The 48,818-nt window shown below is 41.8% G+C and carries 43 protein-coding genes and 1 riboswitch; of the genes, 22 read left to right on the top strand and 21 right to left on the bottom strand.

Annotated features, from left to right (window positions below):
• Nucleotides 1-50 precede the first annotated feature (50 nt).
• Nucleotides 51-857 (top strand): glycosyltransferase family 25 protein, encoded by an 807-nt coding sequence (locus A9Z07_RS01000; RefSeq protein ID WP_069576247.1) that lies wholly within the window; start codon nt 51-53, stop codon nt 855-857.
• 36 nt (nt 858-893) lie between these two features.
• Here the strand turns inward: A9Z07_RS01000 and A9Z07_RS01005 are convergent, their stop codons facing one another.
• The 4 genes from A9Z07_RS01005 to A9Z07_RS01020 all read right to left on the bottom strand — a co-directional run bounded on the left by A9Z07_RS01005 (nt 894) and on the right by A9Z07_RS01020 (nt 4,806).
• Nucleotides 894-1,757, bottom strand: a complete 864-nt coding sequence (locus A9Z07_RS01005; protein WP_047429331.1) for a lysophospholipid acyltransferase family protein — start codon at nt 1,755-1,757, stop codon at nt 894-896.
• 11 nt (nt 1,758-1,768) lie between these two features.
• Nucleotides 1,769-1,984, bottom strand: coding sequence for a hypothetical protein (locus tag A9Z07_RS01010; protein ID WP_004775503.1), 216 nt, complete (start codon nt 1,982-1,984; stop codon nt 1,769-1,771).
• A 125-nt stretch (nt 1,985-2,109) separates the two neighbouring features.
• A complete protein-coding gene (gene aspS / locus A9Z07_RS01015; RefSeq protein WP_005226864.1) occupies nt 2,110-3,891 on the bottom strand; it encodes an aspartate--tRNA ligase in 1,782 nt (593 codons plus the stop codon).
• Nucleotides 3,892-4,035: 144 nt separating this feature from the next.
• Nucleotides 4,036-4,806 carry a DUF4184 family protein gene (locus tag A9Z07_RS01020; protein WP_004775499.1) on the bottom strand — a complete coding sequence of 257 codons (771 nt, stop codon included), beginning with the start codon at nt 4,804-4,806 and terminating at the stop codon, nt 4,036-4,038.
• A 139-nt stretch (nt 4,807-4,945) separates the two neighbouring features.
• Between A9Z07_RS01020 and znuD the strand changes: the two genes are divergently transcribed.
• From znuD to A9Z07_RS01035, 3 genes are all read left to right on the top strand, one after another.
• Nucleotides 4,946-7,015 carry a zinc piracy TonB-dependent receptor ZnuD gene (gene znuD / locus A9Z07_RS01025; RefSeq protein WP_069576249.1) on the top strand — a complete coding sequence of 690 codons (2,070 nt, stop codon included), beginning with the start codon at nt 4,946-4,948 and terminating at the stop codon, nt 7,013-7,015.
• A 79-nt stretch (nt 7,016-7,094) separates the two neighbouring features.
• A complete protein-coding gene (locus A9Z07_RS01030) occupies nt 7,095-8,558 on the top strand; it encodes a phospholipase D family protein (RefSeq protein ID WP_139126617.1) in 1,464 nt (487 codons plus the stop codon).
• Between the two features lie 25 nt (nt 8,559-8,583).
• Nucleotides 8,584-9,396 carry a hypothetical protein gene (locus A9Z07_RS01035; RefSeq protein WP_062846135.1) on the top strand — a complete coding sequence of 271 codons (813 nt, stop codon included), beginning with the start codon at nt 8,584-8,586 and terminating at the stop codon, nt 9,394-9,396.
• Nucleotides 9,397-9,478: 82 nt separating this feature from the next.
• On the opposite strand, the gene A9Z07_RS01040 is transcribed toward A9Z07_RS01035, so the two are convergent.
• A complete protein-coding gene (locus tag A9Z07_RS01040; RefSeq protein WP_032864114.1) occupies nt 9,479-9,916 on the bottom strand; it encodes a hypothetical protein in 438 nt (145 codons plus the stop codon).
• Nucleotides 9,917-10,094: 178 nt separating this feature from the next.
• Here A9Z07_RS01040 and A9Z07_RS01045 point away from each other — a divergent pair, with 178 nt between their 5' ends.
• Nucleotides 10,095-10,589, top strand: coding sequence for an RcnB family protein (locus tag A9Z07_RS01045; protein ID WP_069576253.1), 495 nt, complete (start codon nt 10,095-10,097; stop codon nt 10,587-10,589).
• 153 nt (nt 10,590-10,742) lie between these two features.
• On the top strand, nt 10,743-11,114 hold the full coding sequence (locus A9Z07_RS01050) for an RcnB family protein (RefSeq protein WP_004775491.1): 372 nt from the start codon (nt 10,743-10,745) through the stop codon (nt 11,112-11,114).
• Between the two features lie 41 nt (nt 11,115-11,155).
• On the opposite strand, the gene A9Z07_RS01055 is transcribed toward A9Z07_RS01050, so the two are convergent.
• From A9Z07_RS01055 to A9Z07_RS01070, 4 genes are all read right to left on the bottom strand, one after another.
• The gene (locus A9Z07_RS01055) at nt 11,156-11,653 is read right to left on the bottom strand and encodes a phosphate-starvation-inducible protein PsiE (RefSeq protein WP_004775490.1); all 498 of its coding nucleotides are present in this window, start codon (nt 11,651-11,653) and stop codon (nt 11,156-11,158) included.
• A 120-nt stretch (nt 11,654-11,773) separates the two neighbouring features.
• On the bottom strand, nt 11,774-13,555 hold the full coding sequence (locus tag A9Z07_RS01060) for an acyl-CoA dehydrogenase C-terminal domain-containing protein (RefSeq protein WP_004775489.1): 1,782 nt from the start codon (nt 13,553-13,555) through the stop codon (nt 11,774-11,776).
• 162 nt (nt 13,556-13,717) lie between these two features.
• Nucleotides 13,718-15,520 (bottom strand): acyl-CoA dehydrogenase C-terminal domain-containing protein, encoded by a 1,803-nt coding sequence (locus tag A9Z07_RS01065; protein ID WP_004775488.1) that lies wholly within the window; start codon nt 15,518-15,520, stop codon nt 13,718-13,720.
• Nucleotides 15,521-15,831: 311 nt separating this feature from the next.
• Entirely contained in the window at nt 15,832-16,206 is a 375-nt protein-coding gene (locus tag A9Z07_RS01070) for a hypothetical protein (RefSeq protein ID WP_005259465.1), read from the bottom strand.
• 131 nt (nt 16,207-16,337) lie between these two features.
• Here A9Z07_RS01070 and baeS point away from each other — a divergent pair, with 131 nt between their 5' ends.
• Nucleotides 16,338-18,008 (top strand): sensor histidine kinase efflux regulator BaeS, encoded by a 1,671-nt coding sequence (baeS, locus tag A9Z07_RS01075; protein WP_004775486.1) that lies wholly within the window; start codon nt 16,338-16,340, stop codon nt 18,006-18,008.
• A 45-nt stretch (nt 18,009-18,053) separates the two neighbouring features.
• Nucleotides 18,054-18,740 (top strand): response regulator, encoded by a 687-nt coding sequence (locus A9Z07_RS01080; protein WP_004775485.1) that lies wholly within the window; start codon nt 18,054-18,056, stop codon nt 18,738-18,740.
• 885 nt (nt 18,741-19,625) lie between these two features.
• On the opposite strand, the gene A9Z07_RS01085 is transcribed toward A9Z07_RS01080, so the two are convergent.
• From A9Z07_RS01085 to A9Z07_RS01095, 3 genes are all read right to left on the bottom strand, one after another.
• Nucleotides 19,626-20,207, bottom strand: coding sequence for a L,D-transpeptidase family protein (locus tag A9Z07_RS01085; RefSeq protein WP_069576255.1), 582 nt, complete (start codon nt 20,205-20,207; stop codon nt 19,626-19,628).
• A gap of 73 nt (nt 20,208-20,280) precedes the next feature.
• Entirely contained in the window at nt 20,281-21,723 is a 1,443-nt protein-coding gene (locus tag A9Z07_RS01090) for a protein adenylyltransferase SelO (RefSeq protein WP_069576257.1), read from the bottom strand.
• 136 nt (nt 21,724-21,859) lie between these two features.
• Entirely contained in the window at nt 21,860-23,032 is a 1,173-nt protein-coding gene (locus A9Z07_RS01095) for an acyl-CoA desaturase (protein WP_004775465.1), read from the bottom strand.
• Between the two features lie 211 nt (nt 23,033-23,243).
• Here A9Z07_RS01095 and A9Z07_RS01100 point away from each other — a divergent pair, with 211 nt between their 5' ends.
• Nucleotides 23,244-23,771, top strand: coding sequence for an META domain-containing protein (locus A9Z07_RS01100; RefSeq protein WP_047429355.1), 528 nt, complete (start codon nt 23,244-23,246; stop codon nt 23,769-23,771).
• 30 nt (nt 23,772-23,801) lie between these two features.
• On the opposite strand, the gene A9Z07_RS01105 is transcribed toward A9Z07_RS01100, so the two are convergent.
• The 3 genes from A9Z07_RS01105 to A9Z07_RS01115 all read right to left on the bottom strand — a co-directional run bounded on the left by A9Z07_RS01105 (nt 23,802) and on the right by A9Z07_RS01115 (nt 27,107).
• A complete protein-coding gene (locus tag A9Z07_RS01105; RefSeq protein WP_069576259.1) occupies nt 23,802-24,518 on the bottom strand; it encodes a glycerophosphodiester phosphodiesterase in 717 nt (238 codons plus the stop codon).
• A gap of 23 nt (nt 24,519-24,541) precedes the next feature.
• A complete protein-coding gene (locus tag A9Z07_RS01110) occupies nt 24,542-25,129 on the bottom strand; it encodes a cob(I)yrinic acid a,c-diamide adenosyltransferase (RefSeq protein ID WP_005208813.1) in 588 nt (195 codons plus the stop codon).
• Nucleotides 25,130-25,232: 103 nt separating this feature from the next.
• Nucleotides 25,233-27,107, bottom strand: coding sequence for a TonB-dependent receptor plug domain-containing protein (locus A9Z07_RS01115; RefSeq protein ID WP_069576261.1), 1,875 nt, complete (start codon nt 27,105-27,107; stop codon nt 25,233-25,235).
• Nucleotides 27,108-27,141: 34 nt separating this feature from the next.
• Nucleotides 27,142-27,356: riboswitch (cobalamin riboswitch) on the bottom strand.
• 119 nt (nt 27,357-27,475) lie between these two features.
• Between A9Z07_RS01115 and A9Z07_RS01120 the strand changes: the two genes are divergently transcribed.
• From A9Z07_RS01120 to A9Z07_RS01130, 3 genes are read left to right on the top strand one after another with little or no spacing between them, the layout of a single operon-like run.
• A complete protein-coding gene (locus tag A9Z07_RS01120; RefSeq protein WP_069576263.1) occupies nt 27,476-28,135 on the top strand; it encodes a phosphoribosylanthranilate isomerase in 660 nt (219 codons plus the stop codon).
• Entirely contained in the window at nt 28,116-29,360 is a 1,245-nt protein-coding gene (gene trpB, locus A9Z07_RS01125; protein WP_004775454.1) for a tryptophan synthase subunit beta, read from the top strand. Before A9Z07_RS01120 ends, trpB begins: the two co-directional genes overlap by 20 nt.
• 9 nt (nt 29,361-29,369) lie before the next feature.
• The gene (locus A9Z07_RS01130) at nt 29,370-29,882 is read left to right on the top strand and encodes a DUF1543 domain-containing protein (protein WP_069576265.1); all 513 of its coding nucleotides are present in this window, start codon (nt 29,370-29,372) and stop codon (nt 29,880-29,882) included.
• Nucleotides 29,883-29,942: 60 nt separating this feature from the next.
• Here A9Z07_RS01130 and A9Z07_RS01135 read toward each other — a convergent pair whose 3' ends face one another.
• On the bottom strand, nt 29,943-31,718 hold the full coding sequence (locus A9Z07_RS01135; protein WP_069576267.1) for a bifunctional metallophosphatase/5'-nucleotidase: 1,776 nt from the start codon (nt 31,716-31,718) through the stop codon (nt 29,943-29,945).
• Nucleotides 31,719-31,933: 215 nt separating this feature from the next.
• On the opposite strand from A9Z07_RS01135, the gene A9Z07_RS01140 reads away from it, so the two are divergent.
• Both A9Z07_RS01140 and A9Z07_RS01145 read left to right on the top strand, forming a co-directional pair.
• Complete coding sequence (locus tag A9Z07_RS01140; protein WP_069576269.1) at nt 31,934-32,929, top strand: DUF2804 domain-containing protein; 996 nt, start codon at nt 31,934-31,936, stop codon at nt 32,927-32,929.
• Nucleotides 32,930-33,152: 223 nt separating this feature from the next.
• On the top strand, nt 33,153-33,548 hold the full coding sequence (locus A9Z07_RS01145; protein ID WP_069576271.1) for a hypothetical protein: 396 nt from the start codon (nt 33,153-33,155) through the stop codon (nt 33,546-33,548).
• A gap of 58 nt (nt 33,549-33,606) precedes the next feature.
• On the opposite strand, the gene A9Z07_RS01150 is transcribed toward A9Z07_RS01145, so the two are convergent.
• On the bottom strand, nt 33,607-34,482 hold the full coding sequence (locus A9Z07_RS01150; protein ID WP_069576272.1) for a metal-dependent hydrolase: 876 nt from the start codon (nt 34,480-34,482) through the stop codon (nt 33,607-33,609).
• Nucleotides 34,483-34,598: 116 nt separating this feature from the next.
• On the opposite strand from A9Z07_RS01150, the gene A9Z07_RS01155 reads away from it, so the two are divergent.
• Complete coding sequence (locus A9Z07_RS01155; protein WP_069576274.1) at nt 34,599-35,621, top strand: AraC family transcriptional regulator; 1,023 nt, start codon at nt 34,599-34,601, stop codon at nt 35,619-35,621.
• A gap of 260 nt (nt 35,622-35,881) precedes the next feature.
• Here the strand turns inward: A9Z07_RS01155 and A9Z07_RS01160 are convergent, their stop codons facing one another.
• On the bottom strand, nt 35,882-37,213 hold the full coding sequence (locus A9Z07_RS01160) for a Na+/H+ antiporter NhaC family protein (RefSeq protein WP_069576276.1): 1,332 nt from the start codon (nt 37,211-37,213) through the stop codon (nt 35,882-35,884).
• A gap of 275 nt (nt 37,214-37,488) precedes the next feature.
• Here A9Z07_RS01160 and trpA point away from each other — a divergent pair, with 275 nt between their 5' ends.
• The 5 genes from trpA (at nt 37,489) to A9Z07_RS01185 (ending at nt 42,609) form a co-directional block, all read left to right on the top strand.
• A complete protein-coding gene (trpA, locus tag A9Z07_RS01165) occupies nt 37,489-38,292 on the top strand; it encodes a tryptophan synthase subunit alpha (protein ID WP_005259451.1) in 804 nt (267 codons plus the stop codon).
• The gene (gene accD, locus A9Z07_RS01170) at nt 38,289-39,185 is read left to right on the top strand and encodes an acetyl-CoA carboxylase, carboxyltransferase subunit beta (RefSeq protein ID WP_004775442.1); all 897 of its coding nucleotides are present in this window, start codon (nt 38,289-38,291) and stop codon (nt 39,183-39,185) included. The genes trpA and accD overlap by 4 nt, the downstream gene beginning before the upstream one ends.
• Entirely contained in the window at nt 39,182-40,468 is a 1,287-nt protein-coding gene (folC, locus tag A9Z07_RS01175; RefSeq protein WP_069576278.1) for a bifunctional tetrahydrofolate synthase/dihydrofolate synthase, read from the top strand. Before accD ends, folC begins: the two co-directional genes overlap by 4 nt.
• Nucleotides 40,459-41,583 (top strand): SPOR domain-containing protein, encoded by a 1,125-nt coding sequence (locus A9Z07_RS01180; RefSeq protein ID WP_069576280.1) that lies wholly within the window; start codon nt 40,459-40,461, stop codon nt 41,581-41,583. Before folC ends, A9Z07_RS01180 begins: the two co-directional genes overlap by 10 nt.
• A gap of 90 nt (nt 41,584-41,673) precedes the next feature.
• The gene (locus A9Z07_RS01185) at nt 41,674-42,609 is read left to right on the top strand and encodes a DUF6929 family protein (protein WP_047429506.1); all 936 of its coding nucleotides are present in this window, start codon (nt 41,674-41,676) and stop codon (nt 42,607-42,609) included.
• A 125-nt stretch (nt 42,610-42,734) separates the two neighbouring features.
• On the opposite strand, the gene A9Z07_RS01190 is transcribed toward A9Z07_RS01185, so the two are convergent.
• From A9Z07_RS01190 to A9Z07_RS01200, 3 genes are all read right to left on the bottom strand, one after another.
• Complete coding sequence (locus A9Z07_RS01190; RefSeq protein WP_047429391.1) at nt 42,735-43,319, bottom strand: dual specificity protein phosphatase family protein; 585 nt, start codon at nt 43,317-43,319, stop codon at nt 42,735-42,737.
• The gene (locus A9Z07_RS01195) at nt 43,316-44,134 is read right to left on the bottom strand and encodes an MBL fold metallo-hydrolase (protein ID WP_069576282.1); all 819 of its coding nucleotides are present in this window, start codon (nt 44,132-44,134) and stop codon (nt 43,316-43,318) included. Before A9Z07_RS01195 ends, A9Z07_RS01190 begins: the two co-directional genes overlap by 4 nt.
• Nucleotides 44,135-44,494: 360 nt before the next feature.
• The gene (locus A9Z07_RS01200; protein ID WP_069576284.1) at nt 44,495-45,130 is read right to left on the bottom strand and encodes a peroxiredoxin; all 636 of its coding nucleotides are present in this window, start codon (nt 45,128-45,130) and stop codon (nt 44,495-44,497) included.
• Between the two features lie 362 nt (nt 45,131-45,492).
• On the opposite strand from A9Z07_RS01200, the gene secA reads away from it, so the two are divergent.
• Both secA and A9Z07_RS01210 read left to right on the top strand, forming a co-directional pair.
• The gene (secA, locus tag A9Z07_RS01205) at nt 45,493-48,228 is read left to right on the top strand and encodes a preprotein translocase subunit SecA (protein WP_047429399.1); all 2,736 of its coding nucleotides are present in this window, start codon (nt 45,493-45,495) and stop codon (nt 48,226-48,228) included.
• A gap of 147 nt (nt 48,229-48,375) precedes the next feature.
• Nucleotides 48,376-48,783 carry a hypothetical protein gene (locus tag A9Z07_RS01210; RefSeq protein ID WP_004775435.1) on the top strand — a complete coding sequence of 136 codons (408 nt, stop codon included), beginning with the start codon at nt 48,376-48,378 and terminating at the stop codon, nt 48,781-48,783.
• Nucleotides 48,784-48,818: the final 35 nt, after the last annotated feature.

A 48,818-nucleotide genomic window follows, 5' to 3' on the forward strand; every position in this document is an offset into this window, starting at 1 on the left:
GTATATAATCTTAACGTATATTCTTCAATATCTATATGATGGTTTCTTAGATGAGTGTTTTTGTTATTAGTCTGGATTCAGCAACCGAAAGAAGACAGCATATTTGTGAAGAGTTTAAGAAAAATTCAATTGCTTTTAACTTTTATGATGCCATTACACCAGCAACAGCTTTGGATGCTGCTAAAAGTGTAGGAATCGATTTAAGTCGTAAAGCCGTATTAACAAATGGTGAAGTCGCTTGTTTGCTAAGCCATGTTATGCTTTGGAAAAAAATTGTTGATCAAAATTTAGAGTACATTGCAATTTTTGAAGATGATGTACACTTGGGTAATAATATACAAAGTTTTTTTACGGATTTTTCTTGGATTCCAAATGATGTTCACATCATAAAATTAGAAGCTTTTGATAAAGAAGTAGATTTGTCTTTCTTTCCCAAACTTTTAAAAAATGGTAGGGGTTTATATCATTTAAAAGCTATGCATTTAGGTGGAGCAGGTTATATTCTGTCTAGAGAGGCTGCAGAACACTTTCTGATGATTATTCAAAACATGCCCGAATTGGTTCCTGTTGATCATATTTTATTTGGCCGTGATGTGAAGTGTGGTAAATACAAGACTTACCAAATAACACCTGCTATTTGCGCTCAAGATTTTTACTTACATAGCAAATATGATAATTTTCCGAGTCATTTAGAAGATGACCGTGCGGTTCGTCATGAGGCGGAGAAGCTGGTTCGATTGCAGCAGAAGAAGAAACTAAGTCTATCTCTAAAAGTTAAAAGAGAACTTTTAAGATTAGTTTCGCAAATCTTGAAGCTTACGAAACTCTCTGCTTATCGAACGGTAAAGTTTAAATAATTAGATCTATATGAATCTACGTGAACTGTCTGTAATTCATTTATAGACAGTCTTATCACCACCTCTAAACCGTTTATAACCCCACATATATTCAGCAGGAAAGCGGTTGATCATCTGTTCAACTGCTTGATTGAGTGCAGTGGTCGCAACTTCGATGTCGCGATCATACAGCGCTGGATCATTCAGATCATCGCAATACACATCAAATCCTTCACCATCCTCACGGCGGAAACAGCTTAATCCCACCAGACGACATTGGGTTTTTTGAGCCATTTTGCTGGCCAGTGTACTGGTTAGGCAAGGAATTCCGAAAAAAGGAACCACGACACCGCCAGACGGATCAGGAACATGGTCAGGCAGAATCACACTGAAACCACCTTGTTTTAGATTCTTAAATAGCGCTTTGACACCCGAAGCATCTGTCGGCACTAAAGTTGCGTTGAGGCGTTGACGTGCATGCAATGCAAAAGCATTGAATCCCGAATCTTTCATAGGTTTATACATGATAGTCGGGATGCCATATTGATGTACCCATGCATTCATCATTTCCCATGTACCCAGATGCGGAGTAATGATCAGTGCACCACGAGGATCGCTCAGCGCATCGGTCAGGACTTCCAGATGATGCACAGTATGAATCTGTTGAATGCTCCATTCGGGTGGCATTGCCCAGCATTTTCCAGATTCGATATAACTGAGACATTGTTTGGTGACGCTTTCTCTTGCAAGCCGTTCTTTCTGCTCTTGACTGAGTTCAGGATAAGCCAGTCCAAGATTGACTCTGGTTTTCCATAGCATACTTTTATTCGGGTTTTGATTGATAAAGTAAGCTGCCACTTTTGCGATACTGCGCAAAAATGGAAGGGGGAGAATACGGAGCAGAGTAGGGTAAAAAGACATTCTAATGTGGCTTATTTATCGGCGTTGCCTTTAAGCACCATATAAATCAGTGCAACAAAAATCAGTAAAGCACCTACCAGACTACTTACGCAGAAATATAAAATACGTTGGTTGGTATCCATATTGAAAAGTTCATTTGCCAGGATGTAACGCATAAAGAACCATTGAGCAAGTGAAAACACAATAATGATAATTGTATGTCGACGTACATCACGACGCATTGCCATAAGACTGACCTCTCAATAAAAAGCAGTCTATTATGCCATTAGCGGACATGATCTCAAAGCAAAACTAGGGATTATAAAAAAACCCTGCAGAGTGCAGGGTTTTTGTTGAAGCATAAACTCAAGGTTTATTTTTCTTCAGCTTTTGGCTTTTCGCGTAAACGAATACCCAAGTCACGCAATTGATTTGCTTCAACTGGTGCTGGCGCTTGAGTCAATGGACATTCAGCAGTCTTGGTTTTCGGGAATGCAATTACATCACGAATCGAAGATGCACCTGTCATGAGCATGATCAAACGGTCAAGACCGAATGCCAAACCACCGTGAGGAGGCGCGCCATAACGTAATGCATTGAGTAAGAAGCTGAATTTCTCTTCTGCTTCTTCTTCGCCGATACCTAAAGCTTCAAAGATTGCCTTTTGCATCTCTAACGTATAGATACGAAGTGAACCGCCACCGATTTCAGTACCGTTCAATACCATGTCGTAGGCAACAGAAAGTGCTTCACCTGGATTGTTCTTCACTTCTTCAACGCTTGACTTTGGAAGTGTGAATGGGTGGTGAACAGAGGTCCATTTACCATCATCAGTTTCTTCAAACATTGGGAAATCAACAACCCAAAGTGGCGCCCACTCACAAGTTGCAAGATTAAGATCATGACCGATTTTCACACGAAGTGCGCCCATCGCATCGTTTACAACTTTGGCTTTATCTGCACCAAAGAAAACGATGTCGCCATTCTCAGCACCAACACGTTTCAATAGATCAAGTACGATTGGCTCGATGAATTTAACGATTGGTGATTGAAGACCTTCGATGCCTTTTTCAAGTTCGTTGACTTTAATGTAAGCCAAGCCTTTTGCACCGTAGATGCCTACGAATTTGGTGTATTCATCAATTGCACTACGCGGTAAAGAACCAGCACCCGGTACGCGTAAAGCAACGATACGGCCTTTAGGATCTTTTGCAGGGCCTGCGAAAACTTTGAATTCAACGTCTTGCATCAAGTCTGCAACGTCAACAAGTTTCAATGGAATACGCATATCTGGTTTGTCAGATGCATAATCACGCATTGCGTCAGCGTAAGTCATACGTTCAAACTTATCGAATTTTACATTCAATAATTCGTTGAACATTTTAACTGTTAAGCCTTCCATTAAATCCATGATGTCATCGTCACTCATGAACGATGTTTCAACGTCGATTTGGGTAAATTCAGGCTGACGATCCGCACGTAAATCTTCGTCGCGGAAACATTTAGCAATTTGGTAATAACGATCGATACCACCAACCATCAACAACTGTTTGAACAACTGTGGTGATTGTGGAAGCGCATAGAAGCTACCATTTGAAACACGGCTTGGTACTAAATAGTCACGTGCACCTTCTGGCGTTGCGCGTGTCAAAATTGGTGTTTCAACGTCAAGAAAACCATGATCTTCAAAATAGTTACGGATCAAGTTGGTCACTTTAGAACGGAAACGTAAGCGCTCTAACATTTCTGGACGACGGATGTCCAAGAAACGGTATTTCAAACGAATTTCTTCTGAAATATTGGTATTTTCGTCATTCAATGGGAATGGCGGAGTATCAGAAGCTGCAAGAACTTCGATCTCTTTACCTAAAACTTCAATCTGGCCACTCACCATGTTGGCATTTTCAGTACCTTCATAGCGACGACGAACACGACCTGTAATTTTTAAAACAAATTCTGAACGTGCTTTATCTGCTGTTGCGAATGCTTCAGGGGTATCTGGATCGATAACAACCTGTACAAGACCATCACGGTCACGCATATCAAGGAAAATCACACCGCCATGGTCACGGCGACGATGAACCCATCCGCATAAAGTAACTGTTTGATCGATTTGGGCTTCAGTTAAAGAGCCACAGTAATGAGTGCGCATCATATTGAATTATTTATCCAAACTATATTGGCTGTAGAAGGTGAATGCGTAAACAGCGCAGCACCAATGAAGGGGAGATTATGCCTTGTTGAACGTATAGTCTCAAGTCTTAATGTTTTCAAGCGAATTTTAAACAGACGCTTTTTGTTAAAATGGTTTCATACGGCCAGTCCGATCCAAAAACAAGAATAATAGACAAGCCATGGTAAAGACAGTTAAGCCAGCTTGTGTAAATTCATTAATCGATTTGCCAATAAAAAAATAGCGTTCAGTATTCCAAAGATCAGTATTGATATGACGGTTATAGTCAAACACTGAAAACAGCCCATATAAGATGGAAAGGATCATACTGATGAGTGCAAATCCCTTGAGTTTAGAGGGAATGGGATGATGATGTTTATGCATTTTATAATAATCCCAGCACATTTTTATCAAAAACGGCAAGGCAATAATTGAAGAACTAATCTGCAAGATAAAGTGTAATGGATAGCTAAAACCCAAAAATGAAACGTTATGAGCCAGAATTTCTTTAAAAGCAAATGTTCGAAAATCAAGATGGGTTAATCCATCCCAGATCAAATGTGTGCTAATTCCAATAATAAGTGCAATGCAATTCAGAAAGCTGAAAGAAATAAAATCATCCAGTGACTTGATATTTAAAGGATCTTGAATCTCAAGACAACGATAAGTCACAGGACGATAGATTAAATACCACACTAAACAAAAGCATAGGCCCAATGGCAGGTTTGGAAATAAGATACCTGCCCATTGGTGTGTTAAAGGTGTATTTTCTTGCGTAAATAATCGATAAAGATCAGGTGTCATACAACCAATTGCCAGTGCTGCAACAGGTAAATGGCCCTGACTTAATTTGGATAAAGGCGGAGCGAGAACTGCATGGGAAAGTGTAAAAGGCATATCGTTGGAAAACGACCATTCATTGAATCATGGATAAGCAGTGTAGCAAATGTCCTTTGTTGCACTGTTTTTTTATTGCAAATTAAATGAAATGTTATAATATAACAAAAAATAACGATCAACTGATTCGGGACACGGTATGTCATTTCCGCAAAATATTTTGACCTTATCCATTTTAGCTGTTGTATCTGTATCTACATTTGCAGCAGAAAATGAACAAGTTACCACCTTAGATACCATACGAATTAAAGCGCATCCGCTTGAGCAAACCTCAAAAGATTTTGCTGTTGCAGATACCGTTGTAGATGAAAAACGTTTACAACAGGGGGCTGTCACCATTGGTGAAGCGCTAAGCAGCGAGCCTGGCATTTATTCAAATCAGTTTGGTGCTGGTTCTAGCCGTCCTGTCATTCGTGGACAAGATGGGCCGCGCGTTAAGGTGCTGCAAAACTCATCTGAAAACATTGATGTATCTACCTTATCACCTGACCATGCGGTAACAGTCGATCCCGCATTGGCAAAGCAAGTTGAAGTGATTCGTGGTCCATCAACTTTATTATTTGGTGCAGGAACAGTCGGTGGTTTAGTCAACGTCACCGATAGCAAGATTCCAACAGAAATGCCTGAAAAAGGTTACGAAGGTAATGTTGGCTTACGTTACAACACGGGAAGTGATGAAAAGCTGGCAACTGCGGGCGTAACCGTTGGTCTGGGGGATCAGGTTGCATTACGTGTCGAGGGCTTAAAGCGTGAAGCCAATGATTATATCGCTCCAGATTATGTCCATGAAGGAGAGCGAGAGCGCCGTGTAGACAATACCTTTGCCAAAGGTCAAACCGTGAATGTCGGTTTATCCTGGATTTATGATCGTGGCTTTACGGGCATTTCTTATAGCAATCGCCAAGATCAATATGGTTTGCCAGGGCATAGCCATGAATATGAAAGCTGCCATGCACATCTTTCTGGACGCCCTCATTTACATTGCGGCGAGCATGATCATGGTGAGGGTGACGATGATCATGGTCATGAGGATCACGACCATGAACATGGCACAGGACCTTGGATTGACTTAAAATCTGAGCGCTATGATGTGCGTACAGAACTGAATGATCCATTTGCTGGCTTTAAAAAGTTACGTGCTCAAGCGAGTTATACCGATTATAAACACGATGAAATTGAAGAAGATACCATCGCTACGCGCTTTAAAAACAAGGGCTATGATGGACGTTTAGAGTTGGTACATAATCCAATTGGCCCATGGGAAGGGGTGATTGGAACACAATATGGTCAACAGAAACTGGAACTCACTGGTGAAGAAGCGTTCTTGGCACCGAATACCACCAAGAAGTGGAGCATCTTTGGCTTAGAGCATGCACAATTTAATGATGTCCATGTTGAGCTGGCAGCACGCGCAGAAAAACAAAAAATTGATATTGATGACTCAAGCAAAAAAGATTTTGACGGTTCAGCCTTTTCTGTTTCAGGCGCTGCCAACTGGGAGTTTGCACCAGACTATAAACTTTCGTTAGTTGCCTCACATCAGGAGCGTTTACCTTTAGCACAAGAGTTGTACGCCAATGGTGGACATTTCGCGACCAATACTTATGAGCTGGGTAATGATCGTTTAAGTAAAGAGAAGTCAAATAATGTTGAATTGGGCTTCCATTATGACAATGACAAATTTGACTACCATGTACATGTCTACCACAACTGGTTTGATGACTATATCTACGCTCAAACCTTAGACCGTTATAAAGATTTCCGTTTGGTCAAATATACGCAGGATCAGGCACGTTTCTATGGTGCTGAGGCAGAGGCGGGTTATCAGATCTCGGACATGTATAAAGTGGGTGTATTCGGTGATTATGTTCGCGGCAAGATCGACAATGAAAATGCCCCGCGTGTTCCAGCAGGTCGTCTAGGAACAAAAGTAAATGCAGACTTCGGTGATGGCTTTAGCGGTTCAGCTGAATACTACCACGTGTTCCAGCAAGACAAGATTGCAGCTTATGAAACCGATACGCAAAGCTATAACATGTTGAATCTGGGTGTGGCTTATTCAGGTAAATACAGCAATGTCGGTGACTATCGTGTTTATCTAAATGCCAATAACTTGCTAGATGATCAGGTTTACCAACATGCATCGTTCTTATCAACGATTCCTCAAGTGGGCCGTAACTTTACCGTTGGGGTGAATTTTAACTTCTAATTTTTCACTTAAATCTTATTGAAAAATCAAAGTATAAGCTCTAGCCTTAGACCATTAGGCTAGGGCTTTTTTTGTTTATATGCGTATCTTCCAACGAATCCATCGAAAATTAAACTGGTCAGGTCGACGTTACATGGCAGTCATATTGAGTATTTTTGCGATTGGGTACATTGCTTCGGCAGTCTACCACACAGTAAAACCACTCCCGAAAGGGCTGGATTTTACTGGGCAGTTGCGTCATGCCAATGTGAAATTTTTAGCCGATCAGACCTATATCGATGCACAAGGTCAGCAACAGGTCGATCAGCATATTTTCAAGGAAGCCTTTCATTTAATTGATCAGGCACAGACCACCATTGTGCTGGATATGTTCCTGTTTAATCAGGAAGTGGGAAAGTCAAAGGTTAAGCAATTTCCTTTGATGCAAGAGTTGACAGATGCGCTGATTGTGAAGCGTCGCTTGCATCCAAATGTTGAAGTTGTGGTGATAACCGATCCGATCAATTCGGTTTATGGTGGAATGACACCGAAACATTATCTACAGTTGCGTCAAGCGGGTGTGGATGTGATCGAAACTGATTTAAAACCATTGCGCGCTTCTAATCCGCTTTGGTCAGGTTTTTGGTATATCTGCTGTCAGAATTTGGGTAATAATCCTGAAGGTGGCTGGTTAAGTAGCCCATTTGGTGATGAAAAAATTACCTTGCGTAGTTATCTTGAGTTATTCAACTTCAAGGCCAATCATCGTAAAACCTTGGTAGTTGATACTGAACAGGGCTGGAAAAGTTTGGTGACCTCTGCCAATCCGCATGATGGCAGTTCGCATCATAGTAATGTTGCACTGGTGGTGGATGGGCCAACCGCGATTGATGTCTTACAAACTGAGCAAGCCGTTGCCAATATGTCAAAGGGTTCTAGTCCTTTTGTGATTATGGGTGGGGTGAGCGAAGACAAAACCTTGCCGCAGGTGCAAGTACTGACTGAAAAAGCCATTTATGATGGCATCTTGAAGATGATTCAGACAGCCAAGAGTAAAGAGCATCTGGATATGGCGATGTTCTATTTGTCGGAACGCAATATTATTGAAGCACTGAAACAAGCGCAGCAACGTGGTGTCAACATCCGTATCATGATCGATCCGAATAAAGATGCATTTGGCCGTCAGAAGAATGGCATGCCGAATCGCCAAGTTGCATCAGAGCTCAATGCTGCTGGTATTCCAATTCGTTGGTGCGATACTCGTGGTGAACAGTGCCATAGCAAGATGTTGCTTAAATACAATGCACAGCAAGCTGAGATGATTCTGGGTTCTGCTAACTTAACGGCACGTAATCTGAAAAACTATAATCTTGAGACTGATATGCGTGTGATTGGTTCAGCACAAGCGCCAGTGTTTAAAGATGCCGGGCAATACTTTGATGCAGCATGGAGCAACTCCAATGCACGTCAAATCACAGTGGATTATGCAAAATATGCTGATGAGTCAAAAGTAAAATACTGGATCTATCGTTTTATGGAATGGACAGGGTTATCCACTTTTTAATGCAGCATAAATAGAGTTCTACACAATGGCGAAAATTAAACTCAATATCAGACAGGATGAGCAGATTGATTTAGATGTACATCAATTCAATCATTATGCAGATATTGTTGAAATTCAAAGTTGGGCAGAACTCTTGGAATGCTATCGCTCCCTTAAACAGGAGGTCTATCCTAAAAAGGTGTTTCTGGTTCTGGATGATAGGGCACAGGCAGAATACACCTCTATGCATGCTCAATTGGGTGATCAACTTTATTTCGACGATCGTCAATATTTTGAAGGAATCGAAGATCTTGGAAGTCGAGACAGTCTTCTGATTGAAAGTAATATTGTCACACCTTTGTTGTTTCAACATCATGTGCAACAGCTGAGCTGTCTAGATCACCAGCGGAGTTTTGAAAGCTTGGCTGGAAAAATGCAGCACTATGATGAAAGTGATCTAGAGGCGCTCGTTTACTTCAATCAACATCTATTGATCTCTACTCATACTGAAATCATGGTTAAAGTGGCTGTTGTTGAAACAGAAGCATTGAAGTTGGCGATGATGCCGAATGGCTATTTTTCTTGTGATTTTGATTCTTTTGAGAATTATGCGCTAATTCAGAAAATGCAGCATTATGGCTTCGAATTTATCGGGCTTGGAGCAGCGTTGTTAGGCTGGATCAAAACAGCAGATTTTAATGCAGAAAAAATTGAAGATTTAATTCAGGATCTTGCTTGCATTTATCCTTTAGATTCCTCTCATCAAAAGGCAATGAAAGACTTGATTTTAAAAAATAATTATCTGATTTTACCTTACTCTGAATCACCACAAGAATATTTGGGTTACGACTTATCGTGATTCAGAACGAGAGTTCAACAAGCTGAATTTGGAGGTTTACTTGGTATTCAGCTTGTTGAAAGAAATACACGATCAATAAAAATTAAGGACTCGGTGGAATCAATTGATCCAGATCTTTATCTGCTAACTGATCCAGTTCACTTAAATCGGTTTTGATTTTCCACTGGCTGTCATCATCTACAGGGTTGGGTAAACGCGCTTCTAACCAGTCACAGACGATATCTGGGCTAAATTCTGGATGATTACACTGGATCACCCAAGCCAGAAAATCTTTGGCTTCACCGTTCATATAGGGCGGTGGTGATACGGGAAAAAATTGGGTGGGTAGACGCTCATTCGTCGATAAATAATTGAGGACATGTCCCAGTTCCTGAACTGTTTGCCATGCCAATGGATGTTCAACATCAATATTGAACTTAAACCACCATGCATGCTGACCATCTGCGCCATGCGCCACGATACGGGATTCTTGTACGCTAGGAACTTTACAGAAAAATTGATAGAGACGATCAAAATTCATTTCAGCCACAGATGTTGCCTCAAAACCAAAAAAATGATTCTAACATATCTCTGAGAGGCTATAGCGAGCTGCTCTTTATCCATGGAATTAAACAGTTAGTCTGAAAAAATATTATTACAACAGTGGCGCTTATTTTTTATTCTAAAATAAAAGCATACTCTGATTTTGGGAGATCATGATGCAGCAATCTAAACTTTATATCTATGGCTTGGTCAGCCTACTCAGCGGTCTCCCTGTAATGAGCTATGCTGATAATGCGTGGGGTGGATATAGCGGGGTAGAACGTCGTTCTTATCATCAGCAGAATACACCTGCCTATCAGCCGCCTGCGCAAGACCCATTTGCGTTCTCGAATCAGCGCGTGACACCCACTGCGCCACCGAAAGGCTATTATTATCAGCCGAATCAAAATAACTATTATCCTCATTCAAACCATCGTCCTGGCGTTCGGATTGAATATTATCCAGAGACTCAATATGACCGCAGCTATCGCCGTGAGTCCTTTGTGGTGGGAAATGAATTACCGGGTGAGTTCCGTAGCGAGCGTTATGTGGTGCGGGATTGGGATTATTATTCTTTGCGTGAACCGCCACGCGGTCGACATTGGGTGGTCGTCGATGGTCGTTATCTTTTAGTGACCGATGATAACTTTACCATTGAGATTATTCGCTGATTTGACATCTGTTTTTAAATTTTGAATAGAGAATATTCTCCACAATTTCTCGCTATTCATTACAAAGCTTTGCAATGTCGCGAGTTTTATTCATGCTTTCTCCTAGAGTTTTTCTTAATCTGATTTCAGATCGAAAAAACAGAGGATCACACAATGAAAAAGACCGTCGTATTGCTTGTATCAACACTCATGCTCGGTGTATCTGCATCAGCAATGGCAGATTCAAACCGTTGGAATAATGATCATAAAGACCGTTATGATCAGCGCTATGATCGTTATGACCACCGACATGATCACCGTGAACAACCGCGCTGGTCAAATGGTGATCGCGGTAATCATTATGGTCAACGTATCAATTTCAAACGTGGTGAGCGCTTACCGTCAGAATTCCGTAGTAATCGTTATATGGTATCCAATTATCGCTACCATCGCCTTTATCAGCCACCACGTGGTTATAACTGGATGCAGGTACAAGGCAAATATGTACTGGTTGATTCCAAATATCGTATCTTCCGAGTGGCATAATCCTCATATGAGAAAAGCAGGCAATCCGCCTGCTTTTTTATTTATGCCAATTCATCATCTTGCGGTCGAGGCGTTTTATTGGAAGGCAATTGTTGCTCCTGATCTTTGCCACGAATCACAGAAGGGTAGTTCCATGATGCAAAACGCACTACCAGAATCGCCACCGCCAAAATCAGGATCGAACCTGTGGTAATGACCAAATCCATCGACGCTTTATGATTATGCTGAATATCGGCAATGAGCAAACGGGTCAGTGCAGTAATCGCGACATAGATCAGAAAGCGCACTGGCATATGATTGGTCTTGAAATAAATCCCGACCATGGCGCCCAGTTCCAGATAGATAAACAGCAGCAAGATATCATCAATGGTGGCGTATTGTTTAACCGTCAGAATCTCAATCACGGTATGTACGGCTGACCATGCAATCATACAGCCGATAATAAACAGGGCTAAATAATGAAAGGCTTCAACTGCGTAGTGACCGAAGCGGTCAAGTAGACGAGGTAAGCCTTCAAGTTTATCTTTTGAATTCGACATGGCGATTTATATGCTCAACATGATGATTGGAATGATATGCAAGTTTTATGCTGTTTTTATTATAGGCATAAAAAAACTGCCTCAACCTAGATTGAGGCAGTTTTTATGATTGAATGCGACTTAAGCTTGATTGGTGAAGTAATCTTCGCTGAAGTTCATGATCAAGTCAGAACCTGCTTTGATTTTCGCTAAACGCGCATCTAATTCCGGCAAGATACGATCTACAAAGTATTGCGCTAATGCAATTTTGTTTTGGTAGAAATCACCAGATTTGTCTTTTGCAGCAGCCGCAATTTTTGCGAACATATAAGCAAAGCTCAGTAAACCAACAGCATGTAGATAATCAACTGCAGCTGAGTTCGGGAACTCTGCATTTTCAGCTGCTTGTTCAATGATGAACTGGGTGATCGCTTCAATTTCAGTTGCAGCGTCTAGAGTTGCATCTTTAATGAAGTTTAAATCCGTATCTAGATCATTGGCAAAGTCACGAATCTCTGTGATGTATTCTGCGATGAATGCACCACCACATTTAATAGTTTTACGACCAATTAAATCTTGAGATTGAACGCCGTTGGTCCCTTCGTAAATTTGAGCAATACGAAGATCACGGATACATTGTTCCATACCCCATTCACGGATATAACCGTGACCACCGAAGACCATTTGCGCATCTAGAGTCGCTTGGAAAGCAGTATCAGTAAGGTAAGCTTTTGCGATTGGTGTCAAAAGTGCAACGCGATCATTGGCTTTCTTCACGGCTTCAGCATCAGTTGAGAATTTAGTGATGTCGAGCTGTTGACCCACATACACCGCAAATGCACGAGATGCTTCGTTGTTGGCACGTACATTGAGCAACATACGACGTACATCACCATGCACTAAAATGCTGTCTGCTGGTTTGTTTGGAGATTGAACGCCAGATGCGCTACGGCCCTGTAAACGGTCAGTCGCGTATTGTGCCGCATTTTGATAAGCAAATTCAGAAGCACCGAGACCTTGGATACCCATTGATAAACGTTCGTAGTTCATCATCACGAACATCGCAGCAAGGCCTTCGTTTTCTTTACCCACGAGGTAGCCTTTGGCACCATCAAAGTTCATCACGCAAGTCGCAGATGCCTTGATCCCCATCTTATGCTCGATTGAGCCTGGACCAACAGGGTTACGCTCGCCCAAAGAACCATCTTCATTCACTAGGAATTTCGGTACGATAAATAATGAAATACCACGTGAACCCGCAGGTGCATTAGGGGTTTTTGCAAGTACCAAATGAATGATGTTTTCAGCGAGGTCGTTATCACCACCGGTGATGAAGATTTTCGTACCAGTAATGTTATACGTACCATCTTCATTCGGTTCAGCTTTAGTTTTGATAATCCCTAAATCTGTACCTGCATGTGGCTCGGTTAAGCACATCGTACCTGACCATTCACCCGAATAGATTTTAGGTAAATACGTTTCTTTTTGCTCTTGTGATGCATAGCTGTTTAAAGCCATACCTGCACCCACAGAAAGAAGCGGGTAGAGCATGAATGATGGATTGGTTGCGAATAGCATTTCATCAGACAGTACAGTCAGCATTTTTGGCATGGCCTGACCGCCCCATTCTTCGTCTGCACCTAAGCCGATCCAGCCGCCTTCAGCGTATTGACGGAATGCTTCTTTAAAACCTGCTGGGGTGAAAACTTCACCATTTTCCCAACGTGCGCCTTCTTCATCACCCGTACGGTTTAACGGATGTGTCACGTTTTGGGCAAACTTCGCCATTTCTTCTAAAATTGCTTCAGCTGTTGCAGCATCTACATGAGCCAGGTTTTCATTCGCCTGCCAAAATTGTTCTGCTTTAAATACATCATTTAAGATGAATTTCATGTCTGCTAGAGGAGCATTGTAAATTGGCATAATCGTTCCTTTCTACGCACAGCGTCATGTGCAAAATGATCAAATAAAACGAACAAATAAATTGAATCGTATAAATTTAGCATTGATTAAACAAAAAAAGGACGGTCAAAACTGACCAGTCCTTTTTCTGTGATGAACGTTGCATCTCATTCTAAACTATGTTTAGAAAGCGAAGTGTTCCGCATCAAGTTCAAACAATGGCGCAACGCCAGTTGAAAGTACGTCTACATGCGAACGAACACGTGGCAAGATCTTCTTGAAGTAGAAGCGAGCAGTCGTCACTTTTGCATTGTAGAAGTCAACATCAGTTGTACCTTCAGCTAATTTCTCTTGCGCAACAAGTGCCATACGTGCCCATAAGTAAGCAAGCGTTACATAGCCAGAGAAGTAGAGGTAGTCAACCGCAGCTGCACCAACTTCATCAGGATTTTGCATTGCACGCATACCAATTTGCATGGTGATATCGCCCCATTCTTTGTTTGCAGCAGCCAATGGCGCAACGAATTCTTGCATCGCAGCATTGTCTTTGTTTGCTTCAACAAATTTATGGATGATCTTGGTGAAGTCTTTCAACATTGCACCTTGAGTTTGCAATACTTTACGACCTAACAAGTCAAGCGCTTGAATCTCGGTTGTTCCTTCGTATAGGCAAGCGATACGTGTATCACGTACGATTTGCTCCATACCGTGTTCAGAAATGAAGCCGTGACCACCAAAGACTTGTACACCGTGCTTCGCAGATTCAGAACCAGTTTCAGTTAAGAATGCTTTTGCAATTGGTGTTAACAAAGACAAGATGTTGTCAGCAAACTTACGCTCTTCTTCAGTTTCGCCTTTTTCAACGATGTCTGCATATTGAGCCAATAAGTAAACCAGCGCACGACCACCTTCAGCAAATGACTTTTGCGTTAAAAGCATGTTGCGAACAGCAGGGTGAACGATAATTGGGTCAGCTTCTTTTTCAGGTGCTTTAGGACCAGAAAGCGAACGCATTGCTAAACGGTCTTTCGCATACGCCAAAGCGCCTTGGAAAGAAGATTCAGATGCAGATAAACCTTGAACCGCAGTACCGATACGCGCAGTGTTCATGAAGGTGAACATGCAGTTTAAGCCACGGTTTTCAGGGCCAATCAAGTAACCTTTTGCTTGGTCGAAGTTAATCACACAAGTCGCGTTACCATGGATACCCATTTTGTGTTCGATTGAACCACAACGTACGGCATTACGCTCACCGACAGAACCGTCAGCATTCACGTGGAATTTAGGTACGATGAATAATGAAATCCCTTTTGTACCTTTTGGCGCGCCCGGTAAACGTGCAAGTACGATATGGATGATGTTTTCAGCCATGTCGTGTTCACCAGCAGAGATAAAGATTTTCTCGCCAGAGATTGCATAGCTGCCATCAGCATTTGGTTCAGCTTTAGAACGGATAATACCTAAGTCAGAACCTGCATGAGATTCAGTCAAGCACATCGTACCTGTCCAAACACCTGAAACAAGGTTTGGCAAGTAAGTATTTTTTTGCTCATCAGAACCGTGGTGTTCTAAAGTACGCACAGCACCATGAGAAAGGCCAGGGTACATACCCCATGACCAGTTTGCAGTACCGACCATTTCAGAGATTGCGATCCCTAAAGAGTTTGGTAATGCCTGACCGCCAAACTCTTCATCAGCAGAAAGAGATGGGAAGCCAAGTTCGATATATTTTTGATACGCTTCTTTAAAGCCTGTCGGGGTAGTAACAACACCGTCGTTCCAAGTACAACCTTCACGGTCGCCCACTTGGTTTAAAGGAGAAAGTTCGTTCTCGCAGAAATCAGCCGCTGCTTCTAAGTATTGATCAACCAATTCACGGCTTACAGTGTCTTGAAATGCAGGAAGTTTTGCGTAATGTGCTTCAGCATTTAATAATTCGTGCAATACGAACTGCATATCACGTAAGGGTGCTTTGTATTGTGGCATAGCGGGTTCCTCAATACTGGTTAAACCAGAGTTATAATCTTAGTCAATGATAAATGTGCCCAAGAGCACCATTTTGTACCGCTAATCGTGCAACAAGTTATAGTTCGGTACAAGCTTTTGCAGGTCATTTCTTAGTGACTGCTAAGTCAAAGTTTGTTGGTCAGCCTGCTTAAGCGCTTAGATTGTAGGTGGTTTTCCAGCATTTGAGTGAAACTGTTCATGTAAAATCGTAAGCAGCTGTGTAAATGAAAAATCAATCATTTAACGCATAAAAAAAAGGCGCTTCGAAAGCGCCTGAGAGGAGAGGATGATTATGTTGTTGGATTAGCTTGACGCTTGAATTGTGATTTGTCTGGTGTAAAACGAACTTCACAGGTGCCTTCAATCACACGTTTATTCCATTGAACGTTCACGCGTTCTCCGATACGTTTACCTTGACATGCCTGTTCGATCTGAGCGCGTTGTGCCTGATGTTCCTGACGCATTTGTTCGCGTTGTTCTGAACGCTGTTCACGTTTCGCTTGCCATTCAGCACGCTGTTCAGGGGTAAGCGGTGCACGTTGCATATTGTGACGATGGTGGTCACGATTCATTGACTGTTCTGCTGGGGTGGTCGACTGACAGGCAGCCAAACCTAAAACAGAACCGAGTAAGGTGGTCATCAATACAATTTTTGTCTTGTTCATTGTTTTATCCAGCGTAAGCAGTTGTGATTTGATGATTAAAGATTAGATAATAAAGATGAAGAAACAATGGAGAGTTTTTTTGAACCATGTTGGTTACAATCCATAAATAGAACACTATTGAGATTAAGCTTTTGAATGTTCGTCGTGTCCCTTTAGCCTTACGCCTGTTTTTAACGGTATTATTGACCACCTTACTGATCGCTACGATCAGCTTAGGTGTTTTGCACTGGACGATGCAAAAGAACTTTGCACGCTATGTGGCCGATGTCGAGATGCAGAAACTGGATCGGTTAATTGCCAACTTAGGCAATGTCTATACCGTTTATCACGACTGGGGCAATGCTATTCAGGCGCAGATCTTGCAAATCGAGGGCACCGCAGCGCCAGATGACTACGACCGGCTATCTCAATGGTGGTTACGCCGTCAGTATGATATCGCTTTACAGCAACGTTATTTTAATGACCATACTTTATTGAGTCTTTCGCCGACTTTGGCGCAAAATAATGTTGAGATGAGAAATCGTCAGATCTTTAATGATGAAGAACTCAAAATTCTAAAGCAGAATTTACCTTCCGAATATCAACCCTTTGAAGGGTTACGTTTTCCGCTCAGTCCAAGTCAGTTCCGTTTAAAGAAAGATGATAAAGACGATAAACAGGAGCATAAATTAAATACGCCTGTTGAGCATGGTAAAAAGCGTTTTGTCTCAATTCCAGATCGTTTAGGTTTGAGTTCTCGTTTGTCCTTATATGATGAAAATCAGCAATTTATTGTTGGTGAGCCTGCGACTGACCAAATCTCGTTTCGTCCGATTATTGTGGATGAACGGGTGGTGGGCTATCTGGGATTAAAACCTGTACTTGATCAGGATGATGCATCCAGTATTAACTTCTTTAGTAATCAAAAACGTTATTTGCTTTTAGTCTATGCATTAACCGTGCTGTCTAGTTTGATTGCAGCATTGCTAATGGCGACCTATTTTAAAAAGCCGATTCAGCGCCTGTTAAAAGCAACGCTAGAATTAACGCGTGGTAACTATCAGCATCAGGTTAAGATCAGACGTAATGATGAACTAGGTGATTTGTCTAATCAGATCAACCATTTGGCTGATATTTTGCACCATCATGAAGAATCACGCCGTCAATGGGTATCCGATACTTCACATGAGTTAAAAACACCATTGGCTGTGTTGCAGGCACAAATCGAAGCCATGCAGGATGGGATTCGTAAAGCCACACCTGAACACCTTGCGGCCATGATGCGTCAGGTCAGTAGTTTGAAAAAATTAACTCAAGATCTGGCAGATCTGGCTCAGGCCGATGCACAACAGTTGAAATGCTATTTTGCTGAAGTTAATCCGTGGGATGTGGTATTGCAAGAAGTCGAAAATTTCAGATCAACCTTTGAGCAAAATCAGCTAGACGTCAGCTTGTCTGGTGAAGGGGCTTTACTCTCGTTAGATCGTGATCGTTTTAAACAAATTATTGTCAATTTGCTGGGGAACTGTGTTCGTTATACAGAACAAGGTGGAAAAATACAGATTCATACTCAACAAAACGAGCAACAATGGATATTGTATGTAGATGACAGCCCATTGGGGATGAATGATGAGCAGCTAGCCCGTCTGGGTGAACGTTTCTACCGTGTCGATGATTCACGTACACGTAGTACAGGCGGTACAGGGTTAGGTTTGGCTTTATCATGTAAACTGGCACAAGCTTTAGGTGGTTCACTGACTTTCGATCATTCACCATTAGGTGGATTACGTTGTGTACTGACTTTCCCAAAACAAAATACGTAACTTTTAGATCCTCTTTGGTTGAGGATGATGGATAGGATGAAGACCATGAAACATATCATGTTGGTTGAAGATGAGGTTGAACTGGCACAGTTGGTTCGTGATTATTTAGAAGCTGCTGGTTTTGAAGTCAGTATGTTCCATGATGGTCAAGATGCTTTTACCCAGTTCCAGCAACGTAAACCAAGCTTGATGATTCTGGATTTGATGGTGCCGCGTATGGACGGTTTAACCATCTGCCGTAAAGTACGTGAGCAGTCTGATCTGCCGATCATTATGGTGACGGCACGTACTGAAGAAATTGACCGTGTTTTAGGTTTGAATATGGGTGCAGATGACTATATCTGTAAACCTTTTAGTCCAAAAGAACTGGTTGCCCGTGTTCAGGCAGTTTTGCGCCGTTTAGAGCGTAAAGCGGAACCAGAACAAAACGATTTATTCCGTATTGATAAAGCTCAGCAACGGATTTGGTATCAACAAAAAGCATTGACCTTGACGCCAACCGAATTCCGTTTATTGGAGCTGTTTTTAGAACATCTTGGACAGGTCTATTCACGTGCACAGTTGCTTGATCATATCAATCCAGACAGCTTTGATGTGGCAGACCGTGTGATTGATAGCCATATTAAAAACCTGCGTCGTAAGATTTCAGAGGCGGCTGATACGGGTAATCGTCATGAATGGATTCAAGCGGTATATGGCGTGGGTTATCGTTTTGAATATCCAGATGAGTAATCAGCTTTAATTGATCTGTGGTGGCTCATATCCAAGAAAATGTGGAACAGTTTCTACAAAGAAACTCATCTCTTTTCCTTCGTATAGAGAAGCTAACATGAGATGAGTTTTGATGATGATAAAGAAGGGTAGAGCACTGCAAAAACTTTTATCCTGTGGCTACCCCTTGCGCCGCTACAACGCGGCTCATATCCAAGAAAATATGGAACAGTTTCTATAGATAAACTCGTCTCTTTTCCTTCGTATAGAGAGGCTGATATGAGATGAGTTTTGATGACGATAAAGGGTGGAGCGCTGCAAAAAGTTTTATCCTGTGGCTCCTCCTTGCGCCGCTTCAACGCGGCTCATATCCAAGAAAATGTGGAATAGTTTCTATAGATGAATTTATCTCTTTTCCTTCGTATAGAGAAGCTGACATGAGATGAGTTTTGATGATAATAAAGGGTAGAGCACAGCAAAAACTTTTATCCTGTGGCTACCCCTTGCGCCGCTACAACGCGGCTCATATCCAAGAAAATGTGGAACAGTTTCTATAGATAAACTCGTCTCTTTTCCTTCGTATAGAGAGGCTGATAGGAGATGAGTTTTGATGAGGATAAAGGGTAGAGCACTGCAAAAACTTTTATCCTGTGGATAACCACAGCGTTATCCACAGAAAATGTGGATAGTTTCTTATAGGTTTTGTAGAAATTATCTTCTTTTCCCGTTTTAAGTGAACCATCACTGGATTCTGCTATAAATAAGATTACATTACTTTACAATCACTTGTGATGAGCTGGATTGCTGGAATGAGATTATTTCTGGATTAGAAACTTATCCTCTGAATAAGCCTTGCTCGGTTTGATCACCGCCTTTATCCGCAAACTCGCCTGAGCGCTATCCCTATTATGGGTGAATGATAATGGGCGTATGATCAGTAACCAGTTGCCATATTTCATCTATATCCGAGTTGGTCACTGCAATACAGCCTAAGGTCCAGTCTTTGCGTGGCATATAGCGCGCACTTGCAGGAAATGAGGTGGCACGTGTCGGAACCGTACCATGAATCATGACATCGCCACCCGCAGAACGATTGTGCTGTTGGGCATAGCTTGTATCAGTTTTATTGGGGTAGGAGATGTGCAAAGATTTATAATAAGCGCTTTGTGGATTGCGCCAATCAATAGAATAAGTTCCTTCAGGCGTTTTGCCATCACCTTCAAACTGTTTATGTCCGATCGGATCAAAGCCCAAACGCATCGGATAGCTGCGAATGACTTCCTGTTGATGTTTTAATTGCAAAATACGCTGACTCTTAAAGACTTCAATTGAGGTCACGGGTTTACTTTGTTTGAGCTGCTGTATGTCTTCGGTTGAAAGCGGCGTATGCGTTGCTGCAAATGTTGGGATGAACTTGCCATACTGATAAAAAGCCAGGGCCAATAAAATGATTAAAACAACACATCCAGCAATCAATCCAGTTTTCATTATTTTCTTCTTTTAAAATAAGTAACTCACTTGAGCCACAATAGCGACTCAAGTGAATCATAACGACTCAAAATTAAGATGAACAGCTTACCATGACCTCTGGTACATCACTTGGTAAAGGTGCCGTATCTGCTTCAGTTTCCAGATCAGGCTGTTTTTGATAGGGCTGATTCAATAGCTTAAATAAACGATCAACTTCACTAAAATCACCACGTTCAGCCTGTTCAATGGCTTTCTGCGCCATATGATTGCGCAGGACATATTGTGGGTTGACCTGTTGCATCTGCTGGTCTAATTCATCGGTATCCTGATGTTGACGGATATTCTGGTAATGCGTCAGGAAATCATCGAATTGCTGGACATGAATACAGTCATCTCTTAAAGCTTTGTAATCTTGTTGTTGTAGGCGAATAAAGCTTTGAGTGTAATCCAGTTGCTCGGTTTGCAAAATTCTCAAGAAGGCAAAGCTGCAATCCAGACTGTCTTTATGAAAATGCGGTAATCCCATTTTTTGACATAAGCCCTGACCATAATACTGCAAAAATGTTGGTTCAAATTTTTCTAGGCAAGTTGCCAGATCCAGTTTGAACTGTTCTTTGTCTTCGGTCGATGCTAATGGAATCAGATTGTTCAGCCATGTCCAAAGATTCCAATGTCCAATACTTGGCTGGTTCTGATAAGTATAACGACCCTGATAATCGGAATGGTTGTTAATCCAGTTTGGACGGAAACGTTCCATAAAACCGTAAGGGCCAAAGTCCAGTGTTGAACCTGTAATATTAAGATTATCTGTATTCATCACTCCATGCGCAAAACCCACCAGTTGCCATTTGGCAATCATGATGGCTGTACGCTCAATCACGGCTTCAGCAAACGCTAGAATTGGATTTTCAGCTTCAAGACATTCTGGATAATGCCATTCGATGCATTTTTGTGTAAATTCAGCCAAGAGTTCAGGAGAGTATTGATTGATCCATTCAAAATGTCCCAAACGAATATGACATTCAGACGTGCGCAATAACATTGCACCCAGCTCTAGGGTTTCCCGTTGTACGCCCTGAGTTGAGCTGGTAAAACCGACTGCGTGACTTGATGCAACGCCCAAAGCATTTAACGCATGTCCAGCGAGATATTCACGAATTACCGAACGCAGCACAGCACGACCATCGCCCATACGTGAGTAGGGAGTAGAGCCTGCACCTTTCAGATGTAGATCAATTGTTTCGCCGTGTTTATTCAGGATTTGTCCGATGAGCAAACCTCGACCATCACCGAGTTGTCCTGCCCATTGTCCAAACTGATGCCCTGCATAGACCATGGCAAGTGGTGGAAATTCAGCAAAGGTTTTTTGTCCACTACAGATTTCAACCCAGTTGGCTTTATCTTCTTCACTCCACTGCAACTCATCTGCTAAGGCTTCATTGAAATGGCCTGCTTTGGCGCCACGCAACGGACTCGGCTGTTGCTGATGATAAAGCTTCGGATTTAAAGAATCATAGCGAGAATTGAATTGCATAACTGAAACATCATGGTGAGCTGAATCATGACTATAGCAAATTAACGGATGTAATGGGGAAGGGTAAAACGCAGAGATGAAACCGCAGACATAAAAAATGGCCTCGATTTGAGACCATTTTTTTATGGGTATTCTGTTATTCAGAAACAGGCGCTTTTTTGATGTTACGCATTAAGGTTTCTAAACATTCACGGTGATGACTTAAACGGTGTTCAAGTAACTGGAAATCAACTTTCAGCTTGTGATCCATTTGATGGATTTTTTCAGCCATTGCTGCTTTCTTGGCATGAAGCTCTTGTTCTTTCAGCTTCGCCCAATCATTTAAGGTATGGGTAAATGCTTCGTATTCTTGTGCAATACGTTGTTTCATTTGCACGATGTCGGTATTGACATCATGACCATAAATCGCAAGATCGCGTTCAGCATATTTAAACTTCATCGCAAGCTCGGCTTTTTTGATATTAAAGCTTGGAATACGACGTAAATTTTTAGCTAAACCAAGTTTTGAACTGGTCCAGATTAACCATTTGGTTGGATCATATTGCCACCATTTCACACCATTACGGTAATCGTACTGGAAGATGTGATGATAGTTATGATAACCCTCACCCCAAGTGAAAATAGCTAAGACAAAGTTGTCACGTGCCGTATTTTCATCAGTATAAGGACGTTTGCCCCACATGTGGCAAAGCGAGTTAATAAAGAAGGTGACGTGATGGCTGATGATTAAACGTAATAAACCACCCAGTAAAATCACGCCCCAGATATCGCCAGTCGCCCAACCGATTAAGCCTAATACACCGACATGAACTGCGATGACCATTGGCACATAATATTTATGCTGGAACATCACTAATTTGTCATTGAGCAAATCAGGTGCATTTTTAAAGTCAGGTTCAGATGGCGAATGATCGCGAATCATCCAGCCTAAGTGTGCGTACCAGAAACCACGTTTAATTGAATACGGATCTTGATCCACATCATCGACATGGCGGTGATGGGTACGGTGACCTGAAGCCCAGAACAAAATACTGTTTTGGACAGCAAAGGTACCACCAATCATCAATAAAATTTTAAGTGGTAAAGCCGCTTCATAAGCACGATGTGCCCAAAGACGGTGATAACCTGCTGTAATTCCTAGGCTACTAAGTGCCAAAAGGAAGATCATGCTCACCCAAGCACTTACACTAAAATCATAATAATAAGCGTATAAAGGGATTAAAATAGCGGCAAGAATTGGTGTGCCAATTAAGGTAATGCTAGCAGTCCAGTTAATGGGTGCCTTTTTTTTGAGTGGGGCGGAAGTCATATCCGTCAGCGCTCCTAAAAACCTTGTTTGTACAAGATAATAAAACTAAACGAGATAGCAAAACCAATCATGACGATATATTGCTATTTTATCACTGATATTAGCATGTCCAAATCGATTAGCACTAGTATTATTGTACAGTTGTATCGAAAGAACAGTAACAGAATTCATTTGTAAATTTGATCAATGAATTAAAAGGTGAAATAAATCAATGTCTGAGCAAAATACCATGAAAAATCCTATTTTTTCTTTGAAGGCATTTTTTAACAAAACTTTAATATTCTCTGCTGCTGTCATGCTTGCAGCCTGTCAAAGCCAACCCCAGCCGGCAAAAAAGAATACCTTGCAGCCGAAACGGGTGACACAGCCGCCTGCCATGCAAGTACGTAAAAGTACTGATGGTGTGCAAGATGTGGATTGGCAAATTACCACCATTCAAGGCAAGCGAGCTTTGTTCTTTAACCAGTATCCGGGTTTTCAGCTCAACTCCATTTCAAAGATGGTGTCAGGGCATACGGGCTGCAACAATATTTATGGTCGTTATAAATATGATTTCACCCAGCGTAAACTGGATTTTGATGTGATGGCACAGCATCAAAGCTGTAACCGCGCTTTAGCGCAAGAGGCGGATTTGATGGATGCGATTCAACGAGTTGAGCGCTTCCAGCTAGATGGCGCAAACCTATATTTGTTAGATGCAAAAGGGCAGCGTTTGATTCAGGCCCAGCGTAAGAAATAAAATAAAAGGCGGAATTTATTCCGCCTTTTGTTATTTTAAATGTTGCAACATGGTTGTTGGAACATCAGTAATTAAACCTTGAATACCCAGCTGCTGCAGGTGCTTGGCACGTTCAACCTCATTCACCGTCCAGACACTGATTGCAAGATTTGCCTGTTGAGTCCGTTGAATAATTTCATCGGTTGCTAGAGCATCTCCCCAACCAATTTGACAACAGTCATATTGCTGGGCAAGTTCAATCGCATATTCCCCAATTGGAATTTCAACCAGTAGTCCACGCTTAAAATGACTGTGATGACGCTGTAACGCAGCTAAAATTTTGACATCAAAACTGGTAATGGTTGCGCTTTGCTCAAAATCTTTTAAATCTTGATGAAGTTGATAGACCAAGCGTTCAGCCGCTGCATCGTCTGTAACTGCTTTGATTTCAACTTCAATATGCTCAAAGTCCGTTAAGCACTCAAGGACATGGGGAAGACTAGGCGTATATTCTTCAAAGGCCCATGCCTGCCATTGATGACGATGATCGAATTGCTGCGCTTCGAATAAATTACAGCTTTCAACCTGTTGTGAGCGGCCCGCCGTGCGAACAAAGTCATCATCATGGATCACGACCAATTGATCATCTTTCAATTGGCGTACATCAAACTCGACTGCACGTACGCCTAAATCATGCAGATAACGAAAACCGCCTAACGTATTTTCAGGGGCTTCACCACGCGCACCACGATGACCAATAATTCGCATTTGTCTCTGCCTTTATTGAAAAGTTATGCTTGATCGATACTGTCGTTGATATTCTTTTGCCATAGCACTTCGCTACCACCTTCTGCGCGCTGTAAAGCACGTGAGGCAACGAATAACCAGTCCGATAAGCGATTGAGTAATTGTAATGCGGTTGCCTGAATATTTTGGTCACGATTGTGTACAGACAATAAAGCACGTTCGGCACGACGGCACACTGCACGGGCCTGATGTGCATAACTACAAGCTAGAGTGCCTGATGGCAAAATGAAGTCTTTTAACATTGGCAGTGATTCATTCATGTGATCGATTTCTTTTTCCAGAAATTCAATGCACACAGGCTGCAGTAAATGATAGTTTGGAATACACACTTCACCCCCTAAATCGAACAACCAATGTTGAATCAGGCTTAAGCTCTTGTCCCAATGCGCTTTATTTTCAACTGTGCTAGCACTGATTTGTGCGCGCAGTACACCAATGGTTGCATTGAGTTCATCGACATCCCCCAAAGCTGCGATGCGTAAATCATCTTTGGCAACACGTGAACCATCTCCCAGACCTGTGGTGCCTGAGTCGCCTGTACGTGTATAGATTTTACTTAAACGATGTCCCATAGTTCTGTTTCTCTGATCCTGAAAATAAAAAGGGGATAATGTCGGTCAGAACATTACCCCGAAACTGGAGTTAAGAAAATGTTTTTATTATTTTAGCGCACGATTAATAACGGAATGTGACACCCGCAGAGGCTTGACGTCCACCATTTACATACCAACCATTGCCAAAGTTATCAGCGGTTCTATATTCTACATCACCCATATTTTCAATGTTGCTAAACACTTTAATATTAGGATTGATATTCCAGTACATGTTTAAATCAACGGTGGCATAACCAGGGGCTTTAACTTTATTGGCAGTATCTGCATAAATGTCTGAACGTGCGATAACAGAAGCACTTATGCCATAGATTTGATTTTCAAGTCCAGCAGTTAAAGTGAGAGTCTGTTTAGGCTTATATGCAATTCTCAAGTCAGTCTTTTTGTTTTTTGAATCAACATAGGCGTATTCTGTGTTTAGGAATAAGTCATCTTTTTTCCATTTAAGACCTAGCTCACCACCATTGATTTCAGCTTTATCTATGTTGATATACGTTGAGTTCGGGCTTGAGTATTTATAGCTGATTAAATTTTCTATTTCAGTATGGTAAGCAGATAAAAAGGCATTTAGGTTTTGCCCAATTCTTTGATCTACACCTACTTCATAGGAAATACTTTCTTCTGGTTTTAGATCAGGATTACCATAGGTATTTCCGTATGGACCTTCGGAAAAGTAGTAGAGTTCTGTTAGGGATGGTGCTTTAAAAGCTGATCCAATATTGGCATAAATACTTGTTTCAGGTAATACTTGATAACGAACAGCGCCCTGACCAACGGTATGTGTACCAAATTGTTCATTATCCTCAGTACGAATACCAAGCTGAGTATTTAGCTTATCTGTTTTATACTGATGTTGAACATAATAACCTGTAGAGTCGATACTTTGCTTTTTATTTTTTACATCATTACTTTTAAAATCTGATTTTAGATAAGTTACACCTGCGAGTAGATTATTCTTAGAGTCTACATTCCAGTTTAAGTTCAGATCACCTTCTTTGTTTTCTGTATCAAAGTGGTCTGGATCATTATCTTTTACTTGTTGGTTATCAATAAAGTTTGAATAACGTGCAGATAAGGTAAGGTTCTCAGTAACACCATATTGAATGCTTGAATTAATTAGGCGATTCTCAAATATACGTTCTGCATTATTTTTGCTGGTCATGTAATTGTAGAATTGACTTAGCCCCTCATTTTGACTGATTGACAGGTCAGTTTTAATGTTCTTTTTATTATCGTAACCTACTTTCGCACTGTAACCTTTCTGATCGTAAGCAGCTTTTTGATCTTTACTTTGATTATCTAGTACTCGTGTTCCATCACTTTCTAGGCGCTGTCCTCTAATTTGTGCATAAAAACCATCTTGAATGAGATCAGCCCCAGCAATAGCTTTATAGGTATTGTTTTCCCCATAGATACCTGTAATAAAACCGCTATTTTTTGTTGGAGTTGAGGTTATCATTTGAACCACTCCACCAATTGCATCTGTTCCATATTGTACAGAAGCTGGACCTTTAAGAATTTCTATCTGTTCAAGATCGGATGAATCAAGAAATGATGGATAAATTGCAGCAAGGTGGTTTTGGCTGTTTAGACGGGCTCCGTCTTTTAAGATAAGAGTGTGATTTGGTCGAGTTCCACGAATTGAAATTTCCGTGATCTGACCTATTCCTCCACTTTGTTTGACAAAAACAGAAGGATCACGCTGAATTAAATCTGATAAGTTGAGTGCAGGATTTTGTTCAATTGACTTTTGATTAATTACTGTAAGACGTGCAGGAACATTCTTTAATTTTTCTTCACTACGAGATGCCGTCACAACGATTGTATCGAGCGTTGCAGTTTTATCTGTTGATTGATCTTGAGCAAAAGCTGGTGAAGTAAACCCCATCGCAATAGCGATAGCCCCAACTAAACGAGTTGGTTGAAAAGCAGTAGACATGTGCACTCCAGACATTCACCCGTCGTGAATGATAATGTGGAAATAAACAACAAGCAGGTCTCCGGACTTCACTATAATCATCAAACAAATGATATTACTCATCATCTTCCCACATCATACCGATGCAGTGATTTGGCGTTGAGCTGAGATGAGTGATTCGGTGTTACCGTTGCGAGGGCAGTGCTGGAATTTCACCAACTTCCCTATAAGCAAAAGAATTTGCTTTAGACTTGTTGCAAGATTACGCAAAGTATAAAGTGTTAACGTTTTTTAAACAATTGCATTTCAGAATGAACTTTGCACAAAGTCAGTCAAATTGCATTACAATGCGAGAGCTTCAAAAATATTCAGATTAAATTGGACAGCTCATGCGCCAAAGCCAAATGCGAACTCGCGCCAAGATTTGTGGAATTACCCGAATACAAGACATTCACGCCGTTGTACAATCTGGTGCAGATGCGATCGGCTTTGTATTTTTTCCGCCAAGCCCACGAAATGTCAGCATTGAACAAGCGCAAGCATTGGCAAAGCAAGTGCCACCTTATGTACAGCTGGTGGGCTTATTTGTAAATGCGACTGCTGAAGACATTCAAACGGTGCTTGATTCAGTTCCTTTGGATGTATTACAACTACATGGCGATGAAACGCCAGAACAATGTCAATCAATTGCAACGCAATGCAAACGTCGTTGGTATAAAGCCATTCAGGTCAAACCTGATCTGGATGTTGTCGCTGAAATCCAGCGCTATCAAGCAGCAGGCGCCAGTGCAGTTTTATTAGATGCATGGCATCCTGAGCTAAAAGGTGGGACAGGGCACAGTTTTGACTGGACGCAATTTCCCCAACTTGAAATTCCACTCATCTTGGCTGGGGGATTAACCCCTAAAAATGTCAGTGAAGCTATTGATACCACAGCAGCTTTTGCTGTGGATGTCAGCGGAGGCGTCGAGTCCGCAAAAGGTATAAAAGACCAACAACTCATTGAAAAATTTATGCAAGGAGTCCAACGTGGATCAGCAAAACTCTAATCAAGAAAATCAGGTTATTGATTACACCCAGTTTCCAGATGCGCAAGGGCATTTCGGTATTCATGGTGGACGTTTTGTATCAGAAACGCTGATGGCTGCACTTGAAGACCTCGAAAGTCTTTATGGTCGTATGAAGAATGATGCACAGTTTTTAGCGGAGTTTGATCGTGATCTTGCGTTCTATGTTGGTCGTCCTAGTCCGCTTTATCATGCTGAGCGATGGTCTCAGCACCTCGGCGGTGCGCAAATTTACCTGAAACGTGAAGACTTGAACCATACTGGTTCACACAAGGTCAATAACACGATTGGTCAGGCGTTATTGGCAAAGCTATCAGGTAAAAAGCGCATTATCGCCGAAACAGGGGCTGGTCAACACGGTGTGGCGACGGCAACCATTGCAGCACGTTTGGGTATGGAATGTGTGGTGTACATGGGCGCTGAAGACGTGAAACGTCAAGCGATGAATGTCTACCGTATGCGTTTGTTGGGCGCAACGGTCGTGCCAGTACAAAGCGGTTCTAAAACTTTAAAAGATGCCATGAACGAGGCAATGCGTGACTGGGTTACCAATGTCGACAGTACTTATTATGTGATTGGGACTGTGGCTGGCCCACATCCATATCCGCAACTTGTTCGTGATTTCCAGTCGATTATTGGTCGTGAAGCACGTCGTCAAATCCAGGAACAAGCAGGGCGTTTGCCAGATGCTTTGGTCGCTTGTGTAGGCGGTGGTTCAAATGCGATGGGCTTGTTCTATCCATTCCTGAATGATCAAGATGTGAAAATGTACGGTGTTGAAGCCGCAGGTTATGGTATTGAAACGGGTAAACACTCAGCACCATTGAATGCTGGTCATGTGGGGGTGTTACATGGTAACCGTACGTATTTGATGTCGGATGAGCAAGGTCAGATCATCGAAACTCACAGTATTTCAGCTGGTTTGGACTACCCAGGTGTAGGCCCAGAGCATAGTTTCCTGAAAGACATGAACCGTGTGGAATATGTGCCAATCAATGATGATGAAGCACTACAAGGTTTCCGTGATCTCACCAAGATTGAAGGCATTATCCCTGCACTTGAAAGTTCGCATGCGATGGCTTACGTCACTAAACTTGCACCGACTATGTCGAAAGATCAAATCATTATTGCGACAGTTTCAGGCCGTGGCGATAAAGACTTGATGACCGTTGCGCGTATTGATGGCGTTGAAATGGTCGAGATGTAAGCTGCCGCTATGCCAAGTCTGTTTATGGTGATGTTGGGTGGCCGTCATGCGAAAGCCAATACGGAAGTGCATGATGTAGTCATGGCAATTGGTCACAGCTTGTCTGAGCTTACGCCGCAACTGAAACAGGCTTGGTTTGGTGAGTTAAAAGGTTTACATATTGATGCTTGGGCACAGATTTCTGGTGTGCAGTCGCAAGGTGTGAATTATCAGATTCACTTCTCCGATGCTGCGCCATCAGTGGCTGATGCAAAGCTGTATCTGATTAATTTGGGCGGCTATACGCCAAATGCATTTGGTGAGTTGCATAGCTATCATCTTGTCGTTGCGCCTGATGCAGTTGCGGCAAAACAGTTGGGTAAACAGTTCATCGAGCAACACTGGCATAAGCCACATACAGATCGTGTGGTGGATGTCGATGATTGCATTCCGATAGATCATATCGCAGGACGTTATATCCATTTAGTTCAAGGTGAGTTTGACCCTATGATTTGGGAAAATACTTATCTCACCTTAGCGTAATAATCGTTTTAGAAAAGAAAGAGGGAAGCATTTGCTTCCCTCTTTTTATTTATGATGGGATTAAGGTGTGACTTTGATTCGATCTGTTTTTGGTGCTGTCAGTGGAGAATGCAGAGATACATATTTTTCTAGTGCATCAATATCTTGTCCACCACCGACAGGATTTTTCCCTTCTTTTAACACGGTAAAGTTATCACCGCCATCGGCAAGGAAGCTGTTTACGGTCACGCGGTAAACTTTGCTATCATCCAGCGCTTGTCCTGCCACCAAAATATTGCTGGCACGTGGTGAAGCCGAATTGTCTTTCTTATATGAATAACTGAACTCTTTAGATGGCTGTAAAATACGTACCGTAGCTGCATTGGCACCCGACCATTGTTGCTCTAACACATCACGAATCTGTTTGCCGGTGAGGCTTAGCGTCACAATCGAATTGCCAAATGGCTGAACGGTAAATACATCACCAAAGGTAATCTGATTATTGGTGTTGACCTGTAAATCGGCACGTACACCGCCTGGATTCATCAGGGTGAAATCAGAACCTTGATTGCTCGCAGTTAATGCCATGGCTTGTTGCGCATCGGCAATTAAATTACCCAAAGCACTTTCACCGCTTTCAGTGGCATTACGATTAATCACGCCATCTGCCGTACCAACGACAAGGGCTGAAATAGTGGTTACAGCCTGACGATATTTATCCAGAATGGCTTCAATACTTGGGGTTTTATTAAATTTTTGGTATAGATCCGTCAAGTTTACTGTGGTTGTGCCAGAAGTATAGGCTTCACTCTGAACAGGGACTTGAGCCGCATCTTTTTTGATGACATCGCCCGTTTTACCATCCAGTTCGAGCTGGATATTGGTAATAATCGTGCCGTATTGTCCAGCAGAAGTGAGTAAAAATGGTTTTTGTGGATTTTTGGTCGAGTAATCACAAATATAAGACTGATGGGTATGACCAGAAACCACCACATCAACCGCAGGGTCCAAACGGTCTAAAATACCTAGCAATGGGCCGCTTAAACCCTCACAGGTTTTTTTATTAAATTTGGTGCTTGGCGCGACGCCCTCATGTACCACCACCACAATCGCTTCAATGCCTTGTTTCTTTAATTCAGGAATCAAGGCATTCACAGTATCGGCTTCATCATTAAAGTTAACATCTTTAATGCCCGCAGCCGACACAATGCTTGGTGTTGCTTTTAGGGTCATCCCAATAAAGGCAACAGGAATGCCGCCGTAAGTTTTGACTTTATAAGCAGGGAATAAGGTTTTGTTTGGATCAGCCTTCATCGAGACATTGGCAGCCAAGAAATTGAATTTTGCCCCCTCAAACTTTGGATTGATCTGACAAGGTTTGGCGCTGGTATATTGTTGACAGCCACCATTTTGCAAACGACGTAGTTCATCGGTTCCACGGTCAAATTCATGATTACCAACCGCATTGAAATCAATTTGAATATCATTCATTGTTTCAATGGTCGGTTCATCTAGGAACAGTGATGAGGTTAAAGGGGAGGCACTAATCAGGTCACCTGCTGAAACCACAGCATTGTTTGGATACTGAGCGCGTAATTTTTTAATGGCATCAGCAAAATAACTCACGCCACCAACGGGAATACGAACCGTTTTACTACTATCATTCGGATCATCTGCTTCGATAAAGCGTTTTGGTGGTTCAAGATTACCGTGAAAATCATTGAAGGCGAGAATGTTGATGGTCTGATTTTTTCGTTCTACCTGTGGAGATTCATGATCATCATTGTCGTTACAAGCAGTCAAGGCAAGTAGCATAAGGCAGCATACTTGAGCTTTTAATAATTGTTGCGTCATCATTGTTTTTGATCGGGTGGTATAAGATTGTTTTCAAAAATAAAACTTCTGTATGAATGTTTGATGAAATTATGAGCTAGAATCATTCGGAAGAAACTTGGATTTAGTGGTAAAAATGCAAAGGATTCATCATTTTTACAGACAAAACGATGAGGAAATTTGTCCGCTTAAGCTTTATTATTGAGGCAGATGCAAACCCGTAATCATGGAATGAAATAATGGATTTGATACAAACCAATGGTCAGCCACGTTATGGACGTTTTGATCAGGTACCATCGAGAATCAATCTGGATGACTATATTTATAAAACGCCGTATGGACAGGTCTTAACAGGCTGGCGCAAGCAACTTAAATATAAAAAATTTAAATTCTGCGGATTGCAGCATGAGCACTACAGCATTGGAGTGGCGATTGTCGATCTATCTTGGGCAGGGCATGGTTTCTTTTATGTCTATGATCATCAAACTCAAAAAGTGATTGAATGGAATGCAATCCAGCCACTGGCATTGAAAACCCATCTCGATGAACAGCCGTTATTTAGTCAAAGCCATTTTAAAAAATCAGCCTATCAATTCGATATGCAGCATGCCAATGGTGTGCGTTATATTCAGGTCACCAAACATGGTGAGATTCAATTAAAAGCACGGATTTTTTGTGCAGGTACGGATGCCTTAAGTTTATGTAGCCCAACAGGAATCAATGGTTGGACCTATACGCAAAAGCAGACCACGCTGGCAGTTGAGGGTTTTTTTATTAGTCCAGCTCAGCAACAGATTGAATTTAATGCACAGAGTTTAGCTGCTTTAGATGATACCTGCGGTTTTCTGCGACCTGAAACGGCTTGGTTCTGGTTGTCTTGCCAGTTCAGGGATGCGCAAGATCGCCGTATTGGTATCAATCTGGCATCAGGTGTGAATGAAAGTTTTGGTAATGAAAATGCTTTGTGGGTGAATGGACGTTTGTATCCGCTGACGGATGTTTTATTTGAGCAAAAAGATGAAAAAACCTGGTCAATTCGTTCTTTGGGTGGATGTTTAAACTTGGTGGTGGAAACAGGCTGGTGCCGTTTTGAAAATATTAATCTGCGTTTGATCGGCAGTCAGTTCAATCAATGGCAAGCCAAAGTCAGTGGCACCATTGCACATGAGCAGGTCGAGTTGGTGTCACTAGATAATGAATATGGTTTGTTAGAACAGCATTATGCGAAGTGGTGATGAAAAATATGAGTCTGTTTCTTGTATTAAATATGCCATAGTGAAATTAGGTTGTAGGTATAAATATTAACCATGTGGAGTATTGGTTTACAAGACCTCATAATACAATGTTAGAACGGGGTAATATTCAGTTATGTATTTTTATTATTCATAAGTTGAAATGTATAAAAATAATATTGAGATTTTTATTCCATAGAAAGACCTGAAGGGTGGTAATTTTTAAATGATTAACTCAGCAGAGGAATTTATTTTACTTCGAAATAGTGAAACACGTGACGAATATATACGAGCAGCCTATGAAGATGCTTCTGACCTTGTTTGGATAGATGTCATTTCTAGATTTCCAGAAATGAGAGAGTGGGTTGCGTATAATAAAACTGTGCCATTAAATATATTAGAAATTCTAGCAAGAGATGAAAATGAATCTGTCCGAGCGGCAGTTGCTATAAAGAGAAAGCTTAGCCCAGAGTTGTTTGATTTATTATATCGAGATAGTAGTGAGGAAGTTCGTCATAGAATAGCATGTAATAAAAAAACGCCAATTTATATTCTGAAAATGCTTACCAATGATCCAATAATGTTTGTTCGTGAAGCTGCTTTAAAACGTGTTGAAAATTAATAAATTACTTTGCTCCACCACCTTATGGTAGAGCATTGAAGTTTTTATTTAAAGTGGACTAAAGCCCTGCCTGCCAAAAAGCTTCACCCGCAGCAATCGGATCATTGGTCTTGGCTAAAGTATCAATCCAGACATCGTATTGGCGAATAACAGGATGTTGATTTGGATGGAAGTCCTTTTTAAACCAGTCGCTATATTGCGCTCTTTTTGCAGTCAAAATTCCGTTACGACCAAAGAACCATGGTAAACCTTTACGTGCCATATCAAAACGTTGTCTGAAGTTAAAACCATCGGTTTTGAGCATCACATCGGTACGATATAGAGTAAAACCAAACATCATCACGGTGGTAAAGACCAAGGCAAAGCGACGGGTTGCTTCAGGCACTTCACCCACTTCTCGCATCACATCAAAAGCCACATCACGATGTTCCATTTCTTCAATCGCATGCCATGCAAACAGTGCACGGACAAAAGGATCTGCTTCGGCCAACGTATCTTTTTTACTATAAAACGTATCTGCCATGAGTGCCGTTAAATGCTCAGCTGCGGCGGTCATGGCAATGTTGTATTGAGGAGAGCGATTCTTTAGTTCAAAGCGAAAGATTTTCTTTAAGCGAGTGGTGAACTGCTCTACAGGCATCCCTTGATCTTTCATGATCTGGTTCATTTTGTCATGTGCAATGCCATGTTGTGCTTCCTGACGAATAAAGTCAGCCACACGTTCCTGCAAGTCTGGATCATCAATTTTGTCACGGAATAAACGGACACATTCAATAAAATAACGCTCACCATCGGGGAAGGTCAGGCTGAGGGCATCAAACATACGGGTACGGAATGGATCGCCACCGAACCAGAAGCGGGGTGCTTGTTCTAAATGGAAGTCCAGTTTGGTTCTGACCACAGGATCAACTTGATAGGAAACATGTGCATTCATTTTGACGATTCCTTATTTTTCTTCATGTCGCCAGTATGGAAAAACTCCGATGAAATGTTTTGACAGTTACAGCCAATTTTTATACAAATAACGACAGCTCAGGATGAGATTGGCCCATGTCAGTTAAAATAATAATCGGATACTTGCGTTTGTTTAGTCGCGTGCTGCAACAGGAACAAGTTGATTTATCTAAAGTTGTTGCACCTGAACTGTGGAAAGACTTTCAAGCCTGTTTAGACAATCCAGATGAAAAAGACTTTGATGTCGAGCGTTATGCCTTGTTATTACAGGCTGCTCAACCACATTTCACTCGTCCGATTACCTTGGTTTTGGCAGAGCATGCCAATTTGCAGGACTTAGGTTTGATGGGCTATCTGGCATCAACCAGTATTGATCTACAACAAGCCTTGCAGCTATTACAACGTTATTATTCTCTGATCTTTAAGCAAACCAATTTAGAACAGCTCAATGTCCAGCAGTTTCCAGACTATATTCAAATTGTGTGGAGTGCTTCTTATCGTGATTATCGGGAAATGTATGAGTTGAATCTGGCCCTGATCTTCAAGATTGCCCAATCCATTGTCCAAGATGCCCTGATTCCGCCGCAGACCATCCAGTTTGGTTATGCGCCCCATACTGCACTTTATCATTTTGAAAAATTTTATGGCTGTCCGATTCAGATTCAGCAAGGGCAGTATGCGATCCGTTTTTCCAATCAAATTTTAAAAGCAAAAAGTATTGCCGCAGATCAACAGTTGAATCAGGTGTTATCTACTCAGGCTCAGCAATCCTTGAACAGTGTCAGTTCTTTTGAAATTCAGCAGCAACAATTTAGACAAAAAATACATAGCCTGATTGAACAGGGGTTATTGCAGCAGGAAGAGGTATTGCAGAGTTATGTTGCCAAGCGATTGCATTGTTCGGAACGTACTTTACAACGTCAGCTTAAAGCTTATGAACTGAATTTTCAGGATGTGCTGGATCAGTATCGTTTGGAGCAAAGTAAGTTGTATTTGCAACAAGGTAAGTCTTTTTCAGAGATTGCGGAGCGGCTGAATTATGCGGATCAGAGTGCGTTTGGACGGGCGTTTAAGCGTTGGACAGGTGTTACGCCCAAGCAGTTTTTAAAATCTTTGTAGATTTAAAATGAATCTTTTCACTAGGCATAATTCTTATTTATATGGGGGAGGCTCAACGGAGTCATGTTGTATTCTCATCTAATTATTGGATAAACCTTCGGTTCGACCTACTTTTGTTTTGGCAAAAGTAGGCAAAACCATTGTCATTCACAAAACCTGTTCACTTCTTATATTTCTTTCATCATTTCGCAGAAACAGTATTTTGCTGAGACCACGCAGGTTGTGAACGACATTTTCGAGTCTCATATTTGTAGAGGATTTTAACGTGTTTTTAAACGCGGATAATTAAAGACAATGGCAAGTACTGCGCAAATCGCAAGAATCCAGCAATAGTAGATATTGCCAATCAATTCAATAGGTGAGAGTTTGGCAATTGAACAGGCGAGTAGTAACTGCGCGCCGTAGGGAATAATCCCTTGAATGACACAAGAAAAAATATCCAGTAAAGCTGCACTACGTTTAGGATCTACGCCATATTCCTTTGCCACTTCACGTGCCATATCGCCAGAAAGAATGATCGCAACGGTATTATTGGCCACAAATAAATTTGAGAATACCACTAGAAAGCTTATGCCGAATTCACCTGCACGTTGTCGGCCAAACTTAAACAGGCGAGTAATGGCATAAATGCGTTGAATTAACCACTGCAATCCGCCTTCTTTTTGCATTAAAGCAGATAGCCCGCCCAGCAACATGGAAAGTAATGCCACCTCAAACATGCTGACAAAGCCATCATAGATTGAGCTATTGAGCTTCAAAATATCAAACTCAGGCTTTTCAATCAGACCAATTACACCCGATAAAATCACACCAATCATCAGCACGGCTAATACGTGTAAACGGGTAAAAGCGAGGAAGAATACTGCAAGATAAGGCAGAATTAGCCATAAATCATAAGGCTGTGATTGAATGGCTTCTGCATCGTGGCTCAGTGCTATATAAACAAATAGAGTGATAATGGCAGCAGGAAGGGCAATCCAGACATTGACCCGAAATTTATCTCTTAACTCAACATTTTGGCTACGGGTTGCAGCAATGGTTGTATCCGAGATCATCGATAAATTATCACCAAACATGGCACCGCCGACCACCGCACCAATCGCATAGATCGGTGCAATATCAGTAGCTTGCGCGAAACCAAAGGCAATCGGTGCACAAGCAGCAATGGTGCCCATTGAGGTTCCCATTGCAGTCGCAATAAACGCTGCAATGATAAATAGCATAGGCAACACATATTCAGCTGAAATCAGTGAGAGTCCGAGTTGTACGGTTGCATCGACACTGCCAATCGCACTGGATACACTGGCAAAAGCCCCTGCCAGCATAAACACCATAAACATTAAGATTAGATTCGGATGGCTGGCACCTTGCAGGAATTCGTCAATGGCTTTATTGAGTTTCTGTTTATAGAGCAGAAGGGCGAGAATCACCGCTGGAATTGCAGCCACAGGTGCTTTGACCTGATAGAAGGCAAATTCTGTTCCGATCATTGAATGATACAGACCACTCCCGAGAAAGATGATCAAAAATACCAATAGCGGCAGCAAAGCAAGGGCATTGCTTTGTACTTTTTCCGGAGAGTGGGCAGACATAAAAATAAAAAGGAAACTTAAAAATTGCGGGTAGTATAAAGGAGCTTGGCGGATTTCTAAAATGCTACGTGATAAGCCCGAAATTAGGAATCTTTGATCATTGAGAAAAAACTCAAAATATAGATAAATGTACAAGGGGAGTTGTAAGTCTCAGGATTCGCTGTCGCATTCACGTCAAACTCTGTTCAATGAACAAAAAATAGCGTTACAATGCAGTGTTTTTAAATGACCACAAACAACTCCTTAATTTATATAAATCAGGAAAGCATAATCCTATGTCACGTCTTGCCACTCGTTTTGAACAGCTTAAATCTCAGCAACGTAAAGCGCTTGTTTCTTATGTAATGGCAGGTGATCCGCATCCACAGGTAACTGTTCCATTGCTTCATCAAATGGTAGAAGCGGGCGTTGATGTCATTGAACTGGGTCTTCCATTCTCTGACCCGATGGCAGATGGTCCCGTGATTGCTTTAGCGGCTGAACGTGCTTTGGCAGGTGGAACCAATACTTTAGATGCATTGAATATGGTGAAAGCCTTTCGTGAAAAAGATCAAACGACACCAGTGGTATTAATGGGATATTTAAATCCTGTTGAAGTCATTGGTTATGAAAAGTTTGTTGCTTATGCGAAAGACTGTGGCGTTGATGGTGTGCTTTTGGTGGACTTACCACCTGAAGAATCTCAGCAATTAGGTGAAGTTCTTAAACAAAATGGAATGGATCAGATATTTTTGCTCGCGCCGACCTCAACAGACCAGCGTATTCAACATGTGGTAAATCAGGCAAGTGGCTTTGTTTACTATGTGTCATTAAAAGGTGTGACAGGTGCGGCAACTTTAGATACTTCTGAAGCAGCAGCGCGTATTGCAAAAATTAAATCTAAAACCAATGTGCCAGTCGGTGTCGGTTTTGGAATTAGTGATGCAGCGTCTGCAAAAGCGATGGGTCAGGTTGCCGATGCCGTTATTGTAGGAAGTGCTTTCGTTAAATCTTTTGCGACATTGCCAGCCGATGAAGCTGCGCAACAGACGGTGAATAAAGTGAAGGAGCTTCGAGCTGCGCTCGATGAGTTAGTATGAGTCAAGAGTTAACATCAGGGAAGGTTCTTAACCCTTCAACACCTTGGACTGAGCGTCATGTCCCTGGTATTCAGGTTGCAGATCAACAGCAAACATTTAAAGCGACCTTTACTGAGCCTACGATTGAATGTCCTGAGTGCCATGCACTGGTGACACGTACTGCCATGTCATTTAATGCCTATGTGTGTCCTCAATGTGATGAACACTTACGTATGCGTGCACGTGATCGTCTGAACTGGTTCTTTGATCAGGTGAATGGCGAATTAGGTCAGGAATTTAATGCCAAAGATCCATTAAAGTTTGTGGACAGCAAACCTTATCCAGATCGTATGCGTGAAGCCCAAGACAAAACCGGTGAGACTGAAGCACTTGTGGTGATGCAAGGTTCGCTTAAAGGTTTAGACCTTGTTGCTTGTGCCTTTGACTTTGATTTCATGGGCGGTTCAATGGGTACGGTTGTGGGCGACCGTTTTGTACAAGCGGCTGAACGTGCAATTGCATTGCATCAACCGATGATCTGTTTTGCTGCTTCTGGCGGTGCGCGTATGCAGGAAGGTATGTTGTCCTTAATGCAAATGGCGCGTACTGCGGCTGCTATCCAGAAAATGAAAGAAGCACGTGTGCCTTATGTTGTGGTACTAACCCATCCTGTATATGGTGGTGTGACTGCTTCATTGGCGATGCTGGGTGATGTACATATCGCTGAACCGAAGGCGATGATTGGCTTTGCGGGTAAACGTGTGATTGAACAAACGGTACGTGAGAAACTGGAAGAACCGTTCCAACGTGCAGAATATTTGCTTGATCATGGTGTGGTCGATCAAATTGTTCATCGTCACGCATTACGTGATACTGTATACAGACTTGTTGCAAAACTGATGAACTTACCTTGAAACCGCACGCTCCACATTCAACGGATACATTAACAACATGGCTCGATTATTGGGGCCATGTTCATGTTACAGGCATTGATTTAGGTTTAGAGCGCGTTATTCCTGTGGCTGAAAAGCTGGGTGTAATGCAACCTGAGGCGAAAGTATTTACAGTCGCAGGCACTAATGGCAAAGGCTCGACTACGACAACTTTAGCTGCAATTTTAAATGCACAAGGTTATAAGGTTGGACTTTACCAGTCACCGCATATTTACCGTTTTAATGAGCGAGTGAAGCTGGCGGGTATGGAGGCTGATGATCAGACTCTGGTAGATGCTTTTGTACAGGTCGATCAGGCTCGCCGTGAATGTGGATTAAGCCTTTCTTTTTTTGAAGCAACCACTTTGGCTGCTTTTTTGATTTTTAAACAGCAGCAATGTGATGTCTGGGTGCTTGAAGTCGGTCTTGGTGGCCGTCTTGATGTGGTTAATGTGATTGATCCAGACGTTGCTGTCATTACCAATATCGGTTTAGATCATGTCGATTGGCTCGGCGATACGGTCGAAAAAATCGCATTTGAAAAAGCGGGAATCATTCGTCCGAATATTCCAGTGGTTTTTGCAGGGCAACAACAACTTCCGCAAGCCATTCAAGATAAAGTGGTTGAAACCCAAGCGCAGTTATATACACTCAATCAAGATTATTTCTATCAGCTAGATGAAGATGGTCAAACATGGTCATTTGCATCTTCTGGTAGCACTTTAAAGCTTCCCGTTGGACAGCTTGCCTTAGATAATATTTCAACTGCGGTTGCCGCTGTACTGGTGAGTGGGATTGAAGTATCACAACACGCCATTGCAACGGGTATTCAGCAGGCTCGTCTACAAGGCCGTTTTGAAATTAGACAAATTCAGGATAAAACGGTTATTTTTGATGCTGGGCACAATGCGCATGGTGTCGAATTTTTATTGAAGCAGTTGCGAAAATTCTTAAAATACAATAAACAGTACACAGAAGTTGTTGCAGTATTTTCAATGTTGGCAGATAAAGACATTCCATCTGTCACTGATTTACTAAAAACAACAGTAAAAGATTGGTTTATTGCTAATTTAGATGTGCCTAGAGCCGCACCAATGCAACAGATTCAAGACGCATTGCAAGGGCAACAGGTCCATGAGTTCGGCAGTATCCAGCAAGCGTTTGAAACTGTGCTGAAACAAGGTAATAACAATCAGCTGATTTTAGTCTGTGGTTCGTTTCATACTTTAGAAGCGGTCTGGGAGTATTTAGAAGAATGTCGATGAATAACAAACAACGTTGGATGGGTGGCGTTGTTCTATTAGGAGGTGGTGTTTTATTGGCCGCATTACTTCTTAAAGGTAATGAAGAAATAGAGCAAGATCATACGCAAGCTAACGTTACTCATCCTATTCCCAAAACAGAGTCTAAGCCAAAAACTGCTCAGCCTGCCCAAGAGAGTGAAATGGTTTCATTACAACCTTTAGCGGTTGATGTTGAAACAGAAAAACGTTTGCTTGAAGAACAACGTCGCTCTCGTGAAAAAGCGGTTGCTGAACAAGAGGCGCGTGCAGCTGAATTTTTAAAAATGCAGCAGCAAGCAGAAGCAGCGGCGGCTCGTAAAGCGGCTGAAGAATACGCGGCAATCAATGCACGCCGTACTGCTGCACAAGAAAGTTCAGACAATATTCCACCTGAACTGGTTGAAGATGAAAAAGCAAAAGCAAAACGAATTGCTGAAGACAAACGCAAAGCGGATGAAAAGAAGCGAGCGGAACAGTTAAAAGCAGATCAGCAAAAGACGACTGATGCTGATAAAAAGCTAGCGGAAGATAAACGTAAAGCAGAAGCGGCAAAGAAAGCGGAAGCTGATCGTAAAGCTGCGGAAGACAAACGTAGGGCAGAGGCAGACAAAAAAGCTGCGGAAGACAAGCGTAAAGCAGAAGCGGATAAAAAAGCTGCCGAAGATAAACGTAAAGCAGAAGCAGACAAGAAAGCTGCGGAAGATAAACGTAAGGCCGAGGCAGATAAGAAAGCCGCTGAAGATAAACGCAAGGCAGAAGCAGACAAGAAAGCTGCTGAAGATAAGCGTAAGGCTGAAGCAGACAAGAAAGCAGAAGCTGAAAAAGCTCGCGATCTTATGGAAAATGGCGATAAGAAATGGATGGTACAAGTGGCACTGGCTGCAAATCAGGCCAATGCAGATGCTGTCGTTTCAAAATTACGCGCTAAAGGCTATAAGGTGACAACTAGCCCGACATCTAAAGGGATTCGTATCATGGTTGGCCCAGCCAAAGATCGTGATACGGCAGATACTACCCGTAAGAAAATTACCTCAGATGATAGTCTGAATATGAAATCAGCTTGGGTGATTGATTGGGTTCCGCTTGACCAGCGATAAATGCTGATCTTCCCCTAGACAAATTTGAAAAATCTCGCAGGTATTAGCTACCCTGCGAGTATTCTCTTGAATTGGGGAAACAATGTGAACATAAATACTGATATTCAGATATTAGAGCGGTTTATTTTTGAATCTGTTTCTGCGATTAGTGCACTATCTGGTGTTGCTTGTGTGGGGGAGGATCTTTATTTTGTAGGTGACGATGTTCGTTACTTACTCAAAACCAACCGAAACAATAGCATGGTTAGTGCAACGGCCTTTGAAAAAATTCCATTATTTGAACAATCCGAACCAATATCACTTATCCCACTGAGCAAAGAAAAAAAGCCTGATTTTGAAGCATTAACTTGCCTCATCTTTAACGGACAGCCACAGTTATTGATTATGGGTTCGGGTTCTACGGAAAATCGTAAACAAGCATTACTCTATAATCCTGCCAATGATCAGGTCGAAAATTTTTTAGATGCGGTGGATTATCACTTTTTAGAAAATAGTGCTGAATTAACGAATGGAGCTGACCTCAATATAGAGGCGGTATGCTCAGATAGTCATCATCTTTATATCTTTCAACGGGGCAATATTAATCGCCATCATGGTGTTTTAGTCTTTGATTTAGCCAAAATACAACAAGAGAAATCGTTAGAAAATGCGCTTATAAATTCGTTCAATCTCAACTTGCCTGAGATTGAGGGCGCTGCAAGCGGGATTTCTGATGCCTATTTTTTTGTGGATAAAAAACTAATTATTGCCACGGCTGCGGTTGAGCAAACATTAAATACCTATGATGATGGTGATGTCTTGGGGAGTTTTATTTTGTTGTTCTCTCCAGATGGTCAAGCTTTATCGAGTCATTTAATTCAGGATGTAGAAAGCAAAACGCTACCTATTAAAGTTGAAGGGATTACGTGGCTTGAGTCGCGACCTGATGGCGAAGTATTTTTATTGGTCACCGACAGTGACGGTGGCAATTCTGAAATTTTGAAAGTATTGCTGAGCAGTTCTGCTTTTGAAAAACCACAAAATTAAGCCAAGTATGCTTTGTTGGGTAATTATTCTCACTGAATTTAAGTTAATCAGATCGACAAAATGCGACTGATTAAATAAACCTTTTCATCTAACCAGTAGCATTTTGTCTATAAAAAATAAATGTCTTAACGAGATGGATTCGACAGTTGTTGTTGAATCCATTTTACATTTTCAGGGCTAAGCAAATGATCGATATTCTTCCAGATCACATGAAAGCCATAGCCGCCTTGCTTCATTTCTTTTACTGCATCCTCAATCGACCAGTGTTCAAAAATAATGCGGTACATGGCAATGGTCGCACCTGTACGGTCTGAACCATGATAGCAATGGATCAATACTTTTTGATTGTGCTGTTTCGCGGTTTGAATGGCACGCATCGCTTGTAATAAGTCTTCACGATTGATTGCCCAGGTATAAATCGGGATATGGACCAGATTAAAGGGTTGATCTTTGAGAACTTTTGCATCTTCATTTCGAGCACGAAGATTGATGACAGTATCAATGTTGTACTGTTTTAAGCTTGGAATTAATTCATTACTCGGCTGATCGCTACGAAACACATCATTGCTGATTTGATAGAAGTTATGTGTATTGGAAATCAATGTTCCCCAATTTTTAGGGCGTTGTTCATCATCCAGACTTGGATGTTTCATGCAACCACCCATGCTGAGGGTGGAAATAAGTGTCAGGGCAATGAGTGTTTTTTTCATAAGATGGATTGATAGCGACTGAATTCAACGGGATCGTGCGCACAAATTAACTCAATCTTGGGTTCATGTTGAGCAAGATATTGTAAGCGTTTTAGGTTATGCACACGCTGCTGGTTATCTTCAGCCAATAAGCGTTCGGTGAGGTCGAGTGCTCTGAGTTTATTTTTAGGGTTGAGCTCTAAGTGGGAAAAGTAAGCATCGCCACAAAAGAGAATCCAGCCATCCTGTTTTTTAATTGCAATGCCTGAGTGCCCAAGTGTATGTCCGAGCAACGGCACCATGAGAATTTCATCCTGAAAGAACGGAAGGCCTTTCACATGCTGGAGATTGAACCAGTTTTCACCATCGTTATGTTCTGCAAAGCTCCAATGTCGATGCTGTTTAAACTGCTCGGTTTTATAACGTAGTTTCCCTTTGGCAGATAATGTCTGGGTCGCATTAAATTCTGAGGCTAGCACATGTACGGTTGCATGGGGAAAATCAGAGATACCGCCCGCATGGTCGAAATCTAGATGTGTCACAAAAATATGTTTTACATCGTTGGGACTAAAGCCGAGTTGCTGAATCTGTTGAATGGCACTGAGTTTCAGGTTCGGCACAATAGAACCAAATTGAGTCAGCAGGTTGCCCAGACGTTGTTCAGTATGTAAATAGTCTTGTAAGCCCAAACCTGTATCAATCAGAACCAGACCACGATCAGTCTCAATCAATAGGCAATGACAAACCAGATGAGCTTTCCAACCTTTTTGTCCGAATAAGGGCGCACAGACAGGGCAGAAGCTACCACAATGCAGATGATAAATGTTATAGATCATGATGATTTTTATTGTGTTTCGGATCGAATTATTCTTATAACGTATTGATTAAAAAATACCAAAACAAATTTGAGTCTGGCATTAAAAAGCCTATCGTTGAGATAGGCTTGATATGTCGTCTTGCACTGCGATTGAAGCTTTCGCTTTAATCTCTTAGCTCACAGCATAGCTGTTTACCTTCTTGCGAAGCTTTAGTCACTTCTCAGGAACGAGCGTTGCTCGTTTTTAATTACTACACACTTCGTTTTTCTTGCACTGCGATTAAAGCTTTCACTTTAATCTCTTAACTCACAGCATAGCTGTTCACCTTCTTGCGAAGCTTTAGTCGCTTCTCAGGAACGAGCGTTGCTCGTTTGATCCTCACTCAGGCTGGGGCGTGAGTCTTAGATACGGTTTAACTGCCTTATAGCCTTTCGGGAAGCGTTGTTTGATTTCTTCTTCATCTTTCAATGATGGCACAATCACTACATCTTCACCCTGTTGCCAGTTTGCTGGTGTTGCAACTTTGTGATTATCGGTGAGTTGAAGTGAATCGACCACGCGCAACACTTCATTAAAATTACGCCCTGTTGACGCTGGATAGGTAATGATCAAACGCACTTTTTTATTCGGATCAATAATGACCAATGAACGAACAGTTAAGGTTTCACTGGCATTGGGATGAATAAATCCATAAAGTTCAGATACTTTACGATCTTTGTCTGCAATGATTGGAAAATTAACCGTGGTATTCTGGGTTTCATTAATGTCTTGAATCCAGCCTTTGTGCGATTCCACATCATCAACAGAAAGGGCGATGGCTTTTACACCACGCTTGTTAAATTCATCTTTCAGCTTGGCTGTGTAACCCAGCTCGGTGGTACAGACTGGCGTATAATCCGCTGGATGGGAAAATAGAATACCCCAGCTATCGCCTAAAAAACCATAGAAATCAATGGTGCCTTCGCTTGATTCTTGCTGGAAATTTGGGGCAGTGTCGCCTAAACGTAATGTCATGATTAGTCCTCTATACTTTTTTCTATGTCGTTTCTCTATTCAATATGCAGCATCCACTTTATAAATAAAATTATTGTTTTTGTATTTTGTTATGAACTTTTGAGATATTGCTTATGGATCTTGTTAAAAAATGAGCAGAAATTCACATTGAAGTCGATGTAAGTTAAATGCAAATTTGCTACATTAACGCTCTTTAGTTGTGTGATGTCAGAATCGCCTCGCAGATTTTTTTACCTGTTTGGATGCAAAGCACTTGTAGTTCTTATTTCTGACTCCATAATAACAGCTAAGAAAAAATTAACCGACCTAGGGTTTGTTGTTATTGACGAACCTTATAACAAACAGGATTAGAGAGTTTATTCATGTTGGCAAGTCTGATCGGAGGTATCTTCGGTACAAAAAATGAGCGCGAGCTCAAACGCATGCGTAAAATTGTTGAACAAATTAATGCGCTTGAACCGACGATATCTGCTCTTAACGATGCAGACCTCTCTGCAAAAACTCCAGAATTCAAACAACGTTTTAGTAATGGCGAAAGTTTAGATAAATTATTGCCAGAAGCTTTTGCTGTTTGTCGTGAAGCGGCAAAGCGTGTCATGGGTATGCGTCACTATGACGTGCAGTTGATTGGTGGTATTACCTTGCACGAAGGTAAAATTGCCGAGATGCGTACAGGTGAAGGTAAAACCCTGATGGGTACTTTGGCTTGTTATCTCAATGCATTGAGTGGTCAGGGCGTTCACGTGATTACCGTGAATGATTACTTGGCACAACGTGATGCCGAGTTAAACCGTCCATTATTCGAATTTTTAGGCTTGAGCATTGGTGTGATTTACTCAATGCAAATGCCTGATGAAAAAGCACAAGCCTATACTTCCGATATTACTTACGGTACCAACAACGAATTTGGTTTCGATTATCTTCGTGACAACATGGTGTTTTCTCTACAAGAGAAAAAACAGCGTGGCCTAAGCTATGCCATTATCGATGAAGTCGATTCGATCTTGATTGATGAAGCGCGTACACCATTGATTATTTCTGGTCAAAGCGAAGATTCATCTCATTTGTATGAACTCATCAACAGTATTCCTCCAACATTACGCCCACAGAAAGAAGAAAAAGTGGCTGATGGCGGACATTTCTGGGTAGATGAAAAACAGCGCTCAGTTGAAATGACTGAAGTGGGTTATGAAACAGTAGAACAGAAACTCATTGAAATGGGTCTGTTGGCTGAAGGTGAAAGTCTGTATTCAGCAACGAACCTGAATCTGGTTCATCATGTGACTGCTGCAATCCGTGCACACTATTTGTATCAAAAGAACGTGCATTACATCATTGGTATTAATCCTCAAACGCAAAAAGAAGAAGTGATTATTGTCGATGAGAGCACGGGTCGTACTATGCCTGGTCGCCGTTGGTCTGAAGGTCTGCATCAAGCGGTTGAAGCCAAAGAAAACATGGAAATTCAGCCAGAAAACCAGACACTTGCAACTACAACTTTCCAGAATTATTTCCGTCTTTATAAAAAGCTGTCAGGTATGACCGGTACTGCCGATACTGAAGCTGCGGAAATGAAAGAAATTTATGGTCTGGATGTGGTGATTATTCCAACCCACCGTCCAATGGTACGTGTCGATCATAACGATTTAATCTATTTAAACCGTAATGGTAAATACACTGCGATTATTGAAGAAATTACCAAGATTCGTCAGCAAGGTGTTGCGCCGATCCTGATTGGTACAGCAACCATTGAAGCCAGTGAAATCTTATCTGCCAAGTTGTTACAGGCGGGTATCCATCACGAAGTCCTTAACGCGAAACAGCATGAGCGTGAAGCGGACATTATTGCGCAAGCGGGTAGTCCGAATGCGGTTACGATCGCAACTAACATGGCGGGTCGTGGTACCGATATTTTACTGGGTGGTAACTGGAAAGCAAAACTTGCCAAAATTGAAAATGCGACACCTGAAGATGAAGCACGTTTACAGGCACAATGGGAAAAAGATCACGAAGACGTTTTAAGTTCGGGTGGTTTGCATATCATTGGTTCTGAACGTCATGAATCACGTCGTATTGATAACCAGTTGCGTGGTCGTGCAGGTCGTCAGGGTGACCCTGGTGTCTCTCGTTTCTATTTATCGCTTGAAGATGACTTGATGCGTATCTTCGCGGGTGACCGTGTCGTAGGCATGATGCGTGCGATGGGCTTACAAGAAAGCGAAGCGATTGAACACAAAATGGTGAGCCGTTCGATTGAAAATGCGCAACGTAAAGTTGAAGCACGTAACTTCGATATTCGTAAGAACCTATTGAAGTACGATGATGTCAATAACGAACAACGTAAGATCATTTACTCACAACGTGATGAAGTCTTGGCAGAAAGTACACTACAAGACTATATCGAAGAAATGCATCACGAAGTCGTAAAAGGCTTAATCGCTAACTTTATTCCACCTGAATCGATTCATGATCAGTGGGATATCGAAGGTCTGGAAGGTGCGTTACAGTCTGACCTCGGTATCGAATTGCCAGTACAGCAATGGCTGGATCAAGATCGCCGTTTAGATGAAGAAGGCTTGATTGAGCGTATTTCAGATGAAGTGGTTTCTCGTTATCGCCAGCGCCGTGAACAAATGGGTGATGAATCGGCAGCAATGCTTGAACGTCACTTCATGTTGAATTCGCTGGATCGTCATTGGAAAGATCATTTGGCGGCAATGGATTACTTGCGTCAAGGGATTCATTTGCGCGGTTATGCACAAAAGAACCCTGAGCAAGAATACAAGAAAGAAGCATTCAACTTATTCGTGAATATGTTGGGTATTATCAAATCTGATGTAGTAACTGACTTATCTCGTGTTCATGTACCGACTGCGGAAGAATTGGCGGAACTTGAAGCTCAACAACAACGTCAGGCTGAATCAATGCGTCTTTCATTTGAACATGATGATGTGGATGGCTTAACGGGTGAGGTAACGGCTTCTGAGGAAACAGAAGGCTTTACAGACAATGCGCCATTCCCAGTACCAGAAAGCCGTAATGCGCCTTGCCCATGTGGTTCAGGCTTAAAATATAAGCAATGTCACGGTAAAATCTAAAGCTGGATTTTAGATTGCACTAAAATAAAAAAGCAGAGCATTGGACTCTGCTTTTTTACGATAAATAACTTGAGTCAATGACAGCTTTGTAGTTTCATTATTGAACTTACAGATCTTGATTGAATTCGCATTAAAAGCGGGAAGACAATGAAAAAACCATTACAACTTTTAATTTTAGCAAGTGCTGCAGTGTCAGGTTTTGCATTTGCAGCTGAAGCACCACAAACTACAACTGTCGATAAAGTATTGGCAGCAAAAGGTAGTAACACAGCAGAAGCACAAGTCAAACGTGAAGTGACGACTGTCGTGAGTCCACGTACTGGTATTCGCTATACGTTGGGTGAAACAGGTAACCGTCCAATCGTATTGCAAACTGCGGCAATTGCACCAGCAAACTCTGCAAACATCAATCGTATTGTGGCATCAAACCCGGCATTGTCTGCAAAAAGCCAAGAGAAAGCGAAGATTGCTTTGATTGGTGAGACTGCTGTTCAAGCTGCGAATGCGGCTGCTGCACAAACTGCTGGCGCGCAAACAGCTCAAGCGATTCAATAAATCATCGTTTTAAAATAAAAAAGAGATGCAATTGC

Origin of the sequence: Acinetobacter sp. YK3, assembly GCF_001729365.1 — a bacterium.
Lineage (GTDB): Bacteria > Pseudomonadota > Gammaproteobacteria > Pseudomonadales > Moraxellaceae > Acinetobacter > Acinetobacter vivianii.

Bases quoted from the DNA above. Each gene is read 5' to 3' on its own strand.
- A9Z07_RS01150 (WP_069576272.1), bottom strand. From the start codon at position 34,482: ATGAATGCACATGTTTCCTATCAAGTTGATCCTGTGGTCAGAACCAAA.
- A9Z07_RS01095 (WP_004775465.1), bottom strand. From the start codon at position 23,032: ATGACTTCCGCCCCACTCAAAAAAAAGGCACCCATTAACTGGACTGCT.
- A9Z07_RS01035 (WP_062846135.1), top strand. From the start codon at position 8,584: ATGGCGAAAATTAAACTCAATATCAGACAGGATGAGCAGATTGATTTA.
- A9Z07_RS01030 (WP_139126617.1), top strand. From the start codon at position 7,095: ATGCGTATCTTCCAACGAATCCATCGAAAATTAAACTGGTCAGGTCGA.
- A9Z07_RS01160 (WP_069576276.1), bottom strand. From the start codon at position 37,213: ATGTCTGCCCACTCTCCGGAAAAAGTACAAAGCAATGCCCTTGCTTTG.
- trpA (WP_005259451.1), top strand. From the start codon at position 37,489: ATGTCACGTCTTGCCACTCGTTTTGAACAGCTTAAATCTCAGCAACGT.
- A9Z07_RS01105 (WP_069576259.1), bottom strand. From the start codon at position 24,518: ATGCGAATTATTGGTCATCGTGGTGCGCGTGGTGAAGCCCCTGAAAAT.
- A9Z07_RS01060 (WP_004775489.1), bottom strand. From the start codon at position 13,555: ATGCCAATTTACAATGCTCCTCTAGCAGACATGAAATTCATCTTAAAT.
- A9Z07_RS01130 (WP_069576265.1), top strand. From the start codon at position 29,370: ATGCCAAGTCTGTTTATGGTGATGTTGGGTGGCCGTCATGCGAAAGCC.
- znuD (WP_069576249.1), top strand. From the start codon at position 4,946: ATGTCATTTCCGCAAAATATTTTGACCTTATCCATTTTAGCTGTTGTA.
- A9Z07_RS01010 (WP_004775503.1), bottom strand. From the start codon at position 1,984: ATGGCAATGCGTCGTGATGTACGTCGACATACAATTATCATTATTGTG.
- A9Z07_RS01190 (WP_047429391.1), bottom strand. From the start codon at position 43,319: ATGAAAAAAACACTCATTGCCCTGACACTTATTTCCACCCTCAGCATG.
- A9Z07_RS01040 (WP_032864114.1), bottom strand. From the start codon at position 9,916: ATGAATTTTGATCGTCTCTATCAATTTTTCTGTAAAGTTCCTAGCGTA.
- A9Z07_RS01045 (WP_069576253.1), top strand. From the start codon at position 10,095: ATGCAGCAATCTAAACTTTATATCTATGGCTTGGTCAGCCTACTCAGC.
- A9Z07_RS01135 (WP_069576267.1), bottom strand. From the start codon at position 31,718: ATGATGACGCAACAATTATTAAAAGCTCAAGTATGCTGCCTTATGCTA.
- A9Z07_RS01155 (WP_069576274.1), top strand. From the start codon at position 34,599: ATGTCAGTTAAAATAATAATCGGATACTTGCGTTTGTTTAGTCGCGTG.
- A9Z07_RS01090 (WP_069576257.1), bottom strand. From the start codon at position 21,723: ATGCAATTCAATTCTCGCTATGATTCTTTAAATCCGAAGCTTTATCAT.
- A9Z07_RS01210 (WP_004775435.1), top strand. From the start codon at position 48,376: ATGAAAAAACCATTACAACTTTTAATTTTAGCAAGTGCTGCAGTGTCA.
- aspS (WP_005226864.1), bottom strand. From the start codon at position 3,891: ATGATGCGCACTCATTACTGTGGCTCTTTAACTGAAGCCCAAATCGAT.
- A9Z07_RS01055 (WP_004775490.1), bottom strand. From the start codon at position 11,653: ATGTCGAATTCAAAAGATAAACTTGAAGGCTTACCTCGTCTACTTGAC.
- A9Z07_RS01200 (WP_069576284.1), bottom strand. From the start codon at position 45,130: ATGACATTACGTTTAGGCGACACTGCCCCAAATTTCCAGCAAGAATCA.
- A9Z07_RS01140 (WP_069576269.1), top strand. From the start codon at position 31,934: ATGGATTTGATACAAACCAATGGTCAGCCACGTTATGGACGTTTTGAT.
- A9Z07_RS01085 (WP_069576255.1), bottom strand. From the start codon at position 20,207: ATGAAAACTGGATTGATTGCTGGATGTGTTGTTTTAATCATTTTATTG.
- A9Z07_RS01195 (WP_069576282.1), bottom strand. From the start codon at position 44,134: ATGATCTATAACATTTATCATCTGCATTGTGGTAGCTTCTGCCCTGTC.
- A9Z07_RS01065 (WP_004775488.1), bottom strand. From the start codon at position 15,520: ATGCCACAATACAAAGCACCCTTACGTGATATGCAGTTCGTATTGCAC.
- accD (WP_004775442.1), top strand. From the start codon at position 38,289: ATGAGTCAAGAGTTAACATCAGGGAAGGTTCTTAACCCTTCAACACCT.
- A9Z07_RS01005 (WP_047429331.1), bottom strand. From the start codon at position 1,757: ATGTCTTTTTACCCTACTCTGCTCCGTATTCTCCCCCTTCCATTTTTG.
- A9Z07_RS01180 (WP_069576280.1), top strand. From the start codon at position 40,459: ATGTCGATGAATAACAAACAACGTTGGATGGGTGGCGTTGTTCTATTA.
- A9Z07_RS01110 (WP_005208813.1), bottom strand. From the start codon at position 25,129: ATGGGACATCGTTTAAGTAAAATCTATACACGTACAGGCGACTCAGGC.
- A9Z07_RS01000 (WP_069576247.1), top strand. From the start codon at position 51: ATGAGTGTTTTTGTTATTAGTCTGGATTCAGCAACCGAAAGAAGACAG.
- A9Z07_RS01020 (WP_004775499.1), bottom strand. From the start codon at position 4,806: ATGCCTTTTACACTTTCCCATGCAGTTCTCGCTCCGCCTTTATCCAAA.
- A9Z07_RS01115 (WP_069576261.1), bottom strand. From the start codon at position 27,107: ATGTCTACTGCTTTTCAACCAACTCGTTTAGTTGGGGCTATCGCTATT.
- secA (WP_047429399.1), top strand. From the start codon at position 45,493: ATGTTGGCAAGTCTGATCGGAGGTATCTTCGGTACAAAAAATGAGCGC.
- A9Z07_RS01120 (WP_069576263.1), top strand. From the start codon at position 27,476: ATGCGCCAAAGCCAAATGCGAACTCGCGCCAAGATTTGTGGAATTACC.
- A9Z07_RS01050 (WP_004775491.1), top strand. From the start codon at position 10,743: ATGAAAAAGACCGTCGTATTGCTTGTATCAACACTCATGCTCGGTGTA.
- A9Z07_RS01145 (WP_069576271.1), top strand. From the start codon at position 33,153: ATGATTAACTCAGCAGAGGAATTTATTTTACTTCGAAATAGTGAAACA.
- A9Z07_RS01080 (WP_004775485.1), top strand. From the start codon at position 18,054: ATGAAACATATCATGTTGGTTGAAGATGAGGTTGAACTGGCACAGTTG.
- A9Z07_RS01070 (WP_005259465.1), bottom strand. From the start codon at position 16,206: ATGAACAAGACAAAAATTGTATTGATGACCACCTTACTCGGTTCTGTT.
- A9Z07_RS01100 (WP_047429355.1), top strand. From the start codon at position 23,244: ATGTCTGAGCAAAATACCATGAAAAATCCTATTTTTTCTTTGAAGGCA.